General features: G+C 41.6%; 55 protein-coding genes, 3 tRNA genes and 1 pseudogene. 37 read left to right on the top strand and 22 right to left on the bottom strand.

Going from position 1 to position 57,309, the window contains the following annotated elements:
• Positions 1-203: 203 nt before the first annotated feature.
• Entirely contained in the window at positions 204-2,783 is a 2,580-nt protein-coding gene (gene clpB, locus AC07E5_RS14430; RefSeq protein WP_498625710.1) for an ATP-dependent chaperone ClpB, read from the top strand.
• A gap of 228 nt (positions 2,784-3,011) precedes the next feature.
• The gene (locus AC07E5_RS14425) at positions 3,012-4,295 is read left to right on the top strand and encodes a DUF945 family protein (RefSeq protein WP_004971558.1); all 1,284 of its coding nucleotides are present in this window, start codon (positions 3,012-3,014) and stop codon (positions 4,293-4,295) included.
• Between the two features lie 73 nt (positions 4,296-4,368).
• Here AC07E5_RS14425 and rlmKL read toward each other — a convergent pair whose 3' ends face one another.
• Positions 4,369-6,573, bottom strand: a complete 2,205-nt coding sequence (gene rlmKL / locus AC07E5_RS14420) for a bifunctional 23S rRNA (guanine(2069)-N(7))-methyltransferase RlmK/23S rRNA (guanine(2445)-N(2))-methyltransferase RlmL (RefSeq protein WP_167845927.1) — start codon at positions 6,571-6,573, stop codon at positions 4,369-4,371.
• Between the two features lie 327 nt (positions 6,574-6,900).
• On the opposite strand from rlmKL, the gene AC07E5_RS14415 reads away from it, so the two are divergent.
• From AC07E5_RS14415 to AC07E5_RS14400, 4 genes are all read left to right on the top strand, one after another.
• Entirely contained in the window at positions 6,901-7,290 is a 390-nt protein-coding gene (locus AC07E5_RS14415; protein WP_104851793.1) for a hypothetical protein, read from the top strand.
• A 305-nt stretch (positions 7,291-7,595) separates the two neighbouring features.
• The gene (locus AC07E5_RS14410) at positions 7,596-8,612 is read left to right on the top strand and encodes an aspartate carbamoyltransferase catalytic subunit (RefSeq protein ID WP_004971550.1); all 1,017 of its coding nucleotides are present in this window, start codon (positions 7,596-7,598) and stop codon (positions 8,610-8,612) included.
• Between the two features lie 10 nt (positions 8,613-8,622).
• Positions 8,623-9,858: a dihydroorotase gene (locus AC07E5_RS14405; RefSeq protein WP_004971548.1), complete on the top strand. Its 1,236-nt coding sequence runs from the start codon at positions 8,623-8,625 to the stop codon at positions 9,856-9,858.
• Between the two features lie 231 nt (positions 9,859-10,089).
• Positions 10,090-11,574: an OmpA family protein gene (locus AC07E5_RS14400; RefSeq protein ID WP_498625709.1), complete on the top strand. Its 1,485-nt coding sequence runs from the start codon at positions 10,090-10,092 to the stop codon at positions 11,572-11,574.
• 279 nt (positions 11,575-11,853) lie between these two features.
• On the opposite strand, the gene AC07E5_RS14395 is transcribed toward AC07E5_RS14400, so the two are convergent.
• The 7 genes from AC07E5_RS14395 to AC07E5_RS14365 form a co-directional block, all read right to left on the bottom strand.
• Entirely contained in the window at positions 11,854-12,492 is a 639-nt protein-coding gene (locus AC07E5_RS14395) for a CoA transferase subunit B (protein ID WP_178318495.1), read from the bottom strand.
• A gap of 3 nt (positions 12,493-12,495) precedes the next feature.
• Positions 12,496-13,200 (bottom strand): CoA transferase subunit A, encoded by a 705-nt coding sequence (locus AC07E5_RS14390; protein ID WP_179989329.1) that lies wholly within the window; start codon positions 13,198-13,200, stop codon positions 12,496-12,498.
• 99 nt (positions 13,201-13,299) lie between these two features.
• A complete protein-coding gene (locus tag AC07E5_RS14385; protein ID WP_178318497.1) occupies positions 13,300-14,202 on the bottom strand; it encodes a hydroxymethylglutaryl-CoA lyase in 903 nt (300 codons plus the stop codon).
• The gene (locus AC07E5_RS14380; RefSeq protein WP_167845930.1) at positions 14,199-16,193 is read right to left on the bottom strand and encodes an acetyl/propionyl/methylcrotonyl-CoA carboxylase subunit alpha; all 1,995 of its coding nucleotides are present in this window, start codon (positions 16,191-16,193) and stop codon (positions 14,199-14,201) included. The genes AC07E5_RS14385 and AC07E5_RS14380 overlap by 4 nt, the downstream gene beginning before the upstream one ends.
• A 15-nt stretch (positions 16,194-16,208) precedes the next feature.
• Positions 16,209-17,006: an enoyl-CoA hydratase/isomerase family protein gene (locus tag AC07E5_RS14375; RefSeq protein ID WP_498625707.1), complete on the bottom strand. Its 798-nt coding sequence runs from the start codon at positions 17,004-17,006 to the stop codon at positions 16,209-16,211.
• Positions 17,007-17,017: 11 nt separating this feature from the next.
• On the bottom strand, positions 17,018-18,619 hold the full coding sequence (locus AC07E5_RS14370) for a carboxyl transferase domain-containing protein (RefSeq protein ID WP_131261348.1): 1,602 nt from the start codon (positions 18,617-18,619) through the stop codon (positions 17,018-17,020).
• Positions 18,620-18,652: 33 nt separating this feature from the next.
• On the bottom strand, positions 18,653-19,825 hold the full coding sequence (locus AC07E5_RS14365) for an isovaleryl-CoA dehydrogenase (protein WP_004971528.1): 1,173 nt from the start codon (positions 19,823-19,825) through the stop codon (positions 18,653-18,655).
• Between the two features lie 148 nt (positions 19,826-19,973).
• Between AC07E5_RS14365 and AC07E5_RS14360 the strand changes: the two genes are divergently transcribed.
• From AC07E5_RS14360 to AC07E5_RS14335, 6 genes are all read left to right on the top strand, one after another.
• A complete protein-coding gene (locus AC07E5_RS14360) occupies positions 19,974-20,603 on the top strand; it encodes a TetR/AcrR family transcriptional regulator (RefSeq protein ID WP_353675008.1) in 630 nt (209 codons plus the stop codon).
• A gap of 96 nt (positions 20,604-20,699) precedes the next feature.
• Entirely contained in the window at positions 20,700-22,388 is a 1,689-nt protein-coding gene (locus AC07E5_RS14355) for an AMP-binding protein (protein ID WP_498625705.1), read from the top strand.
• Between the two features lie 191 nt (positions 22,389-22,579).
• On the top strand, positions 22,580-23,572 hold the full coding sequence (gene bioB, locus AC07E5_RS14350; RefSeq protein WP_498625704.1) for a biotin synthase BioB: 993 nt from the start codon (positions 22,580-22,582) through the stop codon (positions 23,570-23,572).
• Positions 23,573-23,632: 60 nt separating this feature from the next.
• Positions 23,633-24,319 carry a class I SAM-dependent methyltransferase gene (locus tag AC07E5_RS14345; RefSeq protein ID WP_004971520.1) on the top strand — a complete coding sequence of 229 codons (687 nt, stop codon included), beginning with the start codon at positions 23,633-23,635 and terminating at the stop codon, positions 24,317-24,319.
• Between the two features lie 82 nt (positions 24,320-24,401).
• A complete protein-coding gene (locus AC07E5_RS14340) occupies positions 24,402-25,199 on the top strand; it encodes a thioesterase family protein (protein ID WP_004971519.1) in 798 nt (265 codons plus the stop codon).
• Between the two features lie 104 nt (positions 25,200-25,303).
• On the top strand, positions 25,304-26,080 hold the full coding sequence (locus AC07E5_RS14335) for a Rossmann-like and DUF2520 domain-containing protein (RefSeq protein ID WP_180059807.1): 777 nt from the start codon (positions 25,304-25,306) through the stop codon (positions 26,078-26,080).
• Positions 26,081-26,149: 69 nt separating this feature from the next.
• Here AC07E5_RS14335 and trmB read toward each other — a convergent pair whose 3' ends face one another.
• Together trmB and AC07E5_RS14325 are read right to left on the bottom strand one after the other, a co-directional pair.
• Positions 26,150-26,866: a tRNA (guanosine(46)-N7)-methyltransferase TrmB gene (gene trmB / locus AC07E5_RS14330; protein WP_004971514.1), complete on the bottom strand. Its 717-nt coding sequence runs from the start codon at positions 26,864-26,866 to the stop codon at positions 26,150-26,152.
• 185 nt (positions 26,867-27,051) lie between these two features.
• On the bottom strand, positions 27,052-28,503 hold the full coding sequence (locus AC07E5_RS14325) for a SulP family inorganic anion transporter (protein WP_498625703.1): 1,452 nt from the start codon (positions 28,501-28,503) through the stop codon (positions 27,052-27,054).
• A gap of 218 nt (positions 28,504-28,721) precedes the next feature.
• Between AC07E5_RS14325 and AC07E5_RS14320 the strand changes: the two genes are divergently transcribed.
• The gene (locus tag AC07E5_RS14320) at positions 28,722-29,333 is read left to right on the top strand and encodes a glutathione binding-like protein (protein ID WP_096902535.1); all 612 of its coding nucleotides are present in this window, start codon (positions 28,722-28,724) and stop codon (positions 29,331-29,333) included.
• A 100-nt stretch (positions 29,334-29,433) separates the two neighbouring features.
• On the opposite strand, the gene AC07E5_RS14315 is transcribed toward AC07E5_RS14320, so the two are convergent.
• From AC07E5_RS14315 to AC07E5_RS14295, 5 genes are all read right to left on the bottom strand, one after another.
• Entirely contained in the window at positions 29,434-30,216 is a 783-nt protein-coding gene (locus tag AC07E5_RS14315; protein ID WP_498625702.1) for a thiazole synthase, read from the bottom strand.
• Between the two features lie 13 nt (positions 30,217-30,229).
• Positions 30,230-30,427: a sulfur carrier protein ThiS gene (gene thiS / locus AC07E5_RS14310; RefSeq protein ID WP_004971499.1), complete on the bottom strand. Its 198-nt coding sequence runs from the start codon at positions 30,425-30,427 to the stop codon at positions 30,230-30,232.
• A gap of 42 nt (positions 30,428-30,469) precedes the next feature.
• A complete protein-coding gene (locus AC07E5_RS14305) occupies positions 30,470-30,835 on the bottom strand; it encodes a DUF423 domain-containing protein (RefSeq protein ID WP_498625701.1) in 366 nt (121 codons plus the stop codon).
• A 170-nt stretch (positions 30,836-31,005) separates the two neighbouring features.
• On the bottom strand, positions 31,006-31,875 hold the full coding sequence (gene rpoH, locus AC07E5_RS14300; RefSeq protein ID WP_004971496.1) for an RNA polymerase sigma factor RpoH: 870 nt from the start codon (positions 31,873-31,875) through the stop codon (positions 31,006-31,008).
• Between the two features lie 162 nt (positions 31,876-32,037).
• Positions 32,038-32,295: a sulfurtransferase TusA family protein gene (locus AC07E5_RS14295; protein WP_004971495.1), complete on the bottom strand. Its 258-nt coding sequence runs from the start codon at positions 32,293-32,295 to the stop codon at positions 32,038-32,040.
• A 477-nt stretch (positions 32,296-32,772) separates the two neighbouring features.
• Here AC07E5_RS14295 and AC07E5_RS14290 point away from each other — a divergent pair, with 477 nt between their 5' ends.
• A complete protein-coding gene (locus AC07E5_RS14290; RefSeq protein WP_004648643.1) occupies positions 32,773-32,985 on the top strand; it encodes a cold-shock protein in 213 nt (70 codons plus the stop codon).
• A gap of 110 nt (positions 32,986-33,095) precedes the next feature.
• Positions 33,096-34,247 (top strand): ATP-dependent RNA helicase RhlB, encoded by a 1,152-nt coding sequence (gene rhlB / locus AC07E5_RS14285; RefSeq protein ID WP_004971493.1) that lies wholly within the window; start codon positions 33,096-33,098, stop codon positions 34,245-34,247.
• A 109-nt stretch (positions 34,248-34,356) separates the two neighbouring features.
• On the opposite strand, the gene AC07E5_RS14280 is transcribed toward rhlB, so the two are convergent.
• Positions 34,357-34,734, bottom strand: coding sequence for a hypothetical protein (locus AC07E5_RS14280; protein WP_004971490.1), 378 nt, complete (start codon positions 34,732-34,734; stop codon positions 34,357-34,359).
• 379 nt (positions 34,735-35,113) lie between these two features.
• On the opposite strand from AC07E5_RS14280, the gene AC07E5_RS14275 reads away from it, so the two are divergent.
• The 14 genes from AC07E5_RS14275 (at position 35,114) to AC07E5_RS14210 (ending at position 48,557) form a co-directional block, all read left to right on the top strand.
• Complete coding sequence (locus AC07E5_RS14275; protein ID WP_131261340.1) at positions 35,114-35,689, top strand: nitroreductase family protein; 576 nt, start codon at positions 35,114-35,116, stop codon at positions 35,687-35,689.
• Positions 35,690-35,715: 26 nt separating this feature from the next.
• On the top strand, positions 35,716-36,789 hold the full coding sequence (locus tag AC07E5_RS14270; RefSeq protein ID WP_004971486.1) for an NAD(P)H-dependent glycerol-3-phosphate dehydrogenase: 1,074 nt from the start codon (positions 35,716-35,718) through the stop codon (positions 36,787-36,789).
• A gap of 154 nt (positions 36,790-36,943) precedes the next feature.
• Positions 36,944-37,399, top strand: a complete 456-nt coding sequence (locus tag AC07E5_RS14265) for a SixA phosphatase family protein (protein WP_004971483.1) — start codon at positions 36,944-36,946, stop codon at positions 37,397-37,399.
• A gap of 45 nt (positions 37,400-37,444) precedes the next feature.
• On the top strand, positions 37,445-38,584 hold the full coding sequence (gene gspL / locus AC07E5_RS14260) for a type II secretion system protein GspL (RefSeq protein ID WP_498625700.1): 1,140 nt from the start codon (positions 37,445-37,447) through the stop codon (positions 38,582-38,584).
• Entirely contained in the window at positions 38,584-39,063 is a 480-nt protein-coding gene (gspM, locus tag AC07E5_RS14255) for a type II secretion system protein GspM (protein WP_179988424.1), read from the top strand. Before gspL ends, gspM begins: the two co-directional genes overlap by 1 nt.
• Before the next feature lie 111 nt (positions 39,064-39,174).
• Positions 39,175-40,176 (top strand): quinone-dependent dihydroorotate dehydrogenase, encoded by a 1,002-nt coding sequence (locus AC07E5_RS14250; RefSeq protein ID WP_004971477.1) that lies wholly within the window; start codon positions 39,175-39,177, stop codon positions 40,174-40,176.
• 3 nt (positions 40,177-40,179) lie between these two features.
• Positions 40,180-40,761: a CvpA family protein gene (locus tag AC07E5_RS14245; protein WP_004971476.1), complete on the top strand. Its 582-nt coding sequence runs from the start codon at positions 40,180-40,182 to the stop codon at positions 40,759-40,761.
• Between the two features lie 25 nt (positions 40,762-40,786).
• Positions 40,787-42,325: an amidophosphoribosyltransferase gene (gene purF / locus AC07E5_RS14240; protein WP_096902526.1), complete on the top strand. Its 1,539-nt coding sequence runs from the start codon at positions 40,787-40,789 to the stop codon at positions 42,323-42,325.
• A gap of 95 nt (positions 42,326-42,420) precedes the next feature.
• Entirely contained in the window at positions 42,421-44,310 is a 1,890-nt protein-coding gene (locus tag AC07E5_RS14235) for a M48 family metalloprotease (RefSeq protein WP_498625698.1), read from the top strand.
• Between the two features lie 230 nt (positions 44,311-44,540).
• Positions 44,541-45,131 (top strand): hypothetical protein, encoded by a 591-nt coding sequence (locus AC07E5_RS14230; protein WP_225530187.1) that lies wholly within the window; start codon positions 44,541-44,543, stop codon positions 45,129-45,131.
• A gap of 63 nt (positions 45,132-45,194) precedes the next feature.
• The gene (locus tag AC07E5_RS14225) at positions 45,195-46,169 is read left to right on the top strand and encodes a 2-hydroxyacid dehydrogenase (RefSeq protein WP_498625697.1); all 975 of its coding nucleotides are present in this window, start codon (positions 45,195-45,197) and stop codon (positions 46,167-46,169) included.
• 105 nt (positions 46,170-46,274) lie between these two features.
• Positions 46,275-47,711, top strand: a complete 1,437-nt coding sequence (locus tag AC07E5_RS14220; protein WP_178318511.1) for a M48 family metalloprotease — start codon at positions 46,275-46,277, stop codon at positions 47,709-47,711.
• A 48-nt stretch (positions 47,712-47,759) separates the two neighbouring features.
• Positions 47,760-48,134 carry a GFA family protein gene (locus AC07E5_RS14215; protein ID WP_096902524.1) on the top strand — a complete coding sequence of 125 codons (375 nt, stop codon included), beginning with the start codon at positions 47,760-47,762 and terminating at the stop codon, positions 48,132-48,134.
• A 60-nt stretch (positions 48,135-48,194) separates the two neighbouring features.
• Positions 48,195-48,557, top strand: a complete 363-nt coding sequence (locus AC07E5_RS14210) for a hypothetical protein (RefSeq protein WP_004971462.1) — start codon at positions 48,195-48,197, stop codon at positions 48,555-48,557.
• A 153-nt stretch (positions 48,558-48,710) separates the two neighbouring features.
• Here the strand turns inward: AC07E5_RS14210 and AC07E5_RS14205 are convergent, their stop codons facing one another.
• Both AC07E5_RS14205 and rpsU read right to left on the bottom strand, forming a co-directional pair.
• Entirely contained in the window at positions 48,711-49,157 is a 447-nt protein-coding gene (locus AC07E5_RS14205; protein WP_154321276.1) for a GatB/YqeY domain-containing protein, read from the bottom strand.
• A 31-nt stretch (positions 49,158-49,188) separates the two neighbouring features.
• Positions 49,189-49,404, bottom strand: a complete 216-nt coding sequence (rpsU, locus tag AC07E5_RS14200) for a 30S ribosomal protein S21 (protein ID WP_001136722.1) — start codon at positions 49,402-49,404, stop codon at positions 49,189-49,191.
• Positions 49,405-49,550: 146 nt separating this feature from the next.
• On the opposite strand from rpsU, the gene tsaD reads away from it, so the two are divergent.
• A complete protein-coding gene (gene tsaD / locus AC07E5_RS14195) occupies positions 49,551-50,567 on the top strand; it encodes a tRNA (adenosine(37)-N6)-threonylcarbamoyltransferase complex transferase subunit TsaD (RefSeq protein WP_004971458.1) in 1,017 nt (338 codons plus the stop codon).
• 95 nt (positions 50,568-50,662) lie between these two features.
• On the opposite strand, the gene AC07E5_RS14190 is transcribed toward tsaD, so the two are convergent.
• Entirely contained in the window at positions 50,663-50,920 is a 258-nt protein-coding gene (locus AC07E5_RS14190; protein WP_004971457.1) for an EexN family lipoprotein, read from the bottom strand.
• Positions 50,921-51,273: 353 nt separating this feature from the next.
• On the opposite strand from AC07E5_RS14190, the gene AC07E5_RS14185 reads away from it, so the two are divergent.
• A complete protein-coding gene (locus tag AC07E5_RS14185; RefSeq protein ID WP_416651877.1) occupies positions 51,274-51,585 on the top strand; it encodes a hypothetical protein in 312 nt (103 codons plus the stop codon).
• Positions 51,586-51,661: 76 nt separating this feature from the next.
• Here the strand turns inward: AC07E5_RS14185 and AC07E5_RS14180 are convergent, their stop codons facing one another.
• On the bottom strand, positions 51,662-52,534 hold the full coding sequence (locus tag AC07E5_RS14180) for an ATP-binding protein (protein WP_096902520.1): 873 nt from the start codon (positions 52,532-52,534) through the stop codon (positions 51,662-51,664).
• A 185-nt stretch (positions 52,535-52,719) separates the two neighbouring features.
• Between AC07E5_RS14180 and AC07E5_RS14175 the strand changes: the two genes are divergently transcribed.
• The 5 genes from AC07E5_RS14175 (at position 52,720) to AC07E5_RS14155 (ending at position 55,520) form a co-directional block, all read left to right on the top strand.
• Positions 52,720-54,249, top strand: a complete 1,530-nt coding sequence (locus AC07E5_RS14175) for a DUF3336 domain-containing protein (RefSeq protein WP_104851817.1) — start codon at positions 52,720-52,722, stop codon at positions 54,247-54,249.
• Entirely contained in the window at positions 54,239-55,090 is an 852-nt protein-coding gene (locus AC07E5_RS14170; protein ID WP_498625695.1) for a serine/threonine protein kinase, read from the top strand. Before AC07E5_RS14175 ends, AC07E5_RS14170 begins: the two co-directional genes overlap by 11 nt.
• Positions 55,091-55,207: 117 nt before the next feature.
• Positions 55,208-55,292 (top strand) — tRNA-Leu (locus tag AC07E5_RS14165).
• A 33-nt stretch (positions 55,293-55,325) separates the two neighbouring features.
• A tRNA-Trp gene (locus AC07E5_RS14160) sits at positions 55,326-55,399 on the top strand.
• Between the two features lie 36 nt (positions 55,400-55,435).
• A tRNA-Leu gene (locus tag AC07E5_RS14155) sits at positions 55,436-55,520 on the top strand.
• 244 nt (positions 55,521-55,764) lie between these two features.
• Here AC07E5_RS14155 and AC07E5_RS14150 read toward each other — a convergent pair.
• Positions 55,765-55,968 carry a hypothetical protein gene (locus tag AC07E5_RS14150; protein ID WP_004971452.1) on the bottom strand — a complete coding sequence of 68 codons (204 nt, stop codon included), beginning with the start codon at positions 55,966-55,968 and terminating at the stop codon, positions 55,765-55,767.
• A 420-nt stretch (positions 55,969-56,388) separates the two neighbouring features.
• Here AC07E5_RS14150 and AC07E5_RS14145 point away from each other — a divergent pair, with 420 nt between their 5' ends.
• Positions 56,389-56,661, top strand: coding sequence for a hypothetical protein (locus AC07E5_RS14145; protein ID WP_498625694.1), 273 nt, complete (start codon positions 56,389-56,391; stop codon positions 56,659-56,661).
• A 41-nt stretch (positions 56,662-56,702) separates the two neighbouring features.
• Here AC07E5_RS14145 and gloB read toward each other — a convergent pair.
• Positions 56,703-57,185: pseudogene (gene gloB / locus AC07E5_RS14140) on the bottom strand (hydroxyacylglutathione hydrolase); the annotation flags it as partial.
• Positions 57,186-57,309: the final 124 nt, after the last annotated feature.

The following is a 57,309-nucleotide window of genomic DNA, read 5'->3' as shown; positions in this document are numbered from 1 at the left end:
GTTCAAATGGCGATTCAGCGTTTAATTGGTTTTGGGAAAAAAGAAGAGTTTAAGGAAATTTTGGCAATTTTAAGAAGGCAGAACCCTGATAGGATAAGGGTTCTGTGAAATTTGTCGTGTACAGAGAAAAAATTTAATTGAAATTTACGCCTGCGTTCCCATATATCCATCAAGTACACAATTTGTTGTGAGGAATAACAAGAATGCGTTTTGAAAAGTTTACCAACCGACTACAGCAAGCTTTATCCGATGCCCAATCTCTTGCGATAGGGAAAGATCATACTGCCATTGAAGGCATTCACTTATTGGCGACTTTGCTCGAAGAAGCTTCCAATGTCAGTTTATTACAACAAGCAGGCGCAAACCTACGTGATTTGCAAAGCAAATTACAGCAAGCGATTGCTGATGCACCGACTTTGGCCAATCCAACAGGCGATATCAACTTAAGTCCAGATGCGGTTAAAGCCTTGAATTTGGCTGACAGTTTTGCCCAAAAAGCAGGTGATGAGTTCTTGTCAACCGATTGGTTGATGCTGGGTTTGACCGAAGTGGGCGCGACCAAAACACTACTGAACAGTGTAGGCGTGACCTCAGATAGTTTGCGTAGCGTGATTGACAAAATTAGAGGGGATGAAAAAGTCATGAGCAATAATCACGAAGATCAACGTGACTCACTCAATAAATATACCATCGATTTAACCGAACGTGCGTTGGCGGGCAAGCTAGACCCTGTAATTGGTCGTGATGATGAAATTCGCCGTACCGTTCAGGTGTTGTCACGCCGTACCAAAAACAACCCAGTACTCATTGGTGAACCTGGTGTGGGTAAAACTGCGATTGTTGAAGGTTTGGCGCAGCGTATTGTGAATGGTGAAGTGCCAGAAAGCTTAAAAGGTAAACGTGTTTTATCTTTAGATTTGGGCTCATTGTTGGCAGGTGCGAAATATCGCGGTGAGTTTGAAGAACGCCTAAAAGCGGTCTTAAAAGACTTGGCGAAACAAGAAGGTGAAGTCATCTTATTTATTGATGAATTACACACACTTGTGGGTGCAGGTAAAGGCGATGGTGCCATGGATGCAGGCAATATGTTGAAACCTGCATTGGCGCGTGGCGAATTGCGCTGCGTCGGTGCCACTACTTTAGATGAGTATCGTCAATATATTGAAAAAGATGCAGCTTTAGAGCGTCGTTTCCAAAAAGTATTGGTTGATGAGCCAAGTGTAGAAGACACCATTGCAATTTTACGAGGTCTGAAAGAACGCTACGAAGTGCACCACGGGGTTAAAATTTTAGATTCGGCGATTATTGCCGCCGCTAAAATGTCGCACCGTTATATCACTGACCGTCAACTTCCCGACAAGGCAATTGATTTGGTGGATGAGGCAGCGTCACGGATTAAAATGGAGCTAGATTCTAAGCCTGAAGCCTTAGATAAATTAGAGCGCCGTTTAATTCAATTAAAACTGCAACTTGAAGCCGTGAAGAAAGATGAAGATGCAGGCAGCCGTGCTGAAGTTGCACATCTGGAAAAACAAATTATTGAAGTTCAAAATGAATACAATGATTTGGAAGAAGTTTGGAAAGCGGAAAAAACCTTGGTTGAAGGCACTAAGCAAATTCAGACTCAGCTTGATCAGGCACGTATGGCATTGCAAAAAGCGCAGCGTGAAAATGACTTGGCGGAAATGTCACGTTTACAATACGGTGTGATTCCTGAGTTGGAAAAACAACTGGCACAAGATGAGTTGGTTGAAGAGAAAGAAGAACCAAAATTATTGCGTAACAAAGTTACGGACAATGAAATTGCTGAAGTCGTGAGTGCTGCAACGGGCATTCCTGTATCGAAAATGCTGCAGGGTGAACGTGAAAAATTGCTACACATGGAAGATTTCTTGCATAACCGTGTGGTGGGGCAAGATGAAGCTGTGGTGGCGGTGTCGAATGCGGTACGTCGTTCACGCGCAGGTTTGTCTGATCCTAACCGTCCAAGTGGTTCGTTCCTGTTCCTTGGCCCAACAGGGGTAGGTAAAACAGAATTGACCAAAGCGTTAGCGAACTTCTTGTTTGACAGCGATGACGCCATGATTCGGATTGATATGTCTGAATTTATGGAAAAACACTCGGTCAGCCGTTTGGTCGGTGCGCCTCCAGGCTATGTCGGTTATGAAGAAGGTGGTGTATTAACCGAAGCAGTACGTCGTAAACCGTACAGTGTGGTGCTGTTTGATGAGGTGGAAAAAGCCCATCCAGACGTATTTAACATCTTGTTGCAGGTGTTGGATGATGGACGCCTAACCGACTCGCAAGGTCGCGTGGTGGACTTTAAGAACACTGTAATTGTGATGACTTCTAACTTGGGTTCACACGAAGTACGTGAATTGGGTGACAATCCAACACGTGAAGAAGTGCGTACCGTGGTCATGGCCGCAGTTTCACAACATTTCCGCCCTGAGTTTATTAACCGTATTGATGAGTTGGTGGTGTTCCATTCACTGGAAAAAGCACAAATTCGTGGCATTGCCGATATTCAATTGGATCGTTTACGTGCGCGTTTAAGCGAACGCGACTTGAGCTTGTCGATAGAAGATACTGCATTTGATCAATTGATTGAAGCAGGTTTTGACCCAGTCTACGGTGCGCGTCCATTGAAACGTGCAATTCAGCAACAAGTGGAAAACACATTGGCGCAAAAAATCCTCGCAGGTGACTTTGTTGCAGGTGATACGATTTTAATTAAAGCTGAAAATGGTCATTTGCTGTTTGAAAAAATGAAACTCAGCTAATTGGCTATGTGTAAGCAACTTTTAAGAAACCCAGCTTCGGCTGGGTTTTTTATGACTGACAATTTAGGTCACATAAGTAAAATTTTTGGTAAAAAATGACAGCTATTTTTAATATTTTGTGATGAATATTATATTTAAGTGATTTATTTGCAAAACAATTATCTTTTTTAAAGAAGATTAATTATAATTTATTGTTCAATAAGAATAGATAAATTCTGAGCAGAATCTATGTCAAAAATAGTATGGGGTGGAATGGGGGTTGCAGTGTTGGCAGGAGCTGTCACTGCAGGAAATTTATATGCAGATAAGAGCCTGCGTGAGCATTATCAACAAAATTTAAATCCTGTACCCAATGTGAGCGTCCAATATACGGACTACGACATGGGGACTTTAACAGGTACTGCCAAATGGAAAATGACCATTATTGCAGACCCATGTAATGCTAAAGAAAAACTGGTGTTTCACGGACAAGATCAAATTCAGCGGACATGGAAAGGTTACCAAATTGATTCTAAAATGAATCTGGAACAAGGGCAGGGACAATTTTCCGAGTTCTTTCAGCAGCCTCTAAATGTGACAACGCAAGTGAATTGGTTGGGTGTATCGACCACGAAATTGAGCATACCTGCTATAGAGAAAAAAGAAGCAGGACTTGAAGCTAAATTTTCTCCTATGCAGATTGAGTTTCAGGCGAAACAAAGTCAGGGGCAGCAGAAAATTGTAAATATGAGTTTTGATGTGCCTCAATTGACGGTGCTGGATCAATTTGGACATCTTCAAGTAAAAGGCATGCAGTTTAAAACCAATCAGGCTTTGAATGTGCAGTCTTTAGAGCCGGGCTATTTCCAATTCAGTATTGCAGAAATGCAGCGTCAAGACCCAAAAGCAGTGGGTTCAGGCAAAATGAAAGACTTCAGTTGGCGTATGGATACTCAACTGCATGAGCGCACGGTAGATATTCAATCGAAATTTAAAATTGCCGAGTTAGGTTTAAATAATGTGCCTGCCATGCAAGACCTGCAAGTGAATTGGGATGTTAAAAACTTGCAGCGCAGTAAAATGCAGACGTTTCTTGATATTGTGCAAAAACAAAACAACTCATGCCTAGAAGCGGAAAACTTTGAGAAAGATGTACAACAAGCCTTGTTGGCTGTGATTAATGAGGGCTTTCAGTTCGAATCCAAGAAGAATCAGTTGAAATTAGGCACAGGCAGTATTCGGGCAGATTTGGTTGGTAAAGTGATGCCAGGGCATCAAACCACTGTAGAAGGCTTAGCGAAAATGTTCCCAAGTTTGCTAGAAGTGCAAACCGATGTGAGTTTTAACAAACAAGTAGTCAAAACTATTATGAATAATTATATGAATGCTGCGGGTAAAAGCATGTCTGATCAAGAATTAGAACAGATGCTCAGTGCGATGCAAAGCAATCAGCAAATTCAACGTGATGGTGATGAATTTAAACTGTCGATGCATTATCAATATGGTGAAAAGAAGTTTTTAACTGGTCAATAATCTAGATACTGATCTACGATAAAACAAAGCCTGTTCAAATGAACAGGCTTTGTTGTATTGCCATATCGTTTATTTAAACAGGCGGGTGCTGAATTTTCCAAGCACGGTGGATTTTGGTGTTGCGTTTGAAATCTTGCCCAATGGTTTCATGGCTAATTTCCTGCACATCAAACATGGCTTCAATTTCTTCATCCATTTCAAAACCACGGTAGTTGTTGGAGAAGTACAGCGTTCCGCCTGTGGTTAAGCGGTTCATGGCACGCTTAATTAAAGAAACGTGGTCGCGTTGTACGTCAAATGTTCCGTAGAACTTTTTAGAGTTTGAGAAAGTTGGTGGGTCAATAAAGATCAGATCATATTGTTCATGACCTTCTTTGAGCCATTCAAAACAATCACTGGCAAAGAATTGATGTTGTTCATCGGCATGGTCTACCGTTAAACCATTCAATACAAAGTTTTCTTTAGACCAATTCAAATAAGTATTGGATAAATCGACGCTGGTGGTACTTGCTGCACCGCCAAGCGCGGCATGTAAACTTGCAGTTGAGGTATAACTGTATAAATTCAGGAAGTGCTTGCCACGTGCTTCTTTGGCAATACGTAAACGCATTTGACGATGGTCAAGGAACAAGCCTGTATCTAGGTAGTCGGTGAGGTTAACCAAAATTTTAGCCTGACCTTCTTGCACAATAAAACGCTTCGAGGCGGTACTTTGTTTGGTGTACTGGTTTTTACCTTCCTGACGGGCACGGGTTTTAATAAATACCGCATCGCGCCCTAAACCTGTGACAGCGCGAATGGCTTGTAAGGCAAGGTTAAAACGCTTTTTGGCTTTTTCAGGATCAATTTTTTTCGGCGGCGCATATTCCTGCACGTGCAAACGGTCGCCGTATAAATCGACTGCGACATTAAAGTCAGGTAAGTCTGCATCGTATAAACGCAGGCAATGCACATTTTCTTTCACCGCCCATTTTTTCAGGCTCTGCATGTTTTTTTGCAAACGGTTGGTGAAATCTTCTGCGCCTTCAATGGGTTCAAACTGTTGCGGTTGCCAATCTGCTAAGAATGGACGCGCGACTGTTGCAGGTTTGATCGTACCAAAACGGACATAAATTGGCAGTTTACCGTTCATCAAACGTAAAATTTGTGGGTCATTGAAAGCCAGCACATCGGCTTGTTCAACTTGGGCTGCAATGACGGCTGCTTTTTGATTTGGGAAATGCTTTTGCAAGAGGGCAGACAGACCCAAATATAAGGCACGGTTCGAGGCTTTATCGCCCAAACGCTCACCATAAGGTGGGTTGGTTACAATAAAGGCCTTTTTACCTTCGGCTTGAAAGTCGGGCCAGTCAGCCAAAGTACGTTCTTCAATTTGAATCTGATCGAGCAGACTTTCAAAACCTGCTGCAATAATATTTTGCTTGGTGGCTTTGACTGCTTCCCAGTCGGCATCGAAAGCATAAAATTTTGGCAATGGTTGTTGTAATGCAGTTTGATGGCGTTCAGCCGCTTCTGCTTTAATGCTCATCCATAATTCATGGTCGTGACCTTGCCAACCGTTAAAACCGAAACGACGTACCAAACCCGGTGCACGGTCAGTCAGCATCATCAATGCTTCAATAATAAACGTACCCGAACCACACATTGGGTCTAAAATAATGTCGGGTTGAATTTGTTGTAATTGACCTTTTTGCAGAATCGCTGCGGCAAGGTTTTCTTTAATTGGGGCATCGGTCATAAAACGACGATAGCCGCGTTTATGCAGTGAATCGCCAGATAAATCTAGGCAGTATGTATGTTCTTTTTTACCTGCCAACACGTATAAGGTAATTTCAGGCTGTTTGATGTCAATGCTTGGACGTTTGCCCACTGCATCCATAAATGAATCGACCACACCATCTTTAACGCGCAAGGTCGCAAATTGGCTGTTCACTTTAATGTCACGCTCTATATGCAAACGCACTGCAAAAGTACTTTGTGGCGCAAAAATCAGTGACCAGTCAAAGCTCAGCGCACCTTCATAAAGCTCTTCGGCTACATCGCGCGCGTCGTGACTAAATTCAATTTCGTGTGTGTGAATTGGTGTAAGGACACGTGAGGCTAAACGTGACCACATGCAGACACGATAGGCATTTTCGAGTGTGCCTTTGAAAATTAAACGACCCGGTAAACGTTCGATATTTTGAATACCTAAACCTTGCATTTCTTCTTGCAATAAGGTTTCAAGTCCATCTGCACAGGTGACCCAATATGTAGAAAGACGGGGTTTCGAATTCATGAAAATTTCCAAAAGCAATTCAGCAATCGGCTATTTTACCGTATTTTGTGCTAGAAAACTTAGTGATTTAGCGTGAATCGTGCAGAATTTTAAAGGTCTAGGTTTGAAGAGCTTCAGGGCATTTTTTACTGTTTTTTTCTAAAAAGGCAATGAGGATGTAATGACATCTCTAAAAAATTTTGAGTGATTGTATTGCGGAAAAATAAAAACCTGAATATTCACATGATTGGTATGTATTTTGCTCATACATTGTTGTGATGGTGAACATTTTGCAGATGAGCATCAAACACTGCAAAACAACAATGAAGCGATAAGGGGAATATTTAAATGACCACGGCTACTTTAAACACGGCACAGGCTTTAACAGCAAATAACGAGATTTTTTCAGTTGCCACTTTAATTTATACGCGATTAAGACGGGTCAGTGGACGTGTGATTGATGTCATGTATCTGGTTGAAAATTCAGACTATGCACGTGCTGTGCTGCAATTGGCGCTCGCTACACACGATGAGGAATTGTGCCGTTATGCGCTGCGCTTAAACAGTATATTGGCTAACTTAATGGATGCTGATGCAGAAATAACGTCGCCACAGACTGAAGCGCAGCAATTAGATGCAGTAGAAAATATAGAAAATATAGATGACTTGACTGAACCTACAGCTGAAGAAATTTATCGGGCGCAGGTGTCCCATCATTATATAGGGGCATTGCGTTAAACGGTGAATTGTACAGACTATGCCTACATAGCCTGAAGGTTGCGTAGGCAGTTGTAGGCGAAGATTGACCCACCAGATGTTCATCAAGCTCATATCAAGATGATTGGCTAGCAGAGCAGTTAAATATAAATGCCATCCTTTCACATCGCTTTGTAGAGTATTAAGCATGAAAGAAAGTGTAGATGAGTCTGCATGACTTAATTTTTAAAATCATAAGTTTCTTTTGACTAAATCACGCCAAGTTACACTGCTTTGCCAAATCAATTTCTGTATAATGCGTTAACTTAACGTATAAGGAATCTCTCATGCATTTGGCGGCATTGCATACTCCGAGCCAGATTCAATTGAATAAAGATGGGCATTTAAAACACTTTTTAACCATCGAAGGTCTTTCCAAAGAAACCCTCACCCAAATTCTGGACACAGCACAGTCCTTTTTCAATGAACAAAACCAACTGATCACCAATAATTTGCTCGAAGGGCGCACGGTGATGAATTTGTTCTTCGAAAACTCTACTCGTACCCGCACCACATTTGAAGCCGCAGCCAAGCGTCTTTCTGCCAATGTACTCAATATTGATATTGCCCGTTCAAGTACCTCTAAAGGTGAAACTTTGCGTGACACTTTGTGGAACTTAGAGGCGATGGCTGCTGACATTTTTGTGGTGCGTCATTCATCTTCAGGTGCAGCACATTTTATTGCTAAAACGGTTTGCCCAAAGGTTGCCATTATTAATGCGGGTGATGGCCGTCATGCACATCCAACGCAAGCGATGTTGGATATGCTGACCATTCGCCGTGAAACCCAACGACCTTATGAAGAATTAAGTGTTGCGATTATTGGTGATATCAAACATTCACGCGTGGCGCGTTCCGATGTGGCTGCCTTGCAAACACTGGGCTGTAAAGACATTCGCGTGATTGCACCGAACACCTTGTTGCCCTACGGTTTTGATGAATATGGCGCAGGCGTGCGTTTATTTAACAAAATGGAAGAAGGCATTAAAGATTGCGACGTGATTATCACCCTGCGTATTCAAAATGAACGTATTGATTCGCCAGCACTTGCCTCACAAGCCGAATTCTACAAAATGTACGGTTTAAACAAAGAGCGTTTGGCGCTTGCAAAACCAAACTGTATTGTGATGCATCCTGGTCCAATGAACCGTGGTGTCGAAATTGATTCAAGCATTGCCGATGGGCCTCAATCGGTGATTTTAAATCAAGTAACCAACGGTATTGCGGTACGTATGGCGGTATTGGCCTTGGCGATGCAAGGTCAATTGCAAGAACAAGGTTTGATTGACGCGATTGCGGTATAAGGAAAAAGTCATGGCGATTGTAAAAATTGAAAATGTACGTGTGCTTGACCCAATCCAGCAAATTGACCGCGTACAAACGGTATATCTTGAAAATGGCAAGTTGGTTGCAGAAAGTGCAGATATTAGCGAAAGCATAGATGCCCAAGGTCAATGGCTCATGCCAACTATGGTCGATTTATGCGCACGTTTACGTGAACCTGGTCAGCAACAACATGGCACGCTCAAATCTGAAGGCAAGGCCGCACGTGAAAACGGAATTCTGCACTTATTTACGCCACCCGATTCTAAACCAATCGTGCAAGACAACGGTGCACTCATTCATGGTTTGGTCGAAAAAGCCATGTTGGATGGTGGCATTTATTTAGAAGTGATTGGTGCACAAACTCAAGGTTTAAACGGCAAGCAGCCTGCCAATATGGCGGGACTGAAAAAAGGCGGCTGTAGTGCAGTGTCCAATGCCAATGCACCTTTTGAAGATGATGATGTCGTGATTCGCACACTGGAATATGCTGCAGGTTTGGACATGACCGTGGTGTTCTATGCCGAAGAACCGCAAATTGCTAAAGATGGCTGTGTGCATGAAGGTTTTATTGCATCGCGTCAGGGCTTGCCTATGATTCCAACTTTGGCAGAAACCGTAGCGATTGCCAAATATTTGCTGATGATTGAAGCCACAGGTGTACGTGCGCATTTTGGCTTATTGTCTTGTGGTGCATCAGTTGAATTGATTCAACAAGCTAAAGCCAAAGGTTTACCTGTCACTTGCGATGTGGCGATGCATCAACTGCATTTAACCGATCAAATTATTGATGGTTTTAACTCGTTAGCGCATGTACGTCCGCCACTGCGCTCAGAGCAAGACAAAGCATTACTGCGTCAAGGTGTAAAAGATGGTGTGATTGATGCGATTTGTACTCATCATGAGCCGTTAAATAGCTCTGCAAAAATGGCACCATTTGCAGATACTTTGTCAGGTTTTACTGCATTTGATACTTATATTCCATTTGGGATTCAACTGATTCAGGAAGGTCTGTTCAGTCCATTGGAATGGGTAGAAAAAGTGACACTTGCACCTGCGCGTGTGGCAAAAATGCAAAGTCGTTGGGAACAGGAAGCGGGTTGGGTCTTGGTTGATCCAGAAGTGGAATGGACACTGAACAAAGAAACGATTGTGTCACAAGGCAAAAATACGCCTTTGATTAATCAAGTTGTAAAAGGCAAAGCAGTACGCGTCTTTACTGCTTAATATGCTCTGATTGATATTTTATTTTCAAGTTTAAATAAGAGTCAGCTTCGGCTGGCTTTTTTATTGAATTTTAACAATCCCCAAATAGAAAATCGAAGAAGAGACTCTACATTCCGTTGACTCAAATTTCACAACAAAATCAAAACACCACAATTTATTACATTTGTTTAAATTTTAAGCATATACACTAAAAAACAACTTGAAAACAAAGACAAAAAAGAGGGCATATATATGCAAACAGATTTTATAGACTTGCTCAAACAAAGTGTGTCATCCATTGTATTGGAAGGGGAAACCCAGCATTTGCTTGAAAAAAATCAGGCATTAAATAGTTTTTATCCCATTTTATTGTCTATTTTAAATTCACGACCTGAACTGATTGACAATCTGCTGCGACAACTGAATCCACGTGTGGGCGATGTCTTTGGTTCAAACTTGTCTTTAAAACAGCAGTTTATGGATATGGTGAGTGGCACAGCACCACAAGCCGAAATTGAAAATACACTGAATCGTTCTATTGCACCTAGTCTAAACTTTCTTGAAAATCAGGCAGGTTCATCAGACCGAGTTGCGATTCAACATTTATTGCAAAATAATTTATATTCAATTCAGGCAGCTTTGCCGCAGTGGGCAACAGCATTATTGGCTGCTTTGGGGGTAAATAATGCTGCGGGCCAAACCGTACATCAAGCACCTGAAGTCATTGTGACTGAGCCAGTAGAAGAACGCCGTTCGTGGTTATTGCCAATTTTAGCTTTAATTATTTTAATTGGTTTATTGGCATTTTTATTCCGTGCATGTAGTGACCGCAACCAAGCGCCTGCAACCACACAGACCCAAGTGGCAGCAAATCAGGCTGCAATGTTGCAAGTCAGTACAGGCAGTGATGGTAATTTGATGACCTGTCAAATTTTGCTGAATAATCCAAGCTATATGGAAATTCTGCAGAATGAAGTGAAGCAAATTTTCAATCATCCAACAGGTTGTGGTGCAGAAAATTTTGCCAACTATCATTCGGAATTTATTGATCAGGACGTGATTCCAAGCGTTTTAAAAATGCTGAAAGGTGTACCGAATGTCAATTTAAACTGGGTGGGTAATCAACTGTCTATTCAAGCCGCGAACCCTGCCGATGCAGAGCGTTTAGCCAGTCAAATTCGTCCATTGGCTAAAAACATGACTGTAGTGACTCAGCAACCTGCAGAAACTACAGTAACCGATGTTAATCAGGCTGTAACCAGCAGTATTAGCAATGCCGAGCAGGCTTTGGCTGCAATTAATCCTGACAATATTCAAGCTTTGGATATTGCGACGGCACTCAATATGCAAATCATTAATTTTGATTCTGCATCGACTGAAATTCCAGCAGCCAATAAGTCTATTTTAGATCAGGCTGCGGTATTGATGCAGCGCGCGCCACAAGTGCAATTAACCGTGAAAGGGCATACCGATGCCGTAGGTGATGCCAATGCCAACAAAACTTTGTCACAACAACGTGCGCAAGCAGTGGTCGATTATTTAGTATCACGTGGTGTAAATCCGGGTCAATTGCAAGCCATTGGTTTTGGTTCAGAGCAGCCGATTGCGGCAAATGCAACGCCAGAAGGTCAATTTAAAAACCGCCGTATTGAGTTTGAAGTCTTGAATGTAGATACAGGCACGGTGCGTAGTGTGGAAGATGCTGGCGTGGTAGAGCAAAAGGCGCCTCAATCTTAAAATAGGTCTATTTTCTTGTAAGCCTTCACTTTGCAAAGTGAAGGCTTTTTTTATTGCAGATCAGTGCCGAAGTATCGTGCAAATATCGAAATTGAAAGTAATTTTTGGATGCTCTTTGGTTTGAGGAATAGTTTTATAAATTAGTGATTTGTTGAGTAGATTGAATAAGTTGAGTGGGAAAGTATGAAAGTCAAAACAAACCCTCTCCCTTGTATTAGGTTTTAAAGCAGTGTATCAAAACTTGCAAAGGAGAGGGGGAGTTAACTTGAGATAAATTCATCAAGCTGCGACTTTTTGCAAGGCAACGCCTGTAACTTTTTGAATTTCATCAAAACTGACATCAGGTGCAAGTTCAATCAACTTTACGCCTTGTGGGGTAATATCAAGTACGCCTAAGTCGGTAATGATACGATGCACCACTGCTTTACCCGTAAGTGGTAAACTGCACTGCGATACAATTTTAGGTGTACCATCTTTGGCACAATGTTCCATCAACACCACAACTTTTTGTACGCCTGCGACCAAATCCATTGCACCGCCCATGCCTTTAACTTTCTTGCCGGGAATCATCCAATTGGCAAGATCGCCTTGTTCAGAAACTTCCATTGCCCCTAAAATGGCGATATTGACATGCCCGCCACGAATCATGGCAAAGGAATCTGCGCTGGAGAAAAATGCCGCACCTTTACGTGCAGTCACAGTTTGTTTGCCTGCATTGATCAGGTCGGCATCTACAGTGTCGGCAGTCGGAAATTCACCAATGCCAAGTAAGCCATTTTCAGACTGCAACCAAACATTGATATGTTCAGGAATATAATTGGCGACCAGTGTGGGTAAGCCAATGCCTAGATTGACATAAAAACCATCTTCTAATTCTTGTGCAGCGCGCTGCGCCATTTGATTACGCGTCCAAGCCATGTCTTAAGCCTCCGCCTTTAAAGTCATTTGTTCAATACGTTTTTCTGGGTTTGCATTGAGGACAATGCGGTTCACATAAATACCGGGTAAGTGGATTTCGTCTGGGTCTAAATCGCCAATTTCAACAATCTGTTCAACTTCGGCAATGGTGATTTTGCCTGCCATGGCACAGACAGGATTAAAGTTTTGTGCTGTTTTACGGAAAACAAGATTGCCCGCTTTATCTGCTTTGTAGGCTTTGACCAAAGCGACATCTGCGGTCAAAGATTCTTCTAAAATATAATCTTTGCCATTAAATTCACGGACTTCTTTTCCTTCGGCAATAACAGTGCCTACACCTGTTGGGGTGAAAAATGCAGGAATACCCGCACCGCCTGCGCGTAATTTTTCTGCCAGTGTGCCTTGCGGGGTAAGTTCAACTTCCAGTTCACCGCTTAAAAACTGGCGTTCAAATTCTTTATTTTCGCCGACATAAGATGAAATCATTTTTTTAATTTGTTTGGTTTCAAGCAATAAGCCTAAACCAAAACCATCGACCCCTGCGTTGTTGGAAATACAAGTCAGCTGTTTCACACCTGTATCTTTTAACGCAGCAATCAAGGCTTCAGGAATACCGCATAAACCAAAACCACCCACCGCCAAGGTATGCCCATCTTGAACCACGCCATTTAATGCAGCTTGTGCGCTGTCATATACTTTATTGGACATTTGTCACCTCTTTATTCTCTGCACGGCATTCACTTGCCATGTTGTGTTGTTGCCATCCTTATTGCTTATGTTCCAATGCTATTGAGGATGAAATAGGTTTTAAGCACAAACCTTTTGCCAGTAGGCATTGGCATAGTGAGATGGATTATTGCGCTGTAAGACATTGCTGATGTTACGACTAGCTGTCATCAGCGGTTCTAACCGCACACCTGTTTCAAAACCCATCTTGGACAGTAAATAGTACAAGTCTTCGGTAGACACATTGCCCGATGCACCTTTGGCATACGGACAGCCACCCAAACCAGCAATAGATGAATCAAATACACGAATGCCTTGCAAGAGCGACTGATAAATATTGGCAATCGCCATGCCGTAAGTATTGTGAAAATGACCTGCTAAAACTTTGGCATCGACCTCTGCCAAACATGCATCCCAGACTTTTTGCACACGGTCAGGGGTTGCTGTACCAATGGTTTCACCCAAAGACACTTCATAGCAGCCCATGTCCAATAATTGCTGTGTGACTTTTGCGACTTGTTTCGGGTCAATTGCGCCTTCATAAGGACAGTCCACCATACAAGATACATAACCACGCACGCGAATGTTGTGCGCTTTGGCTTGACGCATGACATCGCTAAATTTTTCCAAACTTTCTTCAATTGAACAGTTGATATTTTTTCGGGTAAAGCTTTCAGAAGCGGCGGTAAACACGGCAACTTCTTTGCAACCCACCGCCAAAGCCGACTCAAAACCTTTTGAGTTTGGGGTCAGTAAACTGAATTGAATGTTTGGGTTTTGTGGCAGGCTGGCAAACAGCACATCGCTGTCTGCCATTTGCGGTACCCATTTGGCCGATACGCAAGAACCGACCTCAATGCTGCTTAAACCTGTTTGCATTAAATCCAAAATCAGGTTTTTACGGTCTGCCAAAGTGAGTGGCGTTTTCTCATTTTGCAGACCATCTCGTGGGCCAACCTCTACAATTTTGACAAATTCAGTCATGCAACTTCCTCCGTCAAGGCTTCAAATTCAACCAGTTCATCGCCTGCTTTGACCTGATCGCCCGCTTGGAAGTACGAACTTGCCACAATGCCATCGAAAGGCGCACGAATTGAATATTCAATTTTCATGGCTTCCAGTGTCATCAGTACATCATCTTTTTTCACACGGGCATTGGCTGCCACCAAAACTTGGGTGATTACACCCGGCATTGGTGCAGTCAGATTGTTGGCATTGTCTTGTTGATCATCGCTGTTAAAGTTTGCTTGTACATAGCTAAACACATGACGCTGACCGTTTTGGAACAGGGTGATGCCTTGCGCATGTTGGTTAAATGCTATTTTTTGTTGCTGACCATTGATACAAACCTGTAGACGATGTGCATCCAAAAGCTCGCCTTGAACGCTCAGCGTTTGCCCATTGTAGTGAGCCTCAAAACCAGAAGTGCATGGTTTTAACTGGATTTTGAGTGTTTGGTCATTGCACTGTAATTGCACTGTGTGGGCGCTTTGCTGATTTAAGCGCCAGAAGTGGTCTTTTTGCCAAACCGCGTTGTTTGCCGCTTTGTTGTTTTGAATACGAGAAAGTACATCAATTAACGCAGCTGCAACGACAGTTTCTGTAGCGACTTCAGGTTTTGCGTTAAGTAAAAATGCTTCCTCACGTTGAATAAGCCCTGTATCCAAATTGGCATGTTTAAAGGAATCACACAGCACCAAACGATCCAAGAATGCAATGTTGTTGCCTAAACCATCGACGTGGAACTGACCTAAAGCATGGTGCATTTGCGTTAATGCTGCTTCACGGTTTTTACCCCAAACAATCAGTTTGGCAATCATTGGGTCGTAGTAGGTGCTGATTTCATCACCTTCGACAATCCCGCTATCGACACGTACGGCATCATTTTGCTCTGGATAATGCAGATAGCTGATTTGACCAATGGCAGGAATAAAGCCTTTTTCTGGTTCTTCGGCATACACACGCGCTTCAAGGGCATGACCATGAATTTGCAATTCATGTTGCTGTTTTGGCAATGGCTCACCAAAAGCAACTCGCAATTGCCACTCAACCAAGTCTTGCCCTGTAATCATTTCTGTGACGGGGTGTTCGACCTGCAAGCGGGTATTCATTTCCATGAAATAAGCAGTACCGTCTTGCTCGACAATAAACTCTACCGTACCTGCGCCCACGTAATTTACAGCACGTGCGGCATCAATTGCGGCTTGGCGCATAGTTTCGAGTTTATCTTCTGGCATTTTTGGTGCAGGTGCTTCTTCAAGCACTTTTTGGTGGCGACGTTGTACCGAGCAATCACGTTCAAACAAATGCACGTAGTTGCCGTGAGTATCGCCAAAAACCTGTACTTCAATATGACGTGGTTGAATCACATAGCGTTCAATCAGCACATCTTCATTACCAAAGCTAGAACGTGCTTCACTTTTACATGAAGCGAGTGAGCTGAGAAAGTCTTCACTGCGTTCTACTAAACGCATGCCTTTACCGCCACCGCCTGCACTGGCTTTAATGAGCACAGGATAACCAATGCTGTCGGCTTGTTGCTTTAAAAATGCCGCATCTTGATTGCTGCCGTGGTAGCCCGGAGTTAGTGGCACACCTGCTTTTTCCATCAAGGCTTTAGAGGTTGCTTTTAGACCCATCGCCAAAATGGCTTCAACTGGCGGGCCAATAAAAACAATATTGTTGTCTTTACAGGCAAGTGCGAATTGGTCATTTTCAGATAAGAAACCATAACCCGGGTGAATCGCTTGTGCACCTGTGCTTTTGGCCGCCTGAATAATACGCTCAACTTGCAAATAACTTTGTGCCGCAGGTGATTCACCAATATAAATGGCTTCGTCTGCCAGTTTAACGTGTTGCGATTGCGCATCGGCATCTGAATACACCGCGACAGTCGCAATCCCAAGTTTTTTTGCGGTACGAATTACACGGCAGGCAATTTCACCACGGTTGGCAATTAAAATCTTTTCAAACATCGTGCGATCCTTCTTTTATTCTGCCGTGGTCTTGATCCAAGCCGGGCTTTGTTTATTTAAAAAAGCATTTAAGCCATTTTTCGCCTCAGTTCCTTGGCGAACATGTGCAATATGCTGTGCAGTTTGTTGGAGTAAATCTTCGGTCAAAACTTGATGATTGACCATCTGAATCAGTTGTTTAGAAGCATGTTGCGCTTCTGGGCCACCAAGCAATAAGGCTTGCACAATTTCATCAATTTTGCTGTCTAAGTCTTCGGCTGAAGTGACTTCATGCGCTAAACCAATTTGCTGTGCCTGTTCTGCAGAAATACGCTCTGCCGTTAAAAAGTAACGTGATGCCTGACGTGCACCAATGGCACGAATTACATACGGACTAATCGTGGATGGAGCCAGTCCTAAACGTACTTCGGATGTAGCAAATTTGGCATCCGTGCTGGCAACACAAATATCACAGGCAGAGGCCAAGCCCATACCACCACCAAAGGCAATACCATGCACACGGGCAATAGTCGGCTGCTTTAAAGTAGCTAAACTTTGCAGCATTTTCGCTAGTTTCAGGGCATCGGCTTGATTTTCTGCTGTAGAAGCTTGACCTGCTTGTTTCATCCAGTTCAGGTCTGCACCTGCAGAGAAGCTTTTGCCGCGTCCAGCTAAAATTACGACACGTACATCCTCACGCGTATTCAGATACTGAAAGCAGGCGTGTAATTCTTCAATCACTTGGGTATTGAAGGCATTATGCAGTTCCGCACGATTAATCCAAACCGTAGCCACTTGGTTGTTCTGTTCGAGCTGTAAAAACTGATAATCCATTTTGTCACCTCTTACATGCGGAACACGCCAAATTTGGTCGGTTGGATGGGTGCATTGAGGGCAGCGGCTAAACTTAATGCCAAAACTTCACGCGACTGTGCTGGATCAATCACACCATCATCCCATAAGCGTGCAGACGCATAATATGGATGACCCTGACGTTCGTATTGTTCACGAATTGGCTGTTTGAACTGATCTTCTTCTTCGGCAGACCAACTACCGCCTTTGGCTTCAATCTGATCACGCTTTAAGGTAGACAATACGCTCGATGCTTGTTCGCCACCCATCACTGAAATACGTGAGTTTGGCCATGTCCACATAAAACGTGGTGAATAAGCACGACCACACATCCCGTAGTTACCTGCACCAAAAGAACCGCCAATCACTAAAGTCAGTTTAGGCACATTGGCTGTGGCAACCGCCATCACCAGTTTGGCACCATTTTTGGCAATGCCTTCATTTTCATATTGGCGTCCAACCATAAAGCCTGTGATATTTTGAATAAATAACAGGGGAATGTTGCGTTGGGTGCATAGTTCAATAAAGTGTGCGCCTTTTTGTGCCGACTCGGAAAATAAAATACCGTTGTTGGCAATAATCCCGACAGGCATACCATATAGTTTGGCAAAACCTGTAATTAATGTGGTGCCAAAGCGCGCTTTAAATTCATCAAAACGTGAACCATCGACAATACGGGCAATCACTTCACGTACATCAAACGGTTTACGCGCGTCAGTCGGAACAATGCCATACAGTTCAGAGGCATCGAATAATGGTGCTTCTATATGCTCAGGCTGCGGGTTTGGCTTTTTATTTAAATTGGCAACGATGTTGCGGGCAATTGCCAAGGCATGTTCATCATTTTCTGCCAAATGATCGGCTACACCTGAAAGGCGAGTGTGTACATCGCCACCACCCAAGTCTTCGCTGCTAACCACTTCACCTGTTGCGGCTTTAACCAGCGGTGGGCCGCCCAAGAAAATTGTCCCCTGATTACGCACAATGATGGTTTCATCTGACATGGCAGGGACATACGCACCGCCTGCGGTACAACTTCCCATCACAACGGCAATTTGGGCAATGCCCATGCTCGACATACGCGCTTGGTTATAGAAAATGCGTCCGAAATGATCACGGTCTGGAAAGACTTCATCTTGTAGCGGCAAATATGCACCGCCAGAATCGACCAAATAAATACAAGTCAGGTGATTCTGTTCGGCAATTTCCTGTGCGCGTAAATGCTTTTTCACAGTCAGTGGATAGTACGTTCCACCTTTTACTGTGGCATCGTTGGCAATGATCATGCAGGTCACGCCATTCACTTGACCGACACCCGCCACTACACCCGCAGCAGGGACATCATCCTGATAGACCTGATAAGCGGCTAACTGACCAATTTCAATAAATGCAGTACCCGGATCGATCAGGTGGTCAATCCGTTCACGTGGCAGTAATTTGCCACGGTCTAAATGTTTTTGGCGTGCAGTTTCGCCACCACCCAAAGCAATTTTTTGGACTTTTTCTCTGAGGTCATCGACTAGGCTTTGCATCGCAGCTTGGTTGTTTTTAAACTCGTCGCTGCGAATATTAATTTTGCTCTGTAATTGATTCATGCCAACATCCTTGTCTATTCTTGTGATTTATTTTTAGGCAGTTTCGTTAAACAATTCACGGCCAATCAACATACGGCGAATTTCTGAAGTACCCGCACCAATTTCATAGAGTTTGGCATCACGCCATAAACGTCCTGCAGAGAACTCATTGATATAGCCATTACCGCCCAAGGTTTGAATGGTTTCACCTGCCATCCATGTGGCTTTTTCGGCAGCGTATAAAATGGCACTGGCTGCATCTTTACGTAAACTACGGCTGTGTTCAGCTTTGTCACATTCTGCGCCAACGGCATAGACCAGTGCTTTACATGCCAACCAAGTCGAATACATATCGGCAATTTTGCCTTGCATAAGCTGGAATTCACCCAATGCCTGACCAAACTGTTTACGCTCATGAATATAAGGAATCACGGTATCCATGCAGGCATCCATAATGCCTAGCGGCCCTGCACTTAAAACTGCACGTTCATAGTCCAGTCCACTCATTAATACTTTTGTACCATTGCCCACACCGCCCAAGACGTTTTCTTTTGGTACTTCAACATTGTCAAAGAACAATGGATAGGTATTTGAGCCGCGCATCCCGAGTTTGTCTAAATGGCTGCCGTGGCTAAAACCTGACATGGTTTTTTCAATTAAGAAAGCAGTCATACCTTTGGCGCCTGCCTGTAAGTCAGTTTTGGCATACACCACCAAAACATCGGCATCACCGCCATTGGTAATCCACATTTTTGAGCCGTTGAGCAAGTAATGATCGCCTTTATCTTCAGCTTTCAGTTTCATGCTAACCACGTCTGAGCCTGCATTTGGTTCAGACATTGCCAAAGCGCCGACGTAATCGCCTGAAATCAGTTTTGGTAAATAGCGTTGCTTCTGTTCTTCTGTCCCATTTCGCTTAATTTGGTTCACACATAGGTTAGAATGAGCACCGTAAGACAAACCAATGGATGCTGATGCACGAGAAATTTCTTGCATGGCAATGATGTGAGCTAAATAGCCTAAGTTAGTGCCGCCGTATTCTTCACTCACGGTTAAGCCAAGTAAGCCCATATCGCCAAATTTTTTCCAAAGCTGGGCAGGGAATTCGTTATCACGATCAACCTGTTGAGCAATGGGTGCAATTTCCTTTGCACAAAAAGCAGCGATTGAATCGCGCAGGGCGATTAAGGTTTCATCTAAGCCGAAGTCTAAGCTTTGTAAAATCATGTGTTCATCCATCCTGTGGTTATATTTGTTGTTCCTAAAACAAGCATTGTTGTTGTGCTTAGGTTCTAACATACATCGAAAATTTAAAAAAGTGAACTAAAATTCACAAAATGATTTACAATTCATTTTATCTGGTTGAGAATAAGATATGAGTTATAAAAGATCATCATTGATGCAGGAACGTATGGAACAAAATCGCATGGCGATTTTAGATTCTGCTCGTGAACTTATTGCTCATGGGGGCTTTAAAGAAGCGTCTATCCAAGCCATTGCAGAACGCGCAGGCGTATCTACAGGTTTGGTGTATCGCTACTTTGAAAATAAAAGTCAGATTTTGATTGAAGTTTTATCGGATGCGATTCGTCGTGAGGTCGAAATTTTGGACCACATTGCGAAGTCAGATTTAAGTGCAAAACAAAAATTGCAAAAATCTGTCACCACTTTTGTGAAGCGTGCGATGAACAGCCCCCAATTGGCGTATTCGTTAATGTTCGAGCCTGTAGACCCAGAAATGGAACATGAGCGTTTTCGCAGTAAACAATTGATCAAACAAAGCATCAAGGAAATTTTGGCTGAAGGAAAAGTCAATGGTGAGTTTGATTTTGAAGATTTAAACACTGCAGCTTTAGGTGTGGTTGGATCCATGACCTTTGTGGTGATTGAGCCTTTGAATCCTTCTCGCAATGTAATGTTTGATCAAAATTATAAAGATTACTTTGTCAAACAAATTGCCGATTTTTGTGTGAATGCAGTGCGGAAACAGGAAGGAGGGAAATAAGAACAACGCACAGAATAGGCAAAAAAGTAATCGTCGTCATAGAACAATTAATAGTGTTGGAAAACAGAATTACAAAGAATCAAGGAGATCGATTCAATGACACAAGTACGGTTAAGTTATGCCTATGGCACCAGTAATCAGCCTTTGTTAGGTATGACTATTGGTGAAAAGTTTGATCAGGCTTGCCAGCAATATGCAGATCAGGATGCTTTGGTAAGCGTGCATCAAAATGTGCGTCTGACCTATAAGCAACTGCAGCAACAGGTCAATGCCTTTGCCTGTAGCTTATTAAAACTCGGTTTTAAGAAAGGTGACCGCCTTGCCATTTGGTCTCCGAATTGTGTGGAATGGACAATCACTCAATTCGCAGCCTTCAAGGCAGGGGTGATTTTGGTCAACTTGAACCCCGCTTATAAAAGCAATGAATTGGAATTTGTGCTGAACAAGGTTTCCTGTAAGGGTTTGGTTATTGCATCGCAATTTAAAAGCACCAATTATCAGGAAATTCTCACCAAAATTGCGCCAGAGCTGTGTCAGGCAGACAACAAAGTCCTCAATGCTAAGCGATTACCACATTTAAAGCATGTGATTAAAATTGATGAGCAGAGCCATACAGGTATTCATCGTTTTCAGGATTTACTACCAAGTCCAACCACGCACATGCTGAAAAAGCTAGATCAAATTGCCAGTGAATTGCAGTTTGATGAAACCATCAATATTCAATTTACCTCAGGCACGACAGGCAATCCGAAAGGTACCATGCTGACCCACAACAACATTTTAAATAATGGTTATTTTGTGGGAGAGGCGATTCATTTAAGTCCGCAAGATCGTGTATGTATTTCAGTGCCGTTATTCCACTGTTTTGGGATGGTGATGGGCAATTTGGCCTGTATCACACATGGCTCAACCATGGTCTATCCATCCGCAGTGTTTAATCCACTCGATACCTTAAAAGCCATTCAGCAAGAAAAATGTACGGCTGCTTATGGTGTGCCAACCATGTTTATTGCCATTTTAGAGCATGAGCAGTTTGATGAATTTGATTTGTCTAGCTTGCGTACAGGCATTATGGCAGGCAGTCCATGCCCGCAAGAAATTATGCAACGTGTGATAGACCGCATGCACATGTCACAAATCACCATTTGTTATGGCATGACCGAAACAGCGCCTGTGAGCGCACAAAGTTCGACGGATGATTCGGTAGAACGCCGTGTCCGTACTGTTGGCCGTGTGCATCCACACTTGGAAGTAAAAATTGTCGATGAAGAAGGCAAAGTCGTGCCGCGCGGACAGTTAGGAGAATTGTGTGTGCGTGGTTATTCAGTCATGCTGGGTTACTGGGATGAACATGACAAAACCCAAGAAGTCATTGATGTTGCACGTTGGATGCACACAGGCGACATTGCAGAAATGGATGATGAAGGCTTTGTAAAAATCAAAGGTCGCATTAAAGATGTGGTGATTCGTGGCGGTGAAAACCTGTTCCCGAAAGAAATTGAAGATTTCTTATATACTCACGATGCGGTCTGCGATGTGCAAGTAATTGGCGTGCCAGATCATCGTTATGGTGAAGAACTATGTGCCTGTATTATTTTGCATGAACACCATGAATGTACCGAAGAGGCAATTCGCCAATACTGTGCAGAACACATTTCACACAATAAAGTCCCACGTTATGTGCGCTTCTTTAGTGAATTTCCAATGACCGCTTCAGGCAAGGCACAGAAATTTAAATTACGTGAATTTATGCGTGAAGAATTAAATTTAAAGGAAATTGCTTAAGGCATTATTTCAGCTATTTACTGCTGCAAGATCGACCTTTTAATTTTGTCAGCACACACCCTTTATTTCTCACGCAGAGATAAAGGGATACTCTATACAGGAATAATCACACTAAAAATATATCGCATGCTCGGCTTAATAAAAGATGGCACAAGTTTAAGCATGATGCGTGATAATCAAGGATGAAAATAATGACCGTACGCAATGATTGGACTCGAGAAGAAATTCAGCAGTTATATGAACAACCTTTTCTGGATTTAGTCTTTGAAGCACAGCGTGTGCATCGCCAACATTTTGCTGCCAATACCGTACAAGTCAGTACCTTATTGTCGATTAAAACAGGCAAATGCCCTGAAGACTGTAAATATTGCTCGCAATCTGCGCATTATGATTCACAGCTTGAAGCTGAAAAACGTATTGCAGTGGATAAAGTCATTCAGGAAGCCAAAGAAGCTTTAGCATCAGGTTCTTCACGTTTTTGTATGGGCGCTGCTTGGCGTAATCCGCATGAACGCGATATGCCCTATGTTCTGGAAATGGTGCGTGAAGTCAAAGCTCTGGGCTTAGAAACTTGCATGACTTTAGGGATGTTAAACCAATCGCAGGCAGAACGCTTAAAAGATGCAGGCTTAGATTATTACAACCATAACCTAGACACATCGCGTGAGTATTATCCTAATGTGATTAGTACCCGCTGTTTTGATGATCGCTTAAACACTTTGGATATTGTGCGTCAAACAGGTATGAAAGTATGTAGTGGCGGTATTGTCGGTTTAGGTGAAGATACCCAAGACCGTATTGGTTTATTACATGAATTAGCGACTTTACCGTTACATCCTGAATCTGTGCCGATCAATATGTTAGTTCCGATTGAAGGTACACCATTGGCTGAAGTAGAAAAACTGGATGTGATTGAGTGGATTCGTACCATTGCAGTTGCACGTATTATCATGCCAAACAGCTATATTCGTTTATCTGCAGGGCGTGAATCATTATCTGATTCAGATCAGGCGTTGGCATTTATGGCAGGTGCGAACTCGTTATTCTCAGGTGAAAAGCTTTTGACCAAACCAAATGCAGGCGAAGGCAAAGACAAACAATTGTTCCAAAAATTAGGCTTAGTGCCTGAACGTGCCAAGCCAACCGTTTCGGAATTGTCGGTAGATGCAATGGCTGTGGCTTAAGCAGATCTTGAAAAAGACTCAGATATTTAATGTCAGTAAATTAAAGAAGAATCATGTGATATGGCAAAAGATTTTCACAGTGCAACTGTGGTTGCAGGCTATGACAGTCATATTCGGAAACTCATTCCCGGATATGAATTGGTACATCAACACATCAATGCAATTTTAAGTAGTCATTTGCCCGAAACAGCACAAGTTTTAGTGGTGGGGTGTGGCACAGGCTATGAGTTGCAGTATTTACTGCAGCAACATCCACAGTGGCAATTTACGGCCATCGACCCATCTTTAAGCATGTTACAGCAGGCAGAAAAAAACATTCAGTCTGTGGCAGGGCATGAGCGAGTACGTTTTATACAGGCAGATACCCACCAATTTGCCCAACAAGCGCAGGTTGAAAATTTGCAGTTTGATGCGGCATTGGCGATTTTGGTGGCGCATTTTGTGCCAGTCGCAGAAAAAACATTATTTTTTCAAGATATTTACCAAACATTAAAACCTACAGCGATTTTATTAAGCTATGATCTGATGCAGCAGACTGAAAATATAGAATTGCGCTGGATGCAGAATTTGGCTTTGGATTGTGGTTTAACTACGACTCAAGCGGAAAAAATGCTTGCACGACTGGCCGATGATTTTCATTTAATTATGGCAGATGCGCAGGCAGCATTGCTTACTCAAGTGGGTTTTCGTCAGTGTAAAACATATTGTCAACTTATGAATTATTATGGTTTTTTTGCAGAGAAATAGTTGATCAATAACATTATTTAGTCAGTAATCTTTGTAGTAAAAGTATCCGCACAAGAAAAGTTAGATCAGGGAAAGAGACAAAATGTCAGCATATTACACTTTACTCAAACGTGAACAACATGCCGATGGTGGCTGTACTGCGCACTATCGTTGCAACATTCATGCACAAGGCGCGTGGAATCCGCATGAACAACACATGGCACCTGCAACGGGTATTTTGTGTGCAGAACTTGAGCAATTTATGCCGCGTGATGATATGCGAATTGGTCGGGTCGGTTTAGATATTTTTGGCTTAATTGCCTTTGGTGAATTTAGTATCACCACCCGTATGATTCGACCGGGTAAAACCATTGAGCTGATTGAAGCGGAAATGTGTGCTGAAGGAAAAACCTGTATTGTGGCGCGTGCATGGAAAATGAAAACCTCAGATACACGCGCAATTGCAGGATTGGAAGATTTACCGATAGAAAACCCTGAATATTTGCCCGATTGGGATGGCATGCGTTGTTGGCCGGGCGGCTATATTCAAAGCATTGAAACCCGTGCGCATTTAGATCGTCGTGCAGGTAAGGGCATCGTTTGGTTAAGAAACCAATTGGATATGGTTGAAAATCAAAACACATCCAGTTTTGTGCGTTTATTGGGGATGGTGGATACCGCCAATGGCGTAGTGCCACGCTTAGACCCGAATGCGGGCTGGGGTTTTCCAAATTTAGATTTGCAAATGCATTTACACCGTTTACCGCAAGGCGAATGGCTAGGCTTGGAAGTAACACAACAATATGGTGAAGATGGAATTGGCTTAACGAGTGCAGTTTTGCATGATACTCAAGGGCCATTTGGACGTAGTGAGCAGATTTTAACTTTGCGTCAATTCTAAATCTATTCAATATCAAACAAAAAACATCAGGACGAATTGCTTCGTCCTTTTTTTATTGGCATGCTGTGTGCAGATTATTTCATCTTATTTTATCTGAAAATATTATGCGAATTAGTTTGATTGGTGCAGGGCGCGTTGCACATCATTTGGCTCATGTTTTAAACGCACAGCATCAAATTGTGCAAATTTATAGCCGCAGTCTGGACAAGGCACAGCAGTTGGCTGCACAGGTTGGCGCAGAAGCAATTGCAGAAGTAGAACAATTTCATTCAGACCTGGATTTAGTAATTATCGCAGTGAGTGATCAGGCCATTGGACAGGTGATTCAGGAAGTTCATCGTGACTTAAATCATGTGTTGATTGTGCATACCTCTGGCAGTACTAAACTAGATATATTGCAACAGCATCATGCGCGTTCAGGGGTATTTTATCCCTTACAAACCTTTAGTTTAGAGCGTGAAATTGATTGGTCAGAAACGCCTTTATTTATAGAAGCTGCATTTGCTGAAGATCAGCAGCTTTTAATGACTTTGGCAAATAGCCTAAGCAAAAGGGTTTATGCCTATACTTCAGCACAGCGTTTGAGTTTGCATTTGGCTGCGGTATTTGCCTGTAATTTTAGTAATTATTGTTATGACATGGCCAAGCAAGTGGTCGATGCTCAGCAAGTAGATTTCAGTCTGCTGTATCCTCTTATTTTGGAAACTGCGCATAAAGCGACCCAGAATGATCCGCGTCAAATGCAAACAGGGCCTGCCATGCGGGGCGATCACAATATTTTAAAAATGCATCAGGACTTATTGGCAGTAGGGCAGCAACATGAACTTGCCAAAGTTTATGCGATGATGAGCCAACAGATTTTAAAGCGGCATCAATCTTAGCCATTTGATGAGATAAAACGAGTTCAAATAAAAAATGCTTCCTTGTGGAAGCATTTTTTCTAGCAGAAATTAGTTAATTTTCTTGAAGATAAAATCATTAATCTTATGACCTGCTTCAATTCCGCGGCGTTCAAACTTGGTTTGTGGACGCCATTCAGGGCGAGGGTAGCTATTGCCTTTACCCGCCAAGTTTTCTAAACGTGGACGGTTGTCCAATACATCCAGCATCCATTCTGCATACGGTTCCCAGTCGGTTGCTGCATGGAACGTACCACCTAACACTAATTTTTGCTCTACCAATTCCATGCGTTCATGAGCAACAAAACGGCGTTTGAAGTGACGTTTTTTCTGCCATGGGTCTGGGAAATATAACTGCACCGTATCAATGCTATTGTCTGGCATTTCACGCAGTACTTGAATTGCATCGGCATCTAAGACACGTAAGTTGCTTAAACCTGCTGTACCTGCTTCATAAACGCACTGTGCAATCCCTGGAATATGGACTTCAATCCCGACAAAGTTACGTTCAGGATTGGCTTGAGCCATTAGTACCAAAGAACGCCCCATCCCAAAACCAATTTCTACTGTAAGCGGGCGTTCAGGGTGTTCAAAATGTTGACGTAAATCGCCAACAGGATATTCCAAAATTAAGTCGCCGTATTGTTCCAAGGCGCTACGTTGTGACGTATTCAATGGTGAAGAACGGCGCATGAACGTTACAATTTCACGATGCTCGTTGAGGTTGTCCAGCTCGACAACGTGCTGGTCTAATTGATCGTTCGACATAATTTTGGCAAATCTAATAAATTCGAATGCGGTATTTTAAGTCCTGAGCCATTGAAGTCAAATTTTTTCGCTGTTTTTCGCAGCGCCGTGCAAGATTGCGATACATCTGCATCTTTTGAGCATAAAAAATGCCGAATCATTAAGATTCAGCATTTAACATCATCAACGGTATTTTAATACAATAATTACGAATGGGTACTGTATTGATCAATTAAGGTATGACTGGCCTCATTCAATCCAATAATATGCACTTTAATTTGTTGGGCTTTAAATTTGTTCACCACGCTATTCAGCATATTTACAGAGGTAATATCCCAAATATGCGCATGCGTTAAGTCGATGGTGACATTGCTAATATCTTCTGAAAAATCAAAAAACTGATAAAACTTTTCTGAACTGCTAAAGAAAATTTGCCCTGAAATCACATATTGGCGGGTATGTTCGCCTAATAAAAATGAGCTGACTTTAAGTTCACTTTCCAGTTTATTCACCAAAAATAAAGCAGAAAGCAGTACGCCAACAAAAACACCCAAAGCAAGGTTATGGGTAGCTAACACCACAATCACCACAGCTAACATGACTATATTGCTTTGTTTGGGATGCTTTTTAAAATTACGGATGGAATCCCAGTTAAAAGTCGTGAATGACACCATAATCATAATTGCGACCAGTGCTGCCATAGGAATATATACCAACCAATCTTTGAGAAAAACCACCAAGCACAGCAAAAATACGCCTGCTGTAAGTGTAGATAGCCGTGTACGCGCCCCAGAACTGACGTTGATAATAGATTGCCCAATCATGGCACAGCCTGCCATACCGCCCATAAAGCCACTCACAATATTGGCATAACCCTGACCACGACATTCCTGATGCCGATCTGCTTCTGTGCCTGTGGCTTCATTGACAATCGTAGTGGTCATCATGGTTTCGAGTAAACCGACTGTGGCTAAGGTCATGGCATAAGGAAAAATAATAAATAAAGTTTCAAAATTCAGTGGAATGTCAGGCACTAGAAAAATAGGCAGCGTGTCTGGAAATTGTCCCAAATCGCTTACGGTACGCATATCTGCACCAATTAATAAAGCAACCACACTCAGCACAATAATGCAGACCAAAGGCGAGGGAATGCTTTTACCAATTTTAGGAATGTATGGAAACAGATAGACTACCGCTAAACCTAATCCTACAAATAAATAGCCTAAGCCATCCATTTTCGATAATTCAGGCAGTTGCGCCACAAAAATTAAAATCGCCAAGGCATTTACAAAGCCATAAACTACCGATTGCGAAACAAAACGCATCAGTTTGGCAACTTTAAAATAGCCTGCTATAACCTGAATCAGCCCTGTGAGTACTGTTGCAGCCAATAAATATTGCAAACCATGTTCTTTGACGAGGGTAATCATCAGTAATGCCATAGCGCCTGTCGCGGCAGAAATCATGGCAGTACGCCCACCAAAAAAAGCAATCGTGACCGCAATACAGAACGATGCATATAAGCCGACTTGCGGATCGACGCCTGCAATAGCCGAAAAGGCAATTGATTCAGGAATTAATGCCAAACCTACCACTAAACCTGCCAAAACATCGGTGCGGATATTGGAAAACCATTCTTCTTTTTTCAGGCTAATCACAATCTCAATTTCATGAAACTTTAAAGGGCTGTATGTTAAAACATCTAGAGATAAAAAAGCAGGCAAAACAGACTTGAAAAAGCCTATCTTTTGCAGGATAGTCAAAGCGTAAGGGCTTTTTAAGACATTTTCGCTTTTTTGCAATTTATAGGTTCAATCACTTGCAAGTTTGTGACAAGCGATTTACAACAGAGATAGTTATATAACAAGGATCAAATATGAAGCTTTATTATTCACCTGGCGCATGCTCTTTGGCAGCACATATTATTTTAAATGAAGTGAATGTCGATTTTGATATTGAGCGTGTAGATTTAAAAACCCATAAAACAGAAAAGGGTGCCGATTATTATGAAATTAACCCTAAAGGTTATGTACCTGCTTTAGAAATTAACCCAGGTTTAATTTTGACGGAAAACGTAGCGCTATTGCCATTTTTAGCGCAGCAAGACCCTAAACAGGATTTAATTCCGCCATCTGGTTTAGGTCGTGCTAAAGTTTTGGAATGGTTGGGTTATTTAAACTCTGAATTACATGACGCTTACGCAGTATTTTTTGGCGCGCCTTTAGATGCAGAAGCCAAAGAAAAAGCCTATGCAGAAATTGATCGTTTGTTGACTTATATTGATCAAGCGATTGCATCATCAGACCATGAATATTTGGTGGATGATAACTTTGGTCCAGCCGATGCGTATTTGTTTGTTATCACTAATTGGTCAAACTATATTGAGCATGATTTAACTCCGTATAGCCATGTGGTTGAAATCCGTAATAAAGTTGCTGCGCGTCAGTCGGTACAAATTGCTATGCGTGATGAAGGCTTGATTCCTTAATCGGCTTTTATTTGCCCAAATCGCATAATAAAAAAAGACGTTGAGTTAACACTTAACGTCTTTTTATTTGTGCTGTCGGACTTGGAAAAGACCCTAATGATTATTTAAAGAAATAACCCGTTTCAGGTGAGCTGGCATTCGCCATACGCTTACGTGGCATACGTCCTGCCAAATAAGCTTCACGTCCTGCTTCTACTGCTTTTCGCATCGCAGATGCCATTAGCACTGGGTTTTGTGCTGCTGCAATTGCAGTATTCATCAGCACACCATCACAACCTAATTCCATTGCAAACGCAGCATCACTGGCAGTACCCACACCTGCATCTACCAATACAGGTACTTTGGCATTTTCTTTAATAATCGAAATGGTATGCGGGTTAAGAATACCTAAGCCTGAACCAATTAAACTACCTAATGGCATAATTGCCACGCAGCCCATACTTTCCAATTCTTGCGCGACAATCGGGTCATCGGAAGTGTAGACCATGATCTCAAAACCATCGTCAATTAGCGTGCGTGCAGCTTTTAAAGTTTCGGTGATATTTGGGTAAAGGGTTTTTTCATCGCCCAAAACTTCCAGTTTGACAAGGTTGTGACCATCTAGCAATTCACGCGCCAGCATGCAGGTGCGCACGGCACTGTTGGCATCAAAACATCCTGCTGTATTTGGCAAAATGGTGTATTTTTCTGGTGGAATCACGGAAAGTAAGTTTGGCTGATCTGGATGTTGCCCAATGTTTACACGACGAATGGCAACCGTGACAATTTCTGCGCCACTGGCTTGAATCGCCAAATCTGTTTCGGTTAAATCTTTATATTTGCCCGTACCCACCAATAAACGTGAATTAAAGGTACGTGAACCGATTTTAAAGGTATCTTGCATGGGTGCTCCGAGTTTAGCCGCCACCAACGGCATGAATAATTTCAATGCGGTCTTGATCGCAAATAGGGGTTTCGGCAAGTTTACTTTTGGCAATAATTTTTTCGTTTTGCTCCACAGCAAAACGTTTGCCTTCTAAATCTAATGCCTGAATCAGTTGTAACAGGGTCGTGTGAGTGGTCTGTTGTGCTTCGCCATTCAGATAAATTTGCATGACCGAGAATCCATCTTCAAAATTACAAAATATAATTGAGCTTTATTTGGCATATTTCATGGCTTGCCGCGCTAAGCTTAGCCAGCCTGCAATCATGAGTGCTCCACCAATTGGGGTAATCATGCCCAAGCCACGGGCTAAATCCAATGCCATGATATACAGTGAACCGCAGAAAAATAAAATACCCAGTTGAATCAGAATAAAACTGGCTTTAATAGGAAGTTGTGGAATTACTTTGGCCAATATGCCCAATGCTAAAAGTCCAAGGGCATGATAGAAAAAATAATCTGTTGCAGTTTGCCACCAACCCAATTGAACCTCAGTTGCACGGGCTTTTAAGCCATGTGCACCAAATGCACCAAGTAATACCGCAACCGCTAAATTCAAGGCAGAAATTGCAATCCACATACGCAAATTGACCTATTTAATTTTGCGCTTAACCTTAGCACATTTTTAGGGGCGGGAAAATCTGAGATTTGCCTGCCTGTATGTAGCTGTACCAATTAAAGACAATAAAAAAGGGCAGTTTGCCCAATTTTATTTTTCGATGTGTCTGCATCAATTTGGAGAATGTCAGTTTAGTTTGATGACATCGCCACTTTAATTTTTTCCATGGCATTTTTTTCGAGCTGACGAATACGTTCTGCCGAAACATTATATTCTGCTGCCAATTCATGCAGGGTCGATTTATCATCATCTAACCAGCGACGCTGCAAAATGTTACGTGAACGATCATCCAACTGCTCCATAGCTTCATGCAGAGCAGAAGTGCTTTGTTCTTCGTAGTCTTCGTTTTCGACTAAACGTGCAGGGTCGTAACGGTTATCTTCCAAATACAATGCAGGTGCAACATAAGTTGAACCTTCATCGTCATCATCGCCCTGTGCTTCAAAAGCTGCGTCATAAGCCGTTAAACGACCTTCCATTTCCAAGACTTGTTCTGCAGTCACATTTAAGTCATTGGCAATAGATTGTGCTTCTTCAAGCGTCAGTTTTTTGCTAGATTTTTTGAGGCTACGCAAATTAAAGAACAATTTACGCTGCGCCTTGGTGGTGGCAATTTTAACAATACGCCAGTTACGAATCACATATTCGTGAATTTCAGCTTTAATCCAGTGCACGGCAAATGACACCAAACGCACGCCCATATTCGGGTCAAAGCGTTTCACGGCTTTCATTAAGCCCAAGTTGCCTTCCTGAATTAAATCGCCCTGCGGTAAACCATAGCCCGCATAACTTCGTGCAATATGCACCACAAAACGTAAATGCGACATGACCAACATTTTGGCCGCGTCTAAATCTTGATCGTAATAATAACGCTCGGCTAACTCTTTTTCTTGTTCAGCCGTTAAAATAGGAATTTGGTTAACAGTACTAATATAAGCCCCGAGGTTTACCCCTGGTGCAGATAATGACAGGGGCATCAACTGATTGCTGCTGTCACTCATGAGATCTCCTTATAGGATTGGGTAGGTAAAATAACCGATGTCTTTATCTTAATGCCAATATTCTACTTAAATAAGTAAAATTGGTGTAGATATGTAAATCTTTATAGCAATAAGCGGCGAATATTAAGTCATTAAAACAAATGAACAATCAAATAGATGCACTTATTGCGATGATTTTGGCTTGGCAACATCAATCACATAATGAAACTCTGTTGCCGAAATCTGGCTTGCTTCACAGCCGTATTGATGTAACTGACAATAACGCGCCACATCTTGCTGGCTGTGCGGATCAGATGACTTCAATAAAAACCGTGCAGAATCTGAATGTTTAAGGGCACGTTTCAGCATCAATAAAGGCATAGGACAAGGTTGTCCCATAGCATCAATCACTATGATAGGTTGTTCAGCATCACACAGCATTGAAGTAAAATTTCGCCTTAAAAAACAGAATGATCATATTAGCAAATTCGTTCACAAATCCCAAATAAATTTCATCTGAAGCATCGGGGCTATTCATTGCGCGGCTTACTGCGCATAAGGGCAAGAGAATTGGCTTATTTTGTGAGATATTTGCAATAAAATTTATAGATCAAAATTGTGCTAAGTCACTTAACAGAAATAAAAATTTTCCATTTGTTCAAATCGTTTCAAACTGAACAAGATAAATCAAAAAAAATCTATTAATTGTCATAAACCCGTGTTAAGCTCGATGCGTATTTAGGATTTTAGATAGACAATCGTTGTTTATCGCCCTATTACAAATGGATGTAACCGGGATTTTGTTAATAGTTATACAGAATGATTACAAGCTTAGAAATAAAAATATTTTTAAACTTTGTTTGCTCTGCTGTTTGCAACACCGGGTGGTCCTTCTTTTTAATCAATGAGGATTAACTTATGACAGCTCGTGAACAAGGCGTAGTTAAATGGTTCAACGACACTAAAGGCTTTGGCTTTATCCAACGCAATGGCGGCGACGATGTATTCGTTCACTTCCGTGCGATCCAAGGTGACGGCCACCGTTCACTTCGTGACGGCCAACGTGTTGAATTCAGCGTAGTAAAAGGCCAAAAAGGCTTCCAAGCTGAAGAAGTACAGCCACTAGACTAATCACTCGATTATTCTAAAAAAACGCTCCAATCCTGATTGGGGCGTTTTTTATTTGTATTTCTGTTTATAATAGGTCAGTTTTTTGTCTGTATAAGTTCGAGCACATATTTATGTCATCTGGTTTTGAAACCTTAAATTTACATCCGCAATTGAAACAGGCTATTGATGCTTTGGGTTTCAAGGAAATGACGCCAATTCAGCAAAAGGTTTTAAAATTTACTTTGGCTGGACATGATGCCATTGGTCGTGCGCAAACAGGTACAGGAAAAACTGCTGCCTTTTTAATTAGTGTGATCAACGATTTATTGAATAACCCAATTCAAGGACAGCGTTATCGTGGTGAACCACGTGCATTGGTTTTAGCGCCTACGCGTGAATTGGCTTTGCAAATCGAAAGTGATGCAAAAGACTTAACCAAATTTACCGACTTAAATGTGGTGACTTTGTTGGGTGGTGTAGATTTTGATAAGCAAAAGTCACAACTCAATAAAAACTTTGTCGATATTATTGTTGCGACACCAGGGCGCTTGATTGATTTTGTAGAACAAAAAGAAGTTTGGCTAGATCAGATTGAGTTTTTAGTGATTGATGAAGCAGACCGCTTGCTGGATATGGGCTTTATTCCATCGGTAAAACGTATTGTGCGTTATTCACCGCGTAAGGAACAGCGTCAGACGTTAATGTTCTCGGCAACTTTTAGTTATGATGTGTTGAACTTGGCTCAACAGTGGTTATTTGAACCTGTTACAGTCGAAATTGAACCTGAAAAGAAAACCAATGCCGATGTTGAGCAACGGGTATATATGGTTGCCAAAACCGATAAATACAAATTGCTTGAAGAAATTTTACGTGATGAGCCGATTGAAAAAGTCATGATTTTTGCCAATCGGCGTGATCAGGTGCGTAAGCTTTATGATCATTTAAAGCGTGATGGCTATAAAGTGGTGATGTTGTCAGGTGAAATTGCCCAAGACAAACGCTTAAAAATGCTGGATCAGTTTAAAAATGGCAAACATAACATCATGATTGCAACAGACGTTGCAGGGCGTGGTATTCATGTCGATGGTGTTTCGCATGTGGTGAATTTCACTTTGCCTGAACAGTCAGATGATTATGTCCACCGTATTGGTCGTACAGGTCGTGCAGGTACACGTGGTGTGAGTATTAGCTTCTTGTCGGAAGATGATGCGTTCTATTTACCAGAAATTGAAAAAGCCATTGGTCAAAAATTGCCATTAACACGTTTAGATGGTTATTGCTAATTACTCATTTAAGCTATTTTTTAGTTTAAATCCTGCTGTTCTTAGTTTAAAAGTCGCTCTCAGTGGAGCGACTTTTTTGTATTTGCTTCTTATGTCGTGCTGTAATAATTTACTTTGCCTGACATCTAAAGGTCAGCACAGTTTGATAATCATCATCACGGGCAATATCAGTATTACGTCCCGCAATTGTACCTAAAACAGTTGCTGCCGCCTGAATCATTTGTCCCGTTTGCTCATCGACTACACCTTTGAGTGCGCCGTTATAAGATGTTTTTTCATCAACCAAGACTGGAGCGGCACGAGTACCACAGGTTTTATTGGCAGCTGTAATTGCATTATTTTTGGCAATAATATTACTTTTACCTAAACCTGTGACTTCATATAGGTTGTTTTCTTTTTGAATGGCAAGAGAATTATTTGGCGTGGTGGCACATGCGGTTAAAAGTGCAAAAACGGCAAGGCTAGAAAAGGCGACTATTTTTTTCATATCTACCTCGGGGCTAAAACGCTGTAGCGCGTATTGTTTGTTGATGATATTTCAATTCAAATGTGTAGAGATTGAAAATAACAATTTGATCTAGTTGAACATAATCTGGATGGTTTTAGATGTAGACACTGTATAGGCTGTGTTGATAATTCGTCATTCATTTATACACATCAAACCCAATCCATAATGTATTTTCATGCTCTTAAACTATAGATGAATGCGTCAAAGCATCATTGTTTAGATGTGCTGAGCAGGTTATCTTAAAAGTGCAGACATATAGACCCTAATCAGAATCTTGCAAATAAGCATACGGAAATAGCGCAAATTTTTGAGTTTATGCTAATCTTAACCGAGCTTTTTGAAATAGTTATATAAGTCAATGACGGATACAGCGGTAGAAATCGTTCATCAAAATATTCATCAACGTCAGTCTACGGGGCAGTTAGTTGAACCTGCACCAAATACTGAGCAGCTAGAAATGGCTTTTCAGGCAGCTTTAACCGCGCCAGATCATCATCGTTTAAAACCTACGCGCTTTGTGGTGATTACTGCCGAGCAACGTGCAGCATTTGGTGAGTTACTTTCTCAAGCCTTGGCAGACATGGGCGAAACCGATGCGGTTCAGTTGGAGCGAGTGAAACAGCATCCATTTCGTGCGCCACTTTTAGTGTTGGCGTTAACGCAATTTCAGGATCATCCAAAAGTGCCACGTTTTGAGCAGACTTTAAGTACAGGCGCTGCGGTACAGAACTTTTTACTGTCTTTGCAGGCGCAGGGCTTTGCCAGTATGTGGCGTAGTGGGGCAGTCGTTGAGTCGAACTTGCTGAAACAAGCTTTAAACTTAAATGCAGATGATTTAATTTCAGGCATTATTTATGTGGGAACAGCGGCTAAAGCCATTCCTGCACGCGCTGAGTTGAATACGCAAGCTTATGTTCGTTATTGGAACGCATAAGTCTTTATTTTTAGGATATAATAATAATGTCAGAGTTAAATTTTGCCGATTTGGTTGAACCTGTTGCAATAGATCGAAAAACTGCGTTACGCATTACAGTGCTAGGTGGTGGCAGTTTTGGTACAGCAATGGCCAATACAGCAGTGCGTAATGGCTGCGACACGATGATTTGGATTCGTGATGAAGCGACTGCCAAAGAAATTAATGAAACGCATATTAATCGACGTTATTTGCCAGATTTTCAGTTGGAGCAGGGTTTAAGAGCCGTTTCAGATTTGGAAACTGCAGTTCGTGACCGTGACATTATTTTAGTGGCTATTCCAAGTCATTCTTTCCGTGATGTGTTGCGTCAAATTAAACCTTTTATTAGTGCGCAAGCAGTGGTGTCTTTAACCAAGGGTATTGAAGCCAAAACCTTTAGTTTTATGAGCGATATTATCCGCGAAGAATTACCTGAAGTGCCGTATGGCGTATTGTCTGGCCCGAACCTTGCCAAAGAAATTGTGGCGGGGCAGCCTGCAGGTACGGTCATTGCCAGTCATTCTGAATTGGTGCGTTATGCGGTGCAGCAAGCTTTACACAGTGCGTTATTCCGTGTTTTTGCCAGCGATGATGTGAATGGTGTGGAATTAGGCGGTGCGCTGAAAAATATTTATGCTGTGGCGATGGGCATGGCAGCCGCTTATAACGTGGGTGAAAATACCAAGAGTATGATTTTAACCCGTGCATTGGCAGAAATGAGTCGTTTTGCGGTTAAGCTTGGTGCAAATCCATTGACCTTCTTAGGGTTGTCTGGTGTCGGTGACTTGTTTGCAACATGTAGCAGTCCATTGAGTCGTAACTATCAAGTGGGTTATGCACTGGGTAAAGGTAAAACTTTGGAACAAGCCACAGAAGAATTGGGGCAAACAGCCGAAGGGATTAATACCATTGTACAAGTGCGGGCGCGCTCGAATGAATTAGATGTGTATATGCCAATTACTTGTGCGCTTTATGAAGTGATTTTTGAAGGTGCGCCACCCATGAACATTGCGCTGTCTTTAATGAAGAATGGACATCGCAGTGATGTGGAATTTGTCTTGCCGCATCATCAAGTTTAGTTTTACATCCATAAAACTGCGCCACAGTAGGTAAAAACTTGCGTGGAATATGACAGTTTGGTGAACTGAATTGTCATATTCTCAGGTTATACTGAGCGCATAATTTGAGTTAAATTGACACAACTTAATGTGTATCATCCTATAAGGAAATTCTATGCAACTGACTCTTGTTCGTCATGGTGAAGCCGCTCCTGCGATTATGGGCAATGATCATCAGCGTCCATTGACTGAGCGTGGTCATATACAAGCACAAGAAACGGCAGATTATTTAAAAAATATCATTCAGCCCGATGTGTTTGTAGTCAGTCCTTTACTGCGTGCACAAGAAACTTTGGCACATTTGCAGCAATATTTTAAAGATGTGCCTGTGGTGGTCTGCAATACCATTAAACCTGAAGATGATGCAAAAGTTGCTGTGGAATGGTTGTCACAATTGCCGTATGAGTCAATTGCAGTGGTGTGTCACATGAATGTAGTGGCGCACATGGCAGAGATTTTGACTTCAGAATCATTCCATCCCTATCATTTGGCTGAAGCACGGATTTATGAGCAGGCAGTAATTGCTGCGGGGCTTTCAACCCAAATCAAAAGTTTTATTCCAAACGCATAAATAAATGTATAAAGTTAAATATAATTCAACGGTAGAACGATAATAATGCTGTATTTATGGATGCCAGAAGCCAATGGGGTTTGGCAATGGTCAAATGGGGAATACTGGACAGAGGCAGATAGTCTTGATGCCTTGATTCAGGCATTGCAGGCTTTTCAAGGAAAAGATGCTGTGGTGTTTTTCCCAAGCCGTGATGTGCAAATCATGCAACAAACTTTGCCTAAAGCTCAATATAAACAATTGGGTACCGATGGCGTGAAGTATTTATTAGAAGAATATACCGTATTGCCAATTGATGCGATGCAGGTGGTTCATCATTTTCAGCCACCTGAGCAAATAACCGTGCTGGGAGTTGCCAAGCATAGTATTGAAACCTATTTGCATGTATTAAGTTTGTTGCCAGTTAAAATCAGTGCATTGTTACCTGATTTTTTAATTTTGCCGCAACCTGAACCAGGGCAAACGGTGATTGGAAATATTTGCGGACGCTTGTTGGTACGTGAAAGTGAATTTTTAGGTTATTCAGTTGATGATCTGGCGCTTTATCTAGATTATCAAACTGCAGAACGAAACTATAAAATCACCAACTTTAGTGCAGAGCAAATACAAAGTATTGAAGCATTTGCAACACAAGAGCATTTAGAAAGCTTTCATTATGTAGTACCTGCATTGGCGAAAGCCAAACAGCATCCATTCAACATGCTGCCAAAAGCCAAGCAAGATACGGGTATTTCAGGTTATTGGAAAGCCTGTGCAGCAGTGTTGCTCGGGATTTTAATTGTGCAATTTAGCTATGATGCACTGCGCTGGAGCAAGCTTAAAAAAGTAGCAGATCAAACAGCGGTTCAAGCCATAGAACAATATCAATATTGGTTTGGCGCAAACAGCCGTATTACCGAACAAAATATTCAAAGCCAGTTTGAAAGTCAGGTACGCATGAGTAAAAATGCAGATACTCAAGCGCTGCAATTGCTCAGTCGTGTTGGCCCTGTGTTGATGCAAAATCAAATTGTGGCTAATCGTGTGAGTTTTGATGCCAATATGTTGAACATGGAATTGAATGCTAATTCGGCAGCGACCTTGCAAGCGCTCACTCAGCAATTGAATCAGCAGGGTTTTAAGGTCGAGCTGGGTAATATTCAGCCGAGCGCGTCAGGTGCAGTAGGATTGGTGAAAATACAATAATGAAAGCCATGGAAAAAATGTCGACTTGGTTCGATCAACGTATTGAACTGGTGCAAGATTATTTAGATCGTTTAAATACACGTGAGCGTGTTTTGGTGGTGTTTACCACAATCTTTGTGATCGTTGCTGCGGTGGGTTCTGCATTGTGGTATATGCATGCCGCAGCCGAAAAACAGCAAAAACGGGTGAATGATCTTAAAGATTTGGTGGTGGTGATGCAAAGTCATGCAGTCACAATGAAACCAGCTAATGATGCTCAACTCAGTGCAGCCGATAAAATTCAGCGTGTGGCTCAGCAACAAGGCTTATCGGTTGCTTCGCAGCAAAGTGGTGACAAGATGCAACTTGTAGCGAGTCATGTCAATTATGCCGTGTTGGCAAATTTTTTAACCCAATTAGCGCAAATGGGTTTAAGTATTGAAAAAATGGAATTAATTTCTGAAGCAGGGCAGATTAAATTAACAGCGACAGTCCAGTAAAGGTTAAAAATAAAGTCCGAAACTCGGAAAATAAACCCATGTCAAGCATAGCGTTTTGACTGGGCTAAGCCTATAATATGGCGACTTAGAAAGCAGTAGACTTTTGCAGATATGTTGTATTCTCTAGCCCGCCCGTTGTTATTTTCTTTAGCACCAGAGCGTGCACATGAGCTGACACTATCACTATTGAAATCGAGCCATAAAATGGGCTTGATGCGTCAAAAGACTGTAGCGAAACCTGTGACGTGTATGGGAATTGAATTCCCTAATCCAGTAGGTTTGGCAGCAGGTCTAGACAAAAATGGTGCATATATTGATGCCTTGGCTGGTTTAGGCTTTGGGTTTATTGAAATTGGCACCATTACGCCACGTCCTCAAGCGGGCAATCCGCATCCACGTTTATTCCGTATTCCGCAGGCCAAAGCCATTATTAACCGTATGGGTTTTAATAATGATGGGGTCGATCAGCTGATTGAAAACGTCAAAGCGGCAAAATTTAAAGGCATTTTGGGGATTAATATTGGTAAAAATGCCGATACGCCAGTTGAAAATGCAGTAGATGATTATCTGATTTGTTTAGAAAAAGTCTATAACTATGCCTCTTATATCACCGTAAACATTTCATCACCGAATACCAAAAACTTGCGCAGTTTGCAAAGTGGTGATGCGCTGACTGAGTTATTGCAAACTCTCAAACAGCGTCAGTTGGAGTTGGCAGAAGAACATCAACATTATGTGCCGTTGGTCTTAAAAGTTGCTCCAGATTTAGACCCTGAAGATATTCAGTTTATTGCCAAGCAATTATTGCAATTCAAAATTGATGGCCTGATTGTGACCAATACCACTTTGTCGCGTGAAGGCGTAGAAAACTTGCCGCATGGCGATGAAGCTGGTGGTTTATCGGGCGCGCCTGTGTTTGAAAAAAGTACTGCATGTTTGGCAGCATTTTCAGCAGCACTGAAAGGTGAAATTCCTTTAATTGGTGTCGGTGGCATTTTGTCGGGCGAACAAGCGGTTGCCAAAAAAAATGCAGGTGCAAGCTTGGTTCAGGTGTATAGTGGTTTAATCTATGCAGGTCCTGAGTTGGTTCAAGATTGTGTGAACGCCTTATAACTTATGAATACCATTGATATCGTTATTCTGATTCTCTTGCTTATTGGAGGGTTGAACGGTTTGCGACAAGGATTTATTAAAGCCTTTGCGAACTTGGTAGGATGGATTTTTGCCCTAATTGTTGCGGCAAAATATGCAGTTGTCCTAGCACCTTCGATGACAGCACTCAGTAGCGATCCTGTGGTGCAAAAAATTGCAGCCTTTGCATTTATTGTCTTGGTGATTGTGGTACTGACCTGGATTGTAACCGCTGTTCTAAATGGTGTTTTAAAGAGCTTGAAGCTTGGCCCATTAAATCGTTTGGCAGGCGGTGCATTTGGTACCTTGAAAGGCTTACTCATTGTTCTTATTACCATTCAAGGCATTGGTCCTTGGGTCGAAAGCTCGCCTTATTGGAAACAGTCTAAATTTGTGCAAACTTTATTGCCGTATGCACCGTGGGCAACAGAACTGTCCAAAGACGCTGCCAATGAGGCTTTACAGCACATCAAGTCGAAAGATGCCGCGCCATCTTCCGACATCGCATCTGACGCAAAAGAAAATCGCTCTGGCGCAGATGGCTCAACGAATAATCCTTTTTATTAATCCCTAGCTGGTCTGCGAGGTTGCTATGTGTGGAGTTGTTGGTATAGCTGGTAAATCACCTGTTAACCAAATGTTGTTTGATGCATTAACGATGTTACAACATCGTGGACAGGATGCAGCTGGGATCGTAACTTGCCACAATGGGCGTTTGTTCTTGCGTAAAGATAACGGTATGGTGCGTGATGTATTCCATACGCGTCACATGCGTGCGTTGCAAGGTAATTATGGTATTGGGCACGTGCGTTATCCAACTGCAGGTTCATCTAGCAGTGCCGAAGCGCAGCCATTTTATGTGAACTCGCCGTACGGGATTACTTTGGCACACAATGGCAATTTGACAAATGCCGAAGAAATTCACGAAGATCTGTTTAAAACAGATTTACGTCACATGAACACCGATTCTGATTCAGAAGTGTTATTGAACGTATTTGCACATGAATTGCAAAAACGTGGCAAATTAAACCCAACTTCAGAAGATATTTTTCATGTGATCAGCCGTGTGCATGAGCGTTGTAAGGGTGCTTATGGCGTTGTTGCTATGATTACAGGTCAAGGCTTGGTTGGCTTCCGTGATCCAAATGGTATCCGTCCATTGATTTATGGTTCGCGTGAAACTGAACAGGGCATGGAATATATTATTGCATCAGAATCAGTTGCAATTACCGCACTTGGCTTTAAAGTTGAGCGTGATATTGCGCCGGGTGAAGCGATCTTTATTAATGACGCAGGTGAATTGTTTACCCAGCAATGTGCAGCTAAACCTGAATATCGCCCATGTATTTTTGAATATGTATATTTTGCTCGTCCAGATGCGACCATTGATGGTATTTCAGTGTACAAAGCGCGTTTGAAAATGGGCGAGAAACTGGCGCATAAAATTACTCAAGAGTGGGGCGAGCAGCACGATATTGATGTCGTTATTCCAATTCCAGATACATCACGTACTTCAGCTTTAGAATTGGCAAATACTTTAGGGGTTAAATTCCGTGAAGGTTTTATGAAAAACCGTTATATCGGACGTACCTTTATTATGCCGGGTCAGCAATTGCGTAAAAAATCAGTACGCCAAAAACTCAACCCTGTAGAGCTTGAGTTTAAAGGCAAAAATGTACTGTTGGTGGATGACTCGATTGTCCGTGGTACGACCTGTAACGAAATTATCCAAATGGCGCGTGATGCAGGTGCGAAAAAAGTATTCTTTGCTTCTGCAGCGCCAATGGTGAAATATCCAAACGTGTATGGTATTGATATGCCAGCCAAAGATGAATTAATCGCGTCTAACCGTAATGTTGAAGAAATTCGTGAAATTATTGGTGCAGACCGTTTAATTTTCCAAGATTTAGAAGACTTAAAACAAGCGGTTCGTACCCATAAAGTGCCACATTTAACTGAATTTGATTGTTCAGTATTTGATGGTGTGTATGTAGCTGGCGGAATTGACGAAGCTTATCTGAATGATCTTGAGCAAAAGCGCAACGACTTGGCTAAAAAAGGCAAAGATGGTTATATTGATGTCAATATTGATGCTGCGTCAGTAGACTTAACTGGTGTAAAAGAGAGTTAATTTTTTTCTGATCAGCTCAGTGAGAAAAGCGGGAAATTCCCGCTTTTTTCATTTATGATGGTGGCTCAAATACAATGTAATTCAGGATGTTTACATTGAGGTCTGTGAGTAGTTACTTGATTAAAAACAAAAATATGATTTGGTCTGCAATTTTATGTTTGGTTGCAGTCGCTTTGACCCTGTTTATCTTAAACACAGTTTTGGGTCTGTTGGTCTATTATGTCGATTCAAGCCAATCCATCTATTGGCACAGTCTAAGCCCATACTGGATTACGGTCTTGGTGCTGATTATGACGGTATCCGTCATTTTGGAATTTTACGTTTTTCGCTCAGGTGGTCATTCTTTGGCAAAACAATTGGGTGCGCGTCGTTTAACCCAGTTCGAAAGTACCCCAGAAGAAAGTACCGCACTTAAACTGACCGAACAATTGGCCGATACCTTTCAAATCCCAGCGCCTACTGTATATGTATTGCCCGATGAAATTGGGGTAAATGCCCTCACTGCAGGCTTTAGTCATAAAGATATTGTGATTATTTTGACTTGGGGTGCTTTGCAAAACTTGGATGAGCAAGAGCTTTATGGACTACTCAGCCATGAGTTTAACCATATTTTAAGTGGTGAAACCATTGATAATACCAAGCTTAAAATCCTCTACAGTAGTCTAACCACGTTTAGTAAGTGGGGCAGTAGCATCGCCAAACTTGGTTTTGGACAACATCGTGATGCACCGCCACATAAGTTAGCGACTTTTTTTGTGGCTGTAGGTGGTGGTATTTGGTTGTTTGGTAGCTTGGGCGTGTTGATTACCCGCTTAATTAAATACATTAGCCTAAGCGGACGTACCTTTAAAAATGATTTAAAAACCAAACGTTTGATTCAAAATAATGCCAATATTCAAACGCTCTTACGGATTTATGTGCACCATGCCGGTTCTCAAATTCATAGTGAATATTCAGAATCTATTTCGCATATGTGCTTTGCTAACTCACTCAGTCCGCAAAGCTGGATGAATATTCATCCAAGTATTGAAGCACGTATTTTTGAGCTTGATCCAACCTTGGTGCAAGACTTACAACTGGAAAATCTGAAGCGTTTACGCAATCAGCCTTTGTTTAGCTTATTTCGCTCGTTAGAAGAAATGAATGCTGAATATTATGCGCCGTGGAGCTCGCCGCAACCTTTGCCTTTGCTGCGCTTATCGCCAATTAGCTTTGCAATTAATGATGCAATTAAGCCACTCAAGCCTGAAATTCGCAATAATATGCCGCGTCCAGAGTTGATTCAGCGTGCCTTACAAACGGCAACGGGTTCGCGTGAGGTGATTGTTGCTATTTTAATGATTCGTCAATATCGTGAATTTATTCCTGCTGAAGCAGAAGTCAGCCGTGCAATTGTAGATGCTTTATTAAATTTGGATGGGCGAGTACATATCTCGATTTTCCATGAAGCATGTAAAAATATTGGTGGTATGCCGCTGAGTATCGCACGGCAGTTTTTAACCAAATTGGCAAAAATCATTCAGGAAGATGGTGAAATTGGTTTGTTAGATGCTTTGCTGCTTGAACGAATCAAGTTTGAATTAAACTTACTGCCTTTACATACACCTGCAGCGTTACACGAAGTTAAGCCGCAAATTGTACGTTTAATCGATGCTTTATTGCATGTGCAGCAAATTAATAGTGTTAATCAGTTAGATGTACGTGAACGTATTTTAGAACGTGTTTTAACTGCAGATGAATTGATTGCTTATGAAGAAATTTCAGATGAACCGATTGATTTATCAGAAATTTTAAATGATATGGCAGGTTTGTTGTTGCGTGATCGACTGATTGTATTAGGTATTGCTGAAATTTGTTTGTGGAATGACCGTATTATCACCCAAGATGAATTGGATGTTTTGGAGTTGCTCTATTGGCGTTTAGGTTTTAAAACTGAAGAAATTGTCGAACAAATGCAAAAACAAAATAGTTTGATGATTGTGTGACACTGATTGACTAGGTGTGTTTAAAGCAGATTTTGAAAAAATACGAATAGGTCAGATTGGGTGAAAGAAAGCACAGCATTGTGCAGCCTTTCTAGGTAGAATAGGTGCTATCTTGCATGTTGTTCTGTGATAAATACGTGCAGCGAAAAATTAGATGGGTGATGATAAACATGATGGGGCATCAGCGTGACATTTTAGCCAGTTTGGGAATCGATATTTGGGTTTCCAGAATGGCTGTGTCTCAAACTTTGCCACAATCATCGGTTTGGCGCGACCAAGCTGCACCTGAAATACACAGCGAAATTATTGTTCCTGCTGCAGTACCTCAACAATTAAAACAACAACAGCCGATTATTCACGAAAAGCCTAAGCAAGAACCATCTCCGCAACATACGACAGTTGAAGCGGCCGCGCCAGAAGTTGTTCCTGAAGCGCGTGTCATGCTGCAAATTGAAGCATTTAGTATTGAAGCTTTGCAGTTGCCACATTGTGTCATTTTGGTAGAAAGCACTACCTTGAGTCAGGAACAGCAACAATTGTGGCGTAATATTCAACATGCGCTACAGGCCGAATATCACGTATTGCAATGGCCTTTTGCTTTAGAAGTATTACAAGACGGCATCGGGGTAGAAAATTATGTGCAAGGTTTTGTTGATGTCTTGAGCACAGATAAAAACATGCTGATTTTAGGTCAATTACCACATTTTAAATCTGAACAATGTTTGCATTTAGCCAGCTTGCAAGAGATGTTAGATCAACCGCTGTTGAAAAAAAGTCTGTGGGATGCGATACAAATCACATCGTTACAGCCTAAAGCCTAAGTCAATTCAGATATTTAAAACTCTACATATACAAGCAATTGTAGATACGAAACAGGGATAATCATGCGTAAAAAAGTGGTAGTGTTTAGTCAAATTGATGCAGAAATTTTAAGTAAGCTAGAGCAAGATTATCAGGTGGTGCAGGTCAGCCCGAAGTTGGGTGACGTGAATCAACAGTTGCTTGAGCATGTGCAAGATGCGGATGGCATGATTGGTGCAGGGCGCTTGCTTAATCAAAGCAACTTGCATACTGCGACTAAACTCAAAGTGATTTCGAGTGTAAGTGTCGGTTACGACAACTATGATGTAGATTATTTAACCCAACAAAAGATTAGTCTTTGCCATACACCGCATGTCTTGACTGAAACCACAGCAGATTTAGCCTTTACTTTATTGATGAGTGCAGCACGACAAGTGCCATATTTAGATCGGTGGACTAAACAAGGGCAATGGAAACGTACCGTGGGTGCAGCACAGTTTGGACAGGATATTTATGGTAAAACCATTGGTATTGTAGGTTTGGGGCATATTGGTGCGGCTATCGCACGGCGTGCATTTCATGGTTTTAATATGAATGTGGTGTACCACAATCGTCGTAAAAAAATGGAAGTGGCGCAGGCATTCAATGCGGAATATTTAAGTCTGGATGAATTGCTGCAACAGTCTGATTTTGTGGTACTGGCAGTCGATTTAAATGCAGACTCTAAAGCCTTAATTGGTCAGCGTGAACTTGATTTAATGCCGTCTCATGCAATTTTGGTCAATATTTCGCGTGGTTCGGTCATTGATGAGCAGGCACTTATTCAGACCTTACAAGCAGGCAAAATTTTTGCCGCAGCTTTGGATGTCTATGACAAAGAACCACTGCAAGAATCACCATTATTTGAGTTAGATAATGTCGTGACTTTGCCGCACATTGGTTCAGCAACTGCAGCAACTCGTCGACAAATGGCAAACTTAGCCTATAAAAATTTAGTTGATGCGCTGGAAGGACGTCGCCCGCAATATGTTGTTAATCCTGCTTGTTATACGTCTTAAAGTTAAAGATGATTTGGTAAAAATTGATAACACATCATTGCAAATGCGTTCATTTTTCAATGTTATAGTGAATCATTATGCAAAATATGTATTTGAGATCATCCATTGAAACATCTATTACTGATCTGCGGTTTGAGTTTTGCCAGTATTGCGACAACCCAAAGTGCCAATCTAACCACCACACCACAATTTAATGTGCCTGAAATAGGCAGTGGTGTGGGATTAATTGATCAGCAAAAAGAACGCAGTATTGGTGAAAAAGTCTATCGGGAAGTGCAGCGTAAAATGCCTGTCACGCAAAACCCGTGGCTGGAAGATCAATTAATCAATACGTTTTCGCATCTACTCAGCCAAACTCAATTGGGGCAACCCATTGGGCTACTCATTATCAATGATCCACAAATTAATGCTTTTGCTGTGCCGGGTGGTTTATTTGCGTTAAACACAGGTCTTATTAATTCTGCCCGTAATATGGATGAAGTTGCGGGCGTGATGGCGCATGAAATTGCGCATGTGTCGCAACGTCATTACAGTCGCTCTCAAGAAGCATTTAAAGGACAGGGTTTGTTGGCACTTGCTGGGGTTGTGGTTGGGGCATTGGTTGCCTCACAAGCCGATGGTGATGCAGGCGCAGCGGTGATGATGGGTTCTCAAGCCGCTTTAATGGATCAGCAATTGACTTATAGCCGTAATCAGGAACGTGAAGCAGACCGTATTGGCATGCAATATATGTATAGCGCAGGCTATAACCCACAAAGCATGGCAGACTTTTTTGAGGTGATGCACCGTACTACGAGTCGAGTGAGCTTCTTACCTGACTTTTGGTTTACCCATCCCTTAACCACAGAGCGGATGAGTGAGGCGCGTTTACGTGCCAATCAATTGCCACCAGTGCCAACCTCGCTGCGTGATGAAGACTTTGAGATTTTAAAGTTATATAGTTTGGTGGTTTCGCAGCAGGCGACAGAACAGCAGCTTAAAGCATTTGCAACCCGTAACCATTTTGCGGCGAATTTGGCTTTGGCTTATTTTTATAGCCAGCAAGGCGATTTTGTTTTGGCGCAACAAAGTATAGATCAGGCCAAAAGTCACAATCGTTTACATAATTTATTGACACTTATTCAAACTGACATTTATTTAGGGCAAAATAAAATTGATTTAGCGCTCAAAACAATTGGTTCACCTGCGCGAATTATGCCTGAAAATCGTGCGCTGAATTATAAATGGGCCGAGGTTTTGATTCGTCAAAATCAAACTACGCAAGCAGAAAGTATTTTGAAGGATTTCTTGCAAAAAAATCCACGTGATTTATCGGCATGGAATTTAATGCAGCAAGCGGCAAATGTAGACCGAAGCTCTGCATTACGCACGGTAAATGTGTTACGGTATCGTGCAGAAGTACAGTATTGGTCAGGTTGGGAAGAAGAGGCAATTAAATCATTACTGCACGCGCAGCGTTTAGCCAAAGACAATCAGGCGATGTCGGCAAATATAAAAAACCGTGTGACTGAAATGCAAAGAGAACGACAGTTAAAAATATAAGTCGGGCGTACATACGGTGGCATAACAATAAAGAAAGGGAGTTTAAGAATGATTGAGGGACAATGTTTATGTGGTGCGGTGTATTACCGTTACCATGCCGAAATTGAAAAAACAATATTATGTTTTTGCCAGCATTGCCGTCGTGCGCAAGGCGGTATTATGGGATGGAATAGTCCAGTGGCACGCGAACATTTTGAAGTGGTGCGTGGCTTAAAATATCTAAAAGAATATTTTCATAGTCCCAATAAAGCACGGGTATTTTGTCAGGAGTGTGGCAGCCCGATTTATTCTTATCGGCTAGATTTACCCGATATTATTCGCTTACGCTTAGGGACAGTGACTCAAGGCAAAGTTCCCGAACCATGTGAGCAAGCATTTGCGCAATACAAACCCAACTTTTTGGCAATTGAGTCGTGTGAATAGTTATTCACCGAATATACAATGCTAAAATAGAACTTGAGTTGAAACGACCCTGACTTGAAAATGAAAAAATATATTTATTTATGCCTTACTTTGGGGATGACCTTGCAAAATGTCTATGCTGCGAGTGCAGAGCAGTATGTGTTGGCTGTTGAAGAAATTAATGCGCAATATAAACAAGATACCCGACAGTTTTTACGAGGCTTAAACCCACAACAGCAGGGTTTTAATCCGCAGCAACAGCAGCAGTTTTGCGGCATTGTTAGTCGTTATGTTGATCGTTTATATCAGGCAGCAGATGAAAACCGTGCCTATTTGGATCGTCGTTATCAGAATATTAATAAACAGGACGTGATTCAGCAGGTCAGCACATCTAAAGAAATGCAATTACTGAAAAAATATCAAGTGAACTGCGATTTAAAGTAAAAAGTTAAAGCATAAGTGTCTAAGGGTGAATAGATAATCTATCTCATCCTAGGTTTAGCATTTTACTTAATAGCATTAGATAGAAAGATTAAAGCGGGCTTAATCTGACATTTAAATCAGTGTTCGGAGAAGCACAAATTTGGGGTGAGCTAATTAGCTTAATTTGGCTTTAATTTTGGCAGATACTTGAGCAGGATCGGCGCGCCCGGCTATGAGCGGACGCAGAGAGTTCATCACCTTACCCATATCTTTCATGCTAGTAGCTTGTTGCGCTTCAATGGTTTGCGCAATCATGGAATCAAGTTCTTCCTCAGTCATAGCTTCTGGTAGAAACTGAGATAACACCTCAATTTCGGCTTGTTCCTTACTAGCTAAATCTTCTCGGCCAGCGCCTTCAAAGGCTTTAACCGATTCTTTACGTTGTTTAATTTGCTTTTCAATGACCGCAAGAACCTGAGCATCGTCAAGCTCTTTGCGCTCATCGACTTCGATTTGCTTAATTGCCGCCTGTAGACTACGAATTACCGTTAACTTATGCATTTCTTTGGCGCGCATTGTCGCTTTCAAAACGTCAGTAATTTGGTTTTTCAAAGTCGTCATCATTTAATCCAGACAGGCAATCACAAATTAATTAGTAAAGGCGAGTAGTACGTACTGATTCACGCGCCAATTTCTTTTGGTAGCGTTTAACAGCAGCAGCTTTTTTGCGCTTACGTTCTTGAGTTGGTTTTTCGTAGAATTCACGCTTACGTACGTCAGCTAAAACACCTGCTTTTTCGCAAGAACGTTTGAAACGACGGATAGCTACGTCTACTGGTTCGCCTTCTTTCAATTTAACTTGTGGCATGAAGAATCCTCATTAAGTTATGGATAAGATCTGGGCGAAATTGCCCACGATCACAAGTGAAGGTCAGTATTTTACTCATTTACATCTCATATCACAAGTCTATAATAGGTTTCGCAATAGAATTGATACAGGTTATAGGCAATTTAATGATCGTTTTAGGCTTAGAAACATCTTGTGATGAAACAGGACTTGCACTGTATGACAGCGAGTTAGGTTTGCGCGGGCAAGTACTGTATAGCCAAATTAAATTGCATGCAGAGTATGGTGGTGTGGTACCCGAACTGGCTTCACGTGACCATGTGCGCAAACTTATTCCTTTAATCAATCAATTGCTTGAGCAGAGCCAAGTCAAAAAATCTGAAATTGATGCAGTGGCTTATACCCGTGGGCCGGGGCTAATGGGCGCACTCATGACAGGCGCATTATTTGGACGAACTTTAGCTTTTGCCTTAAATAAACCTGCAATTGGGGTGCATCACATGGAAGGGCACATGCTTGCACCATTATTGTCTGCGACACCGCCAGAATTTCCGTTTGTCGCTTTATTGGTTTCGGGTGGACATACACAGCTCATGGCAGCTTATGGCATTGGCCAATATGAATTGTTAGGCGAGTCGATTGATGATGCTGCAGGCGAGGCTTTTGACAAAGTTGCCAAAATGATGGGTTTACCGTATCCGGGTGGGCCAAATATCGCCAAACTAGCTGAACAAGGCGATGCCAAAGCTTTTGAATTTCCACGTCCAATGTTGCACCAAGGCTTAGAATTTTCATTTAGCGGTTTAAAAACTGCGGTTTCAGTACAAATGAAAAAGTTAGGTGATGAAAACCGTGATGCCGATATTGCGGCAAGTTTCCAAGAAGCGATTGTTGATACTTTGGTGAAAAAATCGGTAAAAGCTTTAAAACAAACAGGTTTAAAACGTTTGGTGATCGCGGGTGGGGTGAGTGCAAATACTCGGTTACGTGAGCGTTTAGAAGCAGATTTAGCTAAAATTCGTGCAACGGTTTATTATGCAGAACCTGCATTGTGCACCGACAATGGTGCAATGATTGCTTTTGCGGGCTATCAGCGTTTAAAAGCAGGGCAGCAAGATGGTTTATCGGTTACGACTACACCACGTTGGCCAATGACGGAGCTTACCAATCCAACTGCGGGTTAAGTTGTTCGTAGCATAAAATCAATCAGAGGCAATAATCTGCCTCTGACTTTATATGCTAAATTTTTACATTAATATTAGAAACGAATACTTAAGACTTAGCGAACTGCGTCCATTAAACCTTTGGTAAGATCTTTCATCATGCCTTGCATCACAGCATTCCCTGCATTTGTACAGTTTTCTAATTTTTTACCTTCTAGTGATTTACCTTGATTGGCCATTTCTTCGCACTTCTGCAAAACTTTTTTAGCTTCATCTAAGTTCTCGGCATAATACTCTTGCGTTTTCACTTGTGTACATGCTGTAAGCGTTGTAATTAAACTTACTGTAATTAACAAATTTTTAAATTTAAACATTATTTTTTAACCGTTGTTTGTTTTAAAGAGATTGCATCTTAAGCGAATAATGGGTTCATAAAATAATACAATGGACTAAAGTTGATCTTATTAAGTAAAATTAAATAATTGCAATATAAATATTTTTAATTTTTTTGAAGTTTTATAGTCATATTCTATCCCAAACTTTATTTCACGTATTGGTTTCAAATAGAACTGCTTTATTTTTTTGTGCACTCATCCTACAATTTATAGAAATCCATAAAGTAGCTGACAGCAGTATTTAAATCTGTGAATCCTGTCCAATTGTTGTGTTTTCAACTTTAAACTATGATTTTTGGTAGATATTTAATATAAAACCAATTGAGATAAACATGCGATTTAAAAATACATTTTGCATTATTTGTGTGATGGGGATGATGGTATTGACCGCTTGCGAAGGGGCTGAGTCAATACAGCAAAATATAAATAGTACAGAAAATCAGCCGAGTTCAGTGACAGCCCAACAGGTCGAAGTACCGACTCGTTTGACTACTGCAGCAACTTATCCTTCGGCTATCACACCTGAAGCGACAGTACCGCAAGAAGTATATGTAGGAGAGCCGACTGTGGCAGAAATGCAGGCGCATGGCGAAGAATTTTATAAAGACACATTGGCACGGATTGCTGCAGAACAAGGTCAGTAGTCGCTCAGTCATTTAGCGCGTTTAAATAGAGTGGGTTGCTGACTATCTTCTATATGCAAACAACCCATTAAAATATTTAAAGTGCTTTAAGTTGCTGCGAGCCAATCCAGTGTTTAGAAAATTGATAGGCAGCACGCCCTGAACGCTGTCCACGTGCCTGACACCATCTTAATGCTTCTGCACGTACTTCGGCAGTCATTGGCATTTCGGCTTTGTGTAAATAATGCTCCACAATTTCTAAATATAGATTTTGATCCATTGGATAAAACGACAGCCATAGACCAAAGCGATCAGACAGTGAAATTTTCTCTTCAATTGCTTCTTGAGGATGCAACTCAGTATATTGCGGTACATCTACACGAGTGACAGGTGTATTTTCATGCATAAATTCAGGTAATAGATGACGTCTGTTACTGGTTGCATAAATAATAAAATTACTGGAACCTGATTGTAATGAACCATCTAAAACACTTTTTAAACTACGATAATTTTCATCTTCTGCGTTAAAAGCTAAATCATCACAGTAGACAATAAATTTTTCAGGACGATGCTGAATGATTTTTTGAATTTCTGGCAATTCAGACAAATCATCGCGTTCAATTTCAATTAAACGTAATCCTTGATTGGCATACTCGGTCAATAGGGCACGTACAATAGATGATTTTCCCGTACCGCGTGAGCCTGTAAGTAACACATCATTGGCAGGTAAGCCATTTAAAAACTGCAAGGTGTTTTGAATGACTTTTTCTTTTTGCTTTTCGATGCCTTTTAAATCATCTAAATCAATTTTTCTTGGTTGTTGAATCGCTATCAATTGTCGATCTTGCCATTTGAATGCGATGGCGGAAAAGTCGGTTTCTTGTTTTAAAGCAGGTAAACTTTGCTGTAGTTGTTGGAGTACATGAGAAAGTGATAATAAGATGTTGTCGGGTAAATCTAGGTTTGCCATGATAATTCAGCTTAAAAAATGCAGATCAGATTGCTACACTTTAAGACTAGCGCAATTGACCTAGATTTGACAATCAAAGTGTGAATCGAGTCATTGACGCGTATTACAATTTTTTAGATATTGTTGTGTATAGTAGGCATAGGCAAGCGTAGTGCTGCGAATAAACCAACGGATTGAGGAATGCTATGTTATTTAAAGATTTCACCGAAGATGTTAATCCGCATCAAGCCTATCGCATAAAAAAACTCAAGCGCCAAATTCAAAATGCCGAATCGTATGAAGAATGGAAAAGTATTGCCATTCGTATAGATGAAGAAACTGGTGCGCAAGAATGGAAATATGACAACAGTTCGCCATATTTTGATGCGGAAATTATCTCGCATCGTTTAAATTTATTACGCCGTTATCGCACCACCGAACGCAGTCACGATTTAATTTATATTTTGCGTGAAGGTTTAACTTTTGACATCGCCAATATTGCCCATCCGATGTTGTTTACTGCAACCTATGTGGGTACTAAAAAAATTATTGAAGATTATGTGGATGAAGTCAGTAAAAGTTTGGCTTTTGTCGCTTCAGATGAATGTCAGGCTTTAACCAAAGTAGAAAAAATAGAGTTTTTTCAGCAATGCCAAACTGCATACGGACAACCTGCCTTGATGTTCTCTGGTGGGGCAACGCTAGGTTTGTTTCATACAGGTGTTTGTAAGGCCTTACTTGAACAGGATTTAATGCCTAAAGTGCTGTCGGGTTCGAGCGCGGGTGCAATAATGACTGCAATGCTAGGCATCGCAAAACCTGAAGAAGTACAGCATATTTTGGGTGGTGAGTCATTTTTCCACGAAGCATTTCAGTTTAGACAAATGCGCGAAATTCTTAAAGGTAATGGTGGAATTGCCGATGTGCATTATTTAAAAAAATTCCTGATCAAAAACTTGGGCGATACCACGTTTGAAGAAGCTTTTCAAAAATCAGGTTTGCATATTAATGTGGCGGTTGCGCCTTATGATGCATCGCAAGACTCACGCATTATGAACAGCTTTACTGCGCCAGATTTATTGGTTTGGAGTGCGGTGTTGGCCTCGTGTGCTGTGCCAATTTTATTTCCACCTGTACGTTTAACCAACAAACGCTATGATGGCGAACACACTCCATATATGGGTAAAACCCGTTGGGTGGATGGCAGTGTGCGTAGTGATTTCCCGCAGGAAAAAATGGCGCGTTTGTATAATATTAATTACACCATCGCCAGTCAGGTCAATCCGCATGTAGTGCCTTTTATGCAGGATGATATTAAGCGCTATCGTAAAGATATGCTGAGTTGGCCAGAACGGATTATTCGTCGTCAGGGCAAAGTCATTAGTCGTGGGGTAATGGATTTTGTGCGTGAGCGAGCAGGAGCTGTACCGCCTGTGCGTCGTTTGCTAGATCATGGCTATGGTATTGTCGATCAACGCTATTATGGTGATGTGAATATTGTAGGAAGCTATAACCTGCGTCATTACAGCTATATGTTGCAAAACCCGAAACCACATTTATTTAAAATTTTACAGCGTGAAGGCGAGCGTGCGACTTGGCCGAAAATTTCATCAATTGAAACGCATGCACGTGTCGGTAAAACTTTGCAACATTGCTTAGAATTATTAAATGCAGCTCAAATAGAGGTATCCACCGAAGTCGCAGCAGAAATGCGCACTGGCGCAAGTGTTGTTTAATGTTTTAAATTTGGATGTTCAACAGCTAGATACTGCGCAGTTCGAGTTGCGCAGTAAAGCGCAAAGTTTGCAACATGGTCGGCATATTTATCGTTTTGAACATCAAGGGCAGTTTTATTGGCTGAAAGCCCAACAACAGGGAGTTTATGCGACAGTAGAGCAGGGCTTTGCACAAGAATGGAACTTTTATAAACAGTACGCGCAATCATCATATTTATCTTTTTTATTGCCATGTGAATTGATGGATGCTGCACCCATTCATATTCAGCCGCAGGGTAATTCACACGACATTTCATCGCATTATTCACAGGTCTATTCACGTGCTTTAATTCTGTCTGAGGCGCAAGCTGTTTTTGCGATGGGTAATCTACCTGAATATACAGAAGCGATTAAACACATATTTTTGCGTGTCTTTGAAGCAGTGGAAGCATTACATCAATTAGGTTGGATTCATGCTGACTTAAAAGCTGAACATATTGTGCAGTTAGATGGGCAAATCAAACTGTTAGATTTTGAGCAAGCACAGCAAGTTGCAGATATTCAATGTCAGGGGATGACCGCCACACCACGTTATATGGCGCCAGAATTATTTCACGGACAGCCTAAAACTGCACAAAGTGATATTTATGCGTTAGGCATTATTTTTTATGAGTGGTTAACGCAACAACGCTTACAGGCAAAGAGTTACCACGATTGGGCATATTTGCACTGTCAAAGATTGCATATTCAACTTCCCATACATCTACAAGCATTTTTACCACTGCTGAATCACATGTTGGCAAAGTCCTATTCGCAGCGTGCAACGAGTATTGCAGAGTTGAAATTATGGCTTAGTGGCTGAATATGCTTAAGAAAAAATCAAAAAATAGTTTTTTGTTTTTTATTTAAACAGTCATTGTGCTTTTTTATAAAAAAGGCTTGTCATCAGGAAGTGATCTCTATAATATACACAGCCATCGGGGACGTGGCGAAATTGGTAGACGCACTGGATTTAGGTTCCAGCGCCGCGAGGTGTGAGAGTTCGAGTCTCTCCGTCCCCACCACTTAAATATCAAGTCAGCTTGATTTTAAGTTACAGAGGATTGGTGTAATGGTAGCATGACGGTCTCCAAAACCGTTCGTCAAGGTTCGAATCCTTGATCCTCTGCCAAATTAAAATCCAACAACTCAGTTGGTACCCGATGTTGGGGACGTGGCGAAATTGGTAGACGCACTGGATTTAGGTTCCAGCGCCGCGAGGTGTGAGAGTTCGAGTCTCTCCGTCCCCACCATACATTAAAGAGCAAGGCAATGACCTTGCTTTTTTATTGCCTGTTATTTTAGCTTTAAATCATTGCATCTCTTTGACAAGGCTTAGATGTATTTTAAGATTTAAAGTTCAGTATAAAAAAAAGCCCATAAACAGGCTATGGGCAAGATCATCTTTAAGTGTTGATGAAATACGATTTGAATTTTTATTTTTGCATCCTATCAAGTTCAACCGTTATCGCATACTTATCTATATTGTATAAGTACTTATGCTTTTAAATGGTCTTCAAATTCCTCGCCTAATTTCATTGCTAAAGCATTACCAGAAAGCTCGCAAGTGACCAAACCATATTCTTTTTGAAAGCTAAATGTGAAACCGTGACCATCCGCCAAATTTTTGACTGAATAACCTAATTTTTCTAACCAAATACGAAACGCAATTAAATTTTTTGCTTTAACAACTTTTTTCACGAGAGAACTCCTATCCATTTATTTAATTATTAATAGGGATATTTCTTGAATTTTTAAAGGGCAGAAATGTATTTCTTTGACATTTTTTTCACTGATTTTTAGAAATGTAAAGTCCTTTTAAGCAATTAGAATATTTTAAAAGAATTATTTATTTGTAAATTATTGATATTTATTATTTTAACTGAGGTGGCGTAATTAATTTTAAGGTCTTAGATATATTGCCAAAAGATAACTTGGAAATAATTTGTTAATGATTTTTGGTTTTAGACTGTATTTATTTTCAGCATGAACACATGAAGATTTTCCATTGTTTTCATGCAAAGCTTTAATTTAGCGCAATGCATATCAGTGTGGAGCATGTCGGCACCAAATGGACATTAGCTTATACTATGGTTGAGTTTGAAGATTTGGAAAATAAACATGACTGCACAAACAATCCAACAGCAGGCTGAGTACATAGTGAAGCAGATGCAAAATCAAGGGCTAGAGCCTTTTGCTGTGATGCTTGGGCATGAAGATTGGTTACTGTTTTCCTCGCAATCCAAAGTGGCTTATACGCCTTTTGGCAGCGCACGCCGTTATCAGCCTGCATTGTCCAATTTACTTTTGGTGCGGGTCGATGAAATGAATGCTGTGCGTGTGGTGATGCAAACTCAATTAGATGAGTTTGCTGCCAGTAATCAGATTTTATAATCCGAGAGAAATATCAGATGCTTTATGATCAAAGCATCAATTTAAAAGTTGTCTTTGTGTTCACGTAATTTCTGAAATTCTTCGACACTTTCGGCCCTTAAAAATGGATTGGTTTCCAGTTCTAGTTCGATGCTGCTTGGCAAAGTGGGTTTATTAAGCATGCGTAAACTTTCAATTTGTTGATAACGCTCTTGAATGGCAACATTGTCGGGTTCTACATGCAGTGCAAATTGTGCATTCGCCAATGTATATTCATGGGTGCAATATACTCGGGTACGCGGAGGCAGCGCTGCCAAGCGGTTTAAAGATTGATACATTTGCAAATATGTACCTTCAAAAACACGCCCACAGCCCATCGCAAATAAAGTGTCGCCACAGAACAATACATCCAACGCATCTATAAAATACACAATATGCCCCAAGGTATGTCCCGGAACGGCAATAACATCGACCTGTAAATCATGAAAATTGATATGGTCTTGGTTTTGTAAAGGATGCGTGATAAACGGAATTTTGCTCAATTGTCAACGGCATTCTAAAATTGCCCCCTTTTACCTTACAAATGGCAAAGTAAAATTGACCCCTTTGATCTCGTATTAAGTTTCAACCTGGGGCTGAATCCCAATTCTTTTTTTATCCTTCAAACGA

The organism is Acinetobacter seohaensis, from assembly GCF_056431365.1.
This window is presented reverse-complemented; position numbering and strand designations above follow the sequence as displayed.

What these genes read in the sequence shown, in the direction of transcription:
- clpB (WP_498625710.1), top strand. Translation starts at nt 204, where the DNA reads ATGCGTTTTGAAAAGTTTACCAACCGACTACAGCAAGCTTTATCCGAT.
- AC07E5_RS14425 (WP_004971558.1), top strand. Translation starts at nt 3,012, where the DNA reads ATGTCAAAAATAGTATGGGGTGGAATGGGGGTTGCAGTGTTGGCAGGA.
- rlmKL (WP_167845927.1), bottom strand. Translation starts at nt 6,573, where the DNA reads ATGAATTCGAAACCCCGTCTTTCTACATATTGGGTCACCTGTGCAGAT.
- AC07E5_RS14415 (WP_104851793.1), top strand. Translation starts at nt 6,901, where the DNA reads ATGACCACGGCTACTTTAAACACGGCACAGGCTTTAACAGCAAATAAC.
- AC07E5_RS14410 (WP_004971550.1), top strand. Translation starts at nt 7,596, where the DNA reads ATGCATTTGGCGGCATTGCATACTCCGAGCCAGATTCAATTGAATAAA.
- AC07E5_RS14405 (WP_004971548.1), top strand. Translation starts at nt 8,623, where the DNA reads ATGGCGATTGTAAAAATTGAAAATGTACGTGTGCTTGACCCAATCCAG.
- AC07E5_RS14400 (WP_498625709.1), top strand. Translation starts at nt 10,090, where the DNA reads ATGCAAACAGATTTTATAGACTTGCTCAAACAAAGTGTGTCATCCATT.
- AC07E5_RS14395 (WP_178318495.1), bottom strand. Translation starts at nt 12,492, where the DNA reads ATGGCTTGGACGCGTAATCAAATGGCGCAGCGCGCTGCACAAGAATTA.
- AC07E5_RS14390 (WP_179989329.1), bottom strand. Translation starts at nt 13,200, where the DNA reads ATGTCCAATAAAGTATATGACAGCGCACAAGCTGCATTAAATGGCGTG.
- AC07E5_RS14385 (WP_178318497.1), bottom strand. Translation starts at nt 14,202, where the DNA reads ATGACTGAATTTGTCAAAATTGTAGAGGTTGGCCCACGAGATGGTCTG.
- AC07E5_RS14380 (WP_167845930.1), bottom strand. Translation starts at nt 16,193, where the DNA reads ATGTTTGAAAAGATTTTAATTGCCAACCGTGGTGAAATTGCCTGCCGT.
- AC07E5_RS14375 (WP_498625707.1), bottom strand. Translation starts at nt 17,006, where the DNA reads ATGGATTATCAGTTTTTACAGCTCGAACAGAACAACCAAGTGGCTACG.
- AC07E5_RS14370 (WP_131261348.1), bottom strand. Translation starts at nt 18,619, where the DNA reads ATGAATCAATTACAGAGCAAAATTAATATTCGCAGCGACGAGTTTAAA.
- AC07E5_RS14365 (WP_004971528.1), bottom strand. Translation starts at nt 19,825, where the DNA reads ATGATTTTACAAAGCTTAGACTTCGGCTTAGATGAAACCTTAATCGCC.
- AC07E5_RS14360 (WP_353675008.1), top strand. Translation starts at nt 19,974, where the DNA reads ATGAGTTATAAAAGATCATCATTGATGCAGGAACGTATGGAACAAAAT.
- AC07E5_RS14355 (WP_498625705.1), top strand. Translation starts at nt 20,700, where the DNA reads ATGACACAAGTACGGTTAAGTTATGCCTATGGCACCAGTAATCAGCCT.
- bioB (WP_498625704.1), top strand. Translation starts at nt 22,580, where the DNA reads ATGACCGTACGCAATGATTGGACTCGAGAAGAAATTCAGCAGTTATAT.
- AC07E5_RS14345 (WP_004971520.1), top strand. Translation starts at nt 23,633, where the DNA reads ATGGCAAAAGATTTTCACAGTGCAACTGTGGTTGCAGGCTATGACAGT.
- AC07E5_RS14340 (WP_004971519.1), top strand. Translation starts at nt 24,402, where the DNA reads ATGTCAGCATATTACACTTTACTCAAACGTGAACAACATGCCGATGGT.
- AC07E5_RS14335 (WP_180059807.1), top strand. Translation starts at nt 25,304, where the DNA reads ATGCGAATTAGTTTGATTGGTGCAGGGCGCGTTGCACATCATTTGGCT.
- trmB (WP_004971514.1), bottom strand. Translation starts at nt 26,866, where the DNA reads ATGTCGAACGATCAATTAGACCAGCACGTTGTCGAGCTGGACAACCTC.
- AC07E5_RS14320 (WP_096902535.1), top strand. Translation starts at nt 28,722, where the DNA reads ATGAAGCTTTATTATTCACCTGGCGCATGCTCTTTGGCAGCACATATT.
- AC07E5_RS14315 (WP_498625702.1), bottom strand. Translation starts at nt 30,216, where the DNA reads ATGCAAGATACCTTTAAAATCGGTTCACGTACCTTTAATTCACGTTTA.
- thiS (WP_004971499.1), bottom strand. Translation starts at nt 30,427, where the DNA reads ATGCAAATTTATCTGAATGGCGAAGCACAACAGACCACTCACACGACC.
- AC07E5_RS14305 (WP_498625701.1), bottom strand. Translation starts at nt 30,835, where the DNA reads ATGTGGATTGCAATTTCTGCCTTGAATTTAGCGGTTGCGGTATTACTT.
- rpoH (WP_004971496.1), bottom strand. Translation starts at nt 31,875, where the DNA reads ATGAGTGACAGCAGCAATCAGTTGATGCCCCTGTCATTATCTGCACCA.
- AC07E5_RS14295 (WP_004971495.1), bottom strand. Translation starts at nt 32,295, where the DNA reads ATGCTGTGTGATGCTGAACAACCTATCATAGTGATTGATGCTATGGGA.
- AC07E5_RS14290 (WP_004648643.1), top strand. Translation starts at nt 32,773, where the DNA reads ATGACAGCTCGTGAACAAGGCGTAGTTAAATGGTTCAACGACACTAAA.
- rhlB (WP_004971493.1), top strand. Translation starts at nt 33,096, where the DNA reads ATGTCATCTGGTTTTGAAACCTTAAATTTACATCCGCAATTGAAACAG.
- AC07E5_RS14280 (WP_004971490.1), bottom strand. Translation starts at nt 34,734, where the DNA reads ATGAAAAAAATAGTCGCCTTTTCTAGCCTTGCCGTTTTTGCACTTTTA.
- AC07E5_RS14275 (WP_131261340.1), top strand. Translation starts at nt 35,114, where the DNA reads ATGACGGATACAGCGGTAGAAATCGTTCATCAAAATATTCATCAACGT.
- AC07E5_RS14270 (WP_004971486.1), top strand. Translation starts at nt 35,716, where the DNA reads ATGTCAGAGTTAAATTTTGCCGATTTGGTTGAACCTGTTGCAATAGAT.
- AC07E5_RS14265 (WP_004971483.1), top strand. Translation starts at nt 36,944, where the DNA reads ATGCAACTGACTCTTGTTCGTCATGGTGAAGCCGCTCCTGCGATTATG.
- gspL (WP_498625700.1), top strand. Translation starts at nt 37,445, where the DNA reads ATGCTGTATTTATGGATGCCAGAAGCCAATGGGGTTTGGCAATGGTCA.
- gspM (WP_179988424.1), top strand. Translation starts at nt 38,584, where the DNA reads ATGAAAGCCATGGAAAAAATGTCGACTTGGTTCGATCAACGTATTGAA.
- AC07E5_RS14250 (WP_004971477.1), top strand. Translation starts at nt 39,175, where the DNA reads ATGTTGTATTCTCTAGCCCGCCCGTTGTTATTTTCTTTAGCACCAGAG.
- AC07E5_RS14245 (WP_004971476.1), top strand. Translation starts at nt 40,180, where the DNA reads ATGAATACCATTGATATCGTTATTCTGATTCTCTTGCTTATTGGAGGG.
- purF (WP_096902526.1), top strand. Translation starts at nt 40,787, where the DNA reads ATGTGTGGAGTTGTTGGTATAGCTGGTAAATCACCTGTTAACCAAATG.
- AC07E5_RS14230 (WP_225530187.1), top strand. Translation starts at nt 44,541, where the DNA reads ATGGCTGTGTCTCAAACTTTGCCACAATCATCGGTTTGGCGCGACCAA.
- AC07E5_RS14225 (WP_498625697.1), top strand. Translation starts at nt 45,195, where the DNA reads ATGCGTAAAAAAGTGGTAGTGTTTAGTCAAATTGATGCAGAAATTTTA.
- AC07E5_RS14215 (WP_096902524.1), top strand. Translation starts at nt 47,760, where the DNA reads ATGATTGAGGGACAATGTTTATGTGGTGCGGTGTATTACCGTTACCAT.
- AC07E5_RS14210 (WP_004971462.1), top strand. Translation starts at nt 48,195, where the DNA reads ATGAAAAAATATATTTATTTATGCCTTACTTTGGGGATGACCTTGCAA.
- AC07E5_RS14205 (WP_154321276.1), bottom strand. Translation starts at nt 49,157, where the DNA reads ATGACGACTTTGAAAAACCAAATTACTGACGTTTTGAAAGCGACAATG.
- rpsU (WP_001136722.1), bottom strand. Translation starts at nt 49,404, where the DNA reads ATGCCACAAGTTAAATTGAAAGAAGGCGAACCAGTAGACGTAGCTATC.
- tsaD (WP_004971458.1), top strand. Translation starts at nt 49,551, where the DNA reads ATGATCGTTTTAGGCTTAGAAACATCTTGTGATGAAACAGGACTTGCA.
- AC07E5_RS14190 (WP_004971457.1), bottom strand. Translation starts at nt 50,920, where the DNA reads ATGTTTAAATTTAAAAATTTGTTAATTACAGTAAGTTTAATTACAACG.
- AC07E5_RS14185 (WP_416651877.1), top strand. Translation starts at nt 51,274, where the DNA reads ATGCGATTTAAAAATACATTTTGCATTATTTGTGTGATGGGGATGATG.
- AC07E5_RS14180 (WP_096902520.1), bottom strand. Translation starts at nt 52,534, where the DNA reads ATGGCAAACCTAGATTTACCCGACAACATCTTATTATCACTTTCTCAT.
- AC07E5_RS14175 (WP_104851817.1), top strand. Translation starts at nt 52,720, where the DNA reads ATGTTATTTAAAGATTTCACCGAAGATGTTAATCCGCATCAAGCCTAT.
- AC07E5_RS14145 (WP_498625694.1), top strand. Translation starts at nt 56,389, where the DNA reads ATGACTGCACAAACAATCCAACAGCAGGCTGAGTACATAGTGAAGCAG.